This window comes from Streptomyces sp. NPDC002623, from assembly GCF_053592635.1.
On record NZ_JBSFWB010000026.1, the window covers coordinates 57672 to 113022 of the forward strand.

Below are 55351 nucleotides of genomic sequence, written 5' to 3' on the forward strand. Positions count from 1 at the left end.
ATCTTCGAGAGCATGGCCTTGGAGATGCCGACCCGCTGGGCCATCTCACCGACCGAGACCCCGGCCGCCTGGCGGTACTCGCGGGCCCGGACCGCGATGATGCGCTCCAGGGCCTTGTCGTCGGAGTCCTCTGCGGGGCTGGGGTGCTCGCTCACCGGCGAATTCTAGCCCCGGCGGTCCAGGCGGAAGCGCGGGTGGGGTTCGGCGCGGCCGGTGGCGAGGTCAGCGGCCATGGCCCCGATGAGCGGGGCGAACTTGGCACCGTGGCCGCTGCACGCGGAGGCGATGACGAAGGGGCCGTGGCGGTCGAGGACGAAGTCCTCGTCGGGGGTGGTGGTGTAGAGGCAGCTCGCCTCGGCCACCGGGTCGGGTTCGAGACCCGGGAGGCGGTCCCGTACGAAGCCGCTGACCCGCGTCCGCGACGACTGGTCGACGACCCCGTCGCGGGTGCGGGCGGTGGTGGGCGTGCCGCGATCGTGCTCGGCGACCTTGACGGCGGGGAGCAGGCCGCCGTCGCTGCCCGAAGGCAGGCAGTACAGGTGCAGTGCCCCGTCCCAGATCAGGGTCGGCCACTTTACGGACGGGTCCCGCTGGCGGAAGTGGAAGACCTGCTGCTGGGTCACCTCCAACGGCGTCAGCGGGACGGGAAGTCGGAGCTCGGGCAGCCAGGCGCCGGCGGCGATCACCACCGTGTCGGCGACGATCTCGTGGCCGTCGTCGGTGCGCAGGAGCACCCTCTCGCCGCCCTGGACGTCGATGCTCGTGACGCGCGCGCCGATGATCGCGTCCGCGCCGTGCTCGATCGCCCGCCGGACGCAGGCCGCAACGGTCTGGTCGGCGTCGACCACGCCGGCGTCCGGGTGGTACAGCACCGGACCGGTGATACGGATGTACGGCCAGCGCTCCGAGGCCTCTTCCGGGCCGAGGAGTTCGTGGGGTACGCCGGCCGCGGCAAGCAGGTCGGCGATGGCCTTCGGGTCGCGATCCTCGCCCATGTCGAGGCCGCCTGTCATGCGCAGCAAGGGAGTCGAGCTGTCGTGTTCCAGTTCGCGCCACTGCTCGTACGCCTGCCCGGTCAGCCCGACGTAGAAGGGGTCGGCGTACGCCCGTCGGACGATGCGTGAGCTGCCGTGCGAACTGCCGTGCTTGTGGCCGATGTCGTACGCCTCGATCAACGTGACCTCGTGGCCCTGCCGGGCAAGCTGCCAGGCGGTGGCCGCGCCCATGAGCCCGGCGCCGACGACGGCGATCACAGCCCGCTCCCGGGGATCCAGTCGGTACCGGCGAGGGGGACGCGGGCCATGGCCGCGGACTCGATGGTGAGGGCGACCAGGTCCTCGGGTTCCAGGTGGAGGAGGTGGGCCTTGCCGCAGGCGCGGGCGAGGGTCTGGGCCTCCATCGTCATGACCCGGAGGTAGTTCGCGAGCCGGCGGCCGCCCTCGACGGGGTCGAGGCGGGCGGCGAGTTCCTCGTCCTGGGTGGAGATGCCGGCCGGGTCGCGGCCGTCCTGGTAGTCGTCGAAGTAGCCTGCGGCGGAGCCGAGTTCGCGGTACTCGGCGTCGTACTTGGGGTGGTTGTCGCCGAGTGCGATGAGCGCGGCGGTGCCGATGGCGACGGCGTCCGCGCCCAGGGCGAGGGCCTTGGCCATGTCGGCGCCGGAACGGACGCCGCCCGAGACGATCAGCTGGACCTCTCGGTGGACGCCCAGCTCCTGCAGGGCACGCACCGCCTGGGGCAGGGCGGCCAGGGTGGGGATGCCGACGTGCTCGATGAAGACGTCCTGGGTGGCGGCGGTGCCGCCCTGCATGCCGTCGACGACCACGACGTCGGCACCCGCGTGCACGGCCAGCTTGACGTCGTAGTACGTGCGCGTCGCGCCGACCTTGACGTAGATCGGCTTCTGCCAGTCGGTGATCTCGCGCAGTTCGAGGATCTTGATGGCGAGGTCGTCGGGGCCGGTCCAGTCGGGGTGGCGGCAGGCGCTGCGCTGGTCGATGCCGACGGGCAGGGTGCGCATGCCGGCGACCCGTTCGGTGATCTTCTGTCCGAGCAGCATGCCTCCGCCGCCGGGCTTGGCGCCCTGGCCGAGGACCACTTCGATGGCGTCGGCGGCGCGCAGGTCGTCGGGGTTCATTCCGTAGCGGGACGGCAGGTACTGGTAGACGAGGTGCTTGGAGTGCCCGCGCTCCTCGGGGGTCATGCCGCCGTCGCCGGTCGTGGTCGAGGTCCCGACGTCGGACGCTCCCCGGCCGAGGGCTTCCTTGGCCTGCGCGGAGAGGGCCCCGAAGCTCATGCCGGCGATGGTGACGGGGGTGGCGAGTCGGAGGGGGGTCTTGGCGTGCCGGCCGCCGAGGACGATGTCCGTGTCGCAGCGCTCGCGGTAACCCTCGAGCGGGTAGCGGGACATGGAGGCGCCGAGCAGCAGCAGATCGTCGAAGTGCGGGAGCCTGCGCTTGGCGCCCCAGCCCCTGATGTCGTAGATGCCGGTCTCGGCGGCGCGCTGGATGGCGTGGATGGTGGCGCGGTCGAAGGTCGCCGACTCACGCAGACCGTGGGATGCGGGTTCCAAGGCTGGACTCCTCCGGTGAGAGGTCTGGTACAAGGTCTGGTGCAAGGCCTAGTACGCGGTCGTGTTGTCGACCTTGAAGTGGTACAGCTGCCGGGCCGAGCCGTAGCGGCGGAAGTCGGCGGGGGCCTCGTCCCGCTCGGCCGCCTTGAGCAACTCGGCGAGTTCGGCGAGGTGTTCGGCGCGCATTTCCTTCTCCACGCAATCGGCGCCGAGGGACTTGACCGTGCCTCGGACGTAGATCCGGGCCTCGTAGAGGGAGTCGCCGAGGGCGTCGCCCGCGTCGCCGCAGACGACCAGGCGTCCGGCCTGTCCCATGAAGGCGCTCATGTGGCCGACGTTGCCGCCGACGACGATGTCCACGCCCTTCATGGAGATCCCGCAGCGCGCCGAGGCGTCCCCGTCGATCACCAGCAGGCCGCCGTGGGCGGTGGCGCCGGCGGACTGGGAGGCGTTGCCGTGCACCCGGACGGTGCCGGACATCATGTTCTCGGCGACGCCGGTACCCGCGTTGCCGTGCACAGTCACCGTGGCGTGCTGGTTCATGCCGGCGCAGTAGTAGCCGACGTGGCCCTCGATGTCGACGGTGTGGTCCTCGCGGATCCCGCAGGCCACGGCGTGCGCGCCGCGCGGGTTGAGGACCCGCCAGGACGTCGCGTCGGGGCCGTGCAGAGCCTGGTTGAGCTCCCGTACCGGCGTCTCCGCCAGGTCGATCAGCGTCGCCATACGTACACCTCTTCCGGCTCCGGTTCGAAGATGCGGGCGTGCTCGACGCCCGGCAGGACGTCGAGGGCCCGGTATTCGGAGGCCATCGCCACCCACGCGTCGGTCTCGGCGATCAGCGCCGGCTTGCAGGCGATGGCGTCGCGGACGACCGCGAAGGAGTCGCCGGTGGACACCAGCAGCGTGTAGAAGCCGTCGAAGCGTTCGCACAGCAGCCTCAGCGCCTTCTCCAGGTCGGCGCCCTGCTCCAACTGACGGGCGACGAACCGCGCACCCACCTCGGAGTCGTTCTCACTGTCGAACTCGACGCCCTGGGCGCGCAGTTCACGCCGGATGGTGGCGTGGTTGGCGAAGGAGCCGTTGTGCACCAGGCACTGTCCGGGGCCGACGGAGAACGGGTGCGCGCCCTCCGGTGTCACGGCGGACTCGGTGGCCATCCGGGTGTGGCCGACGCCCTGCCAGCCGGTGACGTCGGCGAGCCCGAAGGACTCGGCCAGCGCGACGGGATTTCCGGTGCCCTTGAGTACGGCGAACCCCTCGCCGGAGCCGATCACCCTGGCGCCGGGAAGCGCGGCGACGACCGAGGAGACGTCGGCGTGCACCACGGTCGTGGCGTCGGCATCGTAGGCCTGGACGCCTGGCAGTACAGCCTCCACCTCGGCCTTCGAGGTGCCCAGCAGCGATACGACGGTCCGTCCCGGCGGGGACAGCCTCGGGTCGCCGTAGACCGCGACGCCCGCCGAGTCGGGGCCGCGTTCGACGACCTGGCCGAGCATCGCGGTCAGCAGCTCGCCCAGCCGGGGTTCCAATGAGGGCTCCCGCAGATGGAGCCCGACGATTCCACACATGCCAACTCCCTTCAGAAGGCGGTCAGATAGCGGTCCAGCTCCCAGGGCCCGACCGTCGCGTGCCACTCGAAGAACTCCTCGCGCTTGAGATCTGCGAAGTACCGGCTCACCCCGGCCCCGACCGCGTCCAGCGCGCCGCTGATCACCTCGTCCGCCTGGAGTGCCTCGACGGCGTGCAGCAGGGTCGGCGGGAGTTCCGGGCCCTTGCCGGCCGCGCCGGGCTCGCCCGGGTCGAGGCCGCGTTCGATGCCGTCGAGGCCTGCGGCGAGGGCGGCGGCAGCGGCGAGGTAGGGGTTGGCGGCGCCGTCTCCGCCGCGCAGTTCGATGCGGTTGCCGTCGGGGACGCGTACGAAGTGGGTGCGGTCGTTGCCGCCGTACCCCGCGACGCGCGGTGACCAGGTCGCGCCCGAGCGGGTGTTGACCGCGCCGGTGCGCTTGTAGGAGTTGACGGTCGGCGCGATGACGGCCTGAAGGGCCCGCGCGTGCTCGACGATCCCGGCGACGAAGGAGTAGGCGAGCGGGGAGAGTCCGAGGCCGCGCTCGTCGGTGGCGTCGGGGAAGGCGGGTTGGTCACCCCGCCAGAGCGACATGTGCATGTGCATGCCGGTGCCGGTGCGGTCGGTGAACGGCTTCGGCATGAACGTGGCCGTCATGCCTCGCTGTTCGGCCAGCATTGACACCAGGTAGCGCATGGTGATGACCCGGTCGGCGGTGGTGAGGGCGTCGGCGTGCTGGAAGTTCTGCTCGAACTGGCCGTTGCCGTCCTCGTGGTCGTTGGCGTAGTTGCCCCAGCCGAGGGAGTTCATGGCGCTGGAGACAGCGGTGAGATGGTCGTACATCCGGGTCAACCCGCGTGCGTCGTAACAGGGTTGGGCGGCGGTGTCCCTGGTGTCGGCGACGCTCAGCACACCGTGCTCGTCCCGGTTGACGAGGAAGTACTCGACCTCGGCGCCCACGGACAGCGACAGCCCTTGAGCGGCGGCCCGCTCCAGCAGCCGGCGCAGGATGACGCGCGGGGCGTAGGGCCAGGGCTCGCCCTCCACGTACGGATCGCAGTGCACGAGGGCGAGGCCGGGCTTGACGAAGGGGACGGGGGTGTACGAGGAGGCGTCGGGGCGGGCGACGACATCGGGGTCGCTGGGCTGCTGACCGAGTGCTCCGGCCGCGTATCCGGCGAACCCGACGCCCTCGTCGCGGAGTTCCTCGACGGCCTGGGCCGGGACGAGTTTGGCGCAGGGTTTGCCGGTCAGGTCGACGAAGACGGCGAGGACGAACTCGATGCCGTCGGCGCGAACCAGTTCCGCGAGATCGGGGAGATCGGCGAGATCGGGGGCGGCAGTCACCATGGGCCCCTCCTTAGGGTGTCCACTGTGGTGAATCGTTGTTGCATATCAGTAGACCCGGTTGGCGTTACGAGGAGATTTCCGCCGTGGAAGCTCCCGGTAAGCCTCCCCGGTGGGTCCCCGTAAGCCACCCCGCCAGGCCCCCCGTAAGCCGAAAGCCGGGCCCCGCCCCCCAAGAGGCGGAACCCGGCCGATGCGGAGACGCCTACGCCTCGTGCGAACCGCCGATGGGCAGCCCCGCCAGCAGTGCGCGCCGACTGGGATCAGTTCCAGGACGACATGGTGTTCGCGGTCCGACTGCCGGTCGGGGGTGACGCCGGTGCCGTCGTACCACCGCTCAACTGCTACCGCGTGTTCGCCACGGCGGACGCCGACCTCGCCCCGGACCTGGGCGCCATCGCCGTACGGGCCCTGGCGGTGACGGGTGAGGACGATCCCGGGTCCACCCCCGAGATGACCCGCCGGCTCGCCGCGGCGCTGCCCGACTGCCGGGCGGAGATCATCTCCCGGGCACGTCACATCTACGACGAACTCCTCGACGGGGTCTCGGAGCGCGCCCGGACGATCGTCATCGGCGCCCCCTGGACGAGAAGACCGAGCTGGGCCCACTGGCCTTCGAGGACCAGCGCGACAAGGTCGCCGGGTACGTCGACCTCGGCCGCGACGAGGGCGCCCGCGTGCTGACCGGCGGCCGGGCCACCGACGGCGGCGGTCTCGGCAGGTACTTCTACGAGCCGACGGTCCTCGTGGACGTCGACAACGACATGCGCGTCGTACGGGAGGAGATCTGTTCGACACCGCGGTGGCGAACCATCCGGAGGTGTCGCGTCCCGACCTGATGGTGCTGCGACACACCCATGGAAGCGGTTGATCGCCTCCGCGGCCGGGCGCCAGCCGTCGAGCCCCGCAGGAAGTCATGCCGAGCTTCCAATGGCTGTTCCAATGACTCTTCCGGGACGGTCATGCGGCGCAGCGTCGTCCGGCCACGGAGCCTCCGCGGAAAACCGTTGGCGTACCACGGCGACCACTGCTACTTTTCCGGAGGCCGTGCAAGAGAACGAGGAGGTGGTACCCGTGAACACAGTATCGACATGGGTGCTCCCCTCCGGGGTCATGGTCGGGCGATAGGTCGTCCGGGAGCGCCGTTCAAGAGCCCTCCCGAAAGGCACGATCGTGCAGTTCACTTCTGAACACCACCTCGACGACGGCGTCCTCGAGCGCGAATTCACCCTCGGCGAGATCCCCGGCACCCTGTGGACGCCTGGGTCCCCCGCGCCTGCCCCGCTGATCCTGATGGCCCACAACAACGGCCTGCCCAAGAGCCAAGCCCGGCTGGTGGCCCGGGGCCGGCACACCGCGGCGTACGGCTACGCGGTGGCCACCATCGACGCCGCCGGGTGCGGTGAGCGGCCCCGTTCCGCCGCCGACGACCAGGCCCGCGCCGACCTCCGCCGGGCGATGCAGGCCGGCGAGCCGGTCGACGAGATCTTCGAGTCCCTCGTCGGCCCGCTGGTCGAAAACGCGGTCCCGGAATGGCGGACCACCCTGGACGCCCTCCTTGCGCTGCCCGAGATCGGCGGCCCGGTCGGGTACTCGGGGTGGATGGCCCTCGGCATCCGGCTCGCGGTGGTCGAGCCGCGCATCGCGGTCGCCGGCTTCTTCGCCGGGGGTTTCGTGCCCCGCGCCCAGCGCGAGGAGGCCCGGCAGGTCACCGTTCCGCTGCTGATGCTGCTGCAGTGGGACGACGAAGGGAACCCCCGGCAGCGGGCCCTGGACCTGTTCGACGCCTTCGGCACCAAGGAGAAGACGCTGCACGCCAATCTGGGCGGGCACACCGGCACCCCGTGGTTCGAAGGGGAAGACGCGAGCCGGTTCTTCGGCCGGCACCTGAAGTAGGGCCGGACCGCCTGGCCGCCACCGGACGCCATACGCCAGACGGTGATATGCGTGGGGTAGGAAGCCGGTGAGACGAACTCGCCCGGGGCGGTGGTCGAACACCGCCCCGGGCGAGACCTGTTGAGAGGTATGCGTCAGATCACTTGGTGGTGAGGTAGGCGCGCTCGATCGTCTGGACCAGGGTGTTGCCCGAGTCGTCGGTCAGCTCGGCCCGCAGGGAGACGGAGCCGGGCTCGGCCGGGTGCTCCAGCGACAGATGCGTGCCGTCGACGGCCTCGGCCGACTGCCAGGTGGCGCCTTCGTCGTAGGAGACCTCGAAGGCGAGCTTCGCGGGCTGTCGGCCGGCCGCCGCGCCCTCGATGGTGAAGGGCACCTCGAACCGCTCGCCCGCCTTCGCCGTGCTGGACAGCGTCAGTTCGGGGGAGAAGCGGATCACCGACACCGGCAGTGCGGCCGGCTCGTCCTCCGGCGTCTTGGCGGAGCGGAAGGTCCACTCCGCCCTGACGCGAGTGCTGACCGACGAGAGCCCCGGATCACGGGAGCTGTCCAGGGTCAGCTTGTACGTACCGGCCTGGTCGGGAACGGTGACCTCGGTGATGCTGCCGGACGGGGACGAGCTGAGCGGGATCTCCTCGCCGTCGAGTTGGAGCGAGCTCTGGGCCGAGGCGGGTCCGCCGCCGCTGTCGTAGTGTCCGGCGCCGTCGCCGAACAGCGGCAGAAAGGCCGTGATGACGTTCCCGGACCGCTCGATACCGGGCTTCCCCGTCGCCACGGAGCCCACGGAGCCCGCGGCACCGCCCAGGGCCGGGCCGAAGACGCCGACGTTGAACCGCTCGGTGTGGCTCTGGCCGGCCTGCCAGGTCCTGGGCGTGCCGTGGAGCAAGTACTCGAACTCGCCCTCACCGCTGCTCTGTTGCAGGTCGAAGGACCACTTGACGCCGTTGTCGAGGATGTATTCCGTCGTGCGCAGCGGCAGTTTCCCGGTCAGCAGGCTGTAGCGGCCGAAGAGGTCCCCGTCGGGCATATGGGAGTTCACGGCCATCTGGACCTCCTTGTCCGCGGCGGGTGCGCCTGCCTGGAAGTCGACCTTGGCGAGCTGTTCCTGCTCCACCTTCGTGGCGAAGCCGCCAAGGTCGCCGCGGCGGACCCAGGAAAGGTGGTAGGTGACCGGCCTGCCGTCGTCGTCCTGGGTTGTCCAGTCACCGGAGTACTGGGCGAACGCGGCTTCGGCGGGCACCTCGGGGCCGAGTTGCCCGAACCGCATGCCCTCGAAGGTCGGGAGCCAGTACCCGTTCGTGTTCTTGGGCATCCACGCGGCCCGTTCGTAGCGGAACGCGACGGTGGCCTCGGTGTTCTCGGCCGTCGCGTCGGGCACGGTGATGTCCAACGGCTGTGCCTGCCGGGCGTCGACGGTGACGGTGGTGTCCTTGTCCAGGGTCAGCTTCGGCTGCATCAGCACGGACTGGGTGGAGGACGTGAAGTCGGGGTGGATCACACCGGTGAGGCCGTAGTCGCCCTTGGGCAGCCGTACCGTGAGTTCGCCGTCCGCCGCGTCGGTGTACCGGTTGTAGAAGTCCCTGTCGAGGGCCATCACGGTGGTGACGGCGTCGCTGGTCGGCGCGCCGTTCTCGTCGATGTGCTTCAGCGTCAGGTCGAACGACTCGACCTCGCGCTGCACCCCCACGGCGGTGCGCACCGCGACCTTGTCGTCCGCCGAGACGGCCGACACCGAGCCGCCGAACGTGCCGTCGGCGCTGCCGGAACGGGTGTCCGCGGTCACGTCGACGCCGGCCTTGCCGCCCGCCGGGACGGTGAGCCGCTGCGGGGACACCGAGAACATGCCCTCGGCCGCCGGCTTGCCGTCCACCGAGAAGGCGTCGACGGAGAGGTCCAGGGTGACCGGCTCCGTACCGAGGTTCTCGTAGGTGAGCTGCTTGGTCACCGGTTCGTCGTCGCCGTGCGGCCACTGCTGCGCGCCGAAGTTGATCGGCCCCTGCTCGGCGACTACACCCTGCGCCAGCGCCCGTACGAGATCCGTACGGCCGGTGCCCTGCTGGAAGGAGCTGTACGTGCCCGGCTCGGCGGATGCCGTGAGGACCGCCTTGATGCGCTCACCGGTCCAGTCGGGGTGCTGCTGGGCGAGGATGGCGGCGGCGCCCGCCACATGCGGGGTCGCCATGGACGTGCCGCCGATGGTGATGTACCCGGGTGCCGGGGACGGCTTCGAGCGTTCCAGGACGCTGCCGGCGGCCGCGGCGGCCGAGATGGCCACACCGGGCGCGGTCAGGTCGGGCTTGACCCCGCCGTCACCGACACGCGGGCCACGGCTGGAGAAGTCGCCGAGCGCGTCGGACTTGTCGACCGCGCCGACGGTGAGCGCGGCCTCGGCGCTGCCGGGCGAGCCGACGGTCTCCTCGCCGAACTCGCTGTCGAGACCCTCGTTGCCGGCCGCGATGACGAAGAGCGTGTCGGACTCGGCGGAGAGCCGGTTGACCGCCTCCTCCGTCGGGTCGATGCCGGGAAAGTCCGTGCCGCCGAGGCTGAGGTTGACGACGTCGGCGCCCTGCGCCACCGCCCACTCCATGCCCGCGATGATGGCGGAGTCCGAACCCCAGCCGCCGTCGTCGAGGACCTTGCCGTTCAGGAGCTTCGCGCCGGGGGCGACACCTTTGTATGTGCCGCCGGACTTGGCGCCCGTCCCGGCCGCGATGGACGCCACGTGCGTGCCGTGGCCGAACTTGTCGGCGGTGCCGGACTCGGAGGCGGTGAAGTCCTGCTCGGCGACGACCTGGCTCGCGAGATCGGGGTGGTTCGTGTCGATCCCGGTGTCCAGCACGGCGACCTTGACGCCGGTGCCGTCGTAACCGGCGGCCCAGGCGGTCGGCGCGCCGATCTGTGGGACGCTCTTGTCGAGGCTGGCCTTGCGCCGCCCGTCGAGCCACACCTTCTCCACCGCGGTCGAGGCGGTGAACGCGTCGGCGCCGGTATCGGTCACGGCGTCCCAGAAGTCGGTGCCGCGCTTCTTGACGGACCGCATCGCCTTCCCGTTGACGGCGGGCAGCGCACGGCCCATCCGGGCCCCGGCCCCGGTGAACGGGGACATCGAGGGCGCCTTCTTCCCTCGGAAGGTGACGATCAGCGGTACGTCGGTACGGCCCGCGTCGTCGTACCCGTCCGCGACCAGCTGGGTGACGTCGAACAGCCGGGCGTCCAACTTGCCCTGTGCCAGCAGCAGTTCGGCGTCACCGGGTACCACCCGGGTGTGTCCGTCGACCGCCTGGACGGAGAACGGCACCCGCTCCCGGCCCTCCGCCCGCACCACACCGGTGAACCTTCCGGCACCGTCCACCGTGACCTGGTCACCGGTGATCAGGGTCACCGTCTTCAGCGGACCGGACCGGGAACTCCCGGTGGCCGATGTACCGGCCGGGGCCCCCTGGGCGACCTCGCTGGGGAGGGCGGTCAGCAGCAGGGCGGTGGTGGCCAGCCCCGCCGCCGCGACCATCGCGCCTTTTCGTCTCGCGCCTAACTCCACCTGAGATTTCCTCTCGGTTCGTGACTGCTCGTTCGTGATTGCTCGTTCGTGATGGGGCGTTCGTGATGGGGCGTTCGCGGTATTGGTCGTCACCGTTCGAGGGACGTGCGGTCCCCCATCACGATCACCGGGTGCAGCGCGGGGTCGAGTGCGAGCAGCAGTTCCTTCATGTGCTGCTTCGCCAGGCTCACGCAGCCGTGGGTGGGGCCCCCGTGGTCGACGTGCAGCCAGATGCCGCCGCCACGGTTCGTGCCGAGCGGGCGGGTCCAGTCGAGCGGGGAGGTGCCCGGCTCGCGGTTGTAGTCGATCGCGACCACGTAGTCGAAGGAGCCGGCGAGCGGCTCGCCCTCGAATCCGGTGCCGCCGATGGTGAAGCTGCCGGACCGGTCGTAGGGCAGCTTCGTGCCCGGGTCGGCGAGCAGTCCGCCCGCGTCGCTGAGGGTGAACACGCCGATGGGCGAGTGCAGATCGCCCGCGTAGTGGTCGTCGGTCCAGCCCTTGAGCGCGTTGTGGGCGGCCCAGGTGCGCCCGGCGGTCCAGCCGCTGTCGGCGGTGCGGCGCTCGTACAGCACCACCTGCGACTGCGAGGAGTCCTTGTCCTTCCCGGTGACGATCAGGACCTGCCGGGCGGTGTCGGGGACCTCGGCCAGCGTCCGGGGGCCGAGGCCCGGCAGGTCGGCCGGGGCGGAAGGGCTCGGGGCCGGGGTTCCGGCGGCCGTGCCCGTCTCGCCTGCCGGGCTCGGCCCGGATCCGACGGGACCCGTGGCGGGAGCCGTTTCGGGAGCCGTGGCGGGAGCCGTGGCGGGAGCCGTTTCGGGCGCGACAGCCTGGACGTCCTGCGCACCGGCGGCGGCCGAGGGGACGCTCGCCGCCGTCCCGGCGTCGGGGCCGCCGCACCCGGCCAGGGCGAGGGCCAGGGCCAGAACCGCGACAGGAACAGGCAGACGGGAGCCTGCGGAAGAAAGGAAGAGGTGCCTCATCGCGCCGAACCCGCCGTCCACTCGCTCCACGGCATGTTCCAGCCGTTGAGTCCGTTGTCGGCGGCGATCACCTTGTCGTCGGAGTTCTTCACCACGACCACGTCGCCGATGAGGGAGTTGGCGTAGAACCAGGCGGCGTCCTGGCCGGAGTCGCCGCCGCCCTTGGTGTCATTGAGCCCCACGCAGCCGTGGCTGATGTTGGACCGGCCGAAGACGGAGTCGTCCCCCCAGTAGTTGCCGTGGATGAAGGTGCCCGAGGTGGACAGCCGCATGGCGTGCGGGACGTCGGGGATGTCGTACTGGCCGGCGAAACCGACCGTGGCGCCGTTCATCCGCGTCGAGATCAGTTTCTCGGAGATGACCATCTGCCCGTTCCAGGTGGGCGAGGAGGCAGCGCCCGCGGTGATCGGTATGTTCCGCACGGTGGCGCCGTCCCGGACGACCTTCATGGTGTGCGCGGCGGCGTCCACGGTGGACACCTGACTGCGCCCGACCTTGAACCGAAGGGTCTTGTCCTGTTCGCCGTACGCGTCGGCGGCTCCCTTCACTCCGGCTAGGCGGATCCTGACGGTGACCGTGGAGTCGGGCTTCCAGTAGTCCTGCGGACGGAAGTCGAGGCGCTGCCCGCCGAACCAGTGGCCCACGACGGTCTGTCCGCTGTCGGCGCTGACCTCGACGGCGGACTCGACGGCCTTCTTGTCGGTGATCGGTTTGTCGAAGGTGATCGAGACCGGCATGCCCACGCCCACCGTGGAGCCGTTCTCCGGGGTGTAAGTGCCCGTGAACCGGTCGGCCTCGGCAAGGGTCTTGAACGTCACGGCCTTGGTCGTGCGGTGGCCGTCGGCGCCGGTGGCCACGGCGGTCAACCGGTAGGTCGTCCCGTGCTTCAGTTCACCCGAGGGAGCCCAGCTCTTCTTGTCCGGGGACCGTTCGCCCGACACCGCCCGGCCGTCCGCGGTGGACAGGGACACCTCGGTGATCGTGCCCCCTTCGACCGTGACCCGGCCTCCGACGGTGACCGGGACATGCTCCTGCCCGTCGCCGGCCTGCAGTTCCAGCCGGGGCCCCGGCGCCGCCCCGGCAGCCTGCACCGGGGTCTTCGCCGCGTCCCCGACGGGGCTCTTCGCATCCGACGCCCCGGTGCTGCAGCCGACCAGCAGGCACACCGAGACCGACAGCAGCGCCAGGGCGGACCGGGACGGGAGGGTGCGGCCCGGGCCCGGGCCCGACGCGGACGCCGCTGCCGGGGCCGGGGCGGGGGCCGGGCATATGTGATGTGTGGATGATCCATCGTGCATGGGGCCAGCGTGGAGCGCGGATATCAGGAAGTTGTCAGGGTGTGGGATGAACCGCACGAGGTCCGTGCGCTGAGCTGACGCCGCCCCAGCACCGCTAGATGATCGATTCCAAGGGATCAGTGGTCATAGGCGGTCAGTGAGCGCAGAATGGGCTGTCTGTCTGTCTGTCTGTCTGTCTGGTGTGATCGTTGTGCCAGATCGCGGCGGTTATTGCGAGGGTTCGCTGCATGACGCGGGCGATGAAACCGCCGGGGGTGCGTCCTCGGTGCTGTTCGAGGTCGAGTTGGGCCTTTGGCTCACGAAGCCTGGCTTGGGAATTCACCCACCGGGTGCGATGCGATAGGTTCCCGGTGTCTGGCCCATGGTGCGGCTGAACGTGTCGATGAACGCACTGGTCGTGGCCCATCCGCACCGGCGTCCCGTTTCACTGACGCTTGCTCCTTCCGCCAGCAGCACCATGGCGTGAAACACCCGGACGTTGGTCCTCCATTGTGGATAGGTCATGCCGAACTCGTTCCTGAACAGCCGGGCCAGGGTGCGCTCGCTCACGCCGATGCTCCGCGCGAGCCAGGCGGCGGTCCGCGGCTGTCGCAGGTCGCCGGTCACCAGCGCGCACGCCTGCCGCAGCAGGGAGTTGTCGGGGGTGGGCAGCGTCAACGGCTCCACGAGGGCTCGCCGCAGCCGGTCGCGCAGGACGGCGCGCAGGTGGCGTGCCTCCTGCTGCGGGAGGGACGGTTCACTGCACGCGATGATCAGTTCGCGCACGAGGTTGTCCACGGCCACAACGACCGGCGCCCGGGACCTCAGCAGGACGTCGTGGGCGGCGAAGCCGAGCGTGTGCACGGAACTGTGTCCGTGCACCCGGTGCTGATGCCAGATGCCCGCCGGAATCCACACGGCGCGCGCCCTGGACGCCACCCAGGATGCCTCGCCCGTCTGCACCGCCAGCACACCGGCGCTGACGTAGAGAAGCTGGTGATAGCCGTGCTGGTGGCGGCCGATGGCCTCACCCGCGAGGTGGGCGTGCGTGGTGTCCCTGGGCTCCGCCGCCTCCTCCGTCTGACTGTTTTCCGACATACGACGGCAGATTAACGGAAGCGGTACACCGCGCGGTCCTGCCAGCGTGGTGACCATGCCCACGACATCCCACACCCCGCGCGATCTTCCTCCCACGGCCCCGCCCGCACTGAAGGCCCGGCTGGTCTCCGGTCTGCGCGGTATCGCCCTCGACACCCGCCCGCTGACGCACCCTGTCTTCCGTCGCCTGCTGATCGGGCAGGGTGCGGCATACATCGGGACCATGGTCACCGGCGTCACCATCCCGGTACAGGTGTACGCGCTGACGCGGTCGTCGCTGTTCGTGGGGCTGACGGGGCTGGCCGGCCTCGTACCGCTCGTGGTCTTCGGCCTGTACGGCGGCGCCATCGCCGACCGGTTCGACCGCCGTACGGTCTACCTGGCATCAGCCTGCCTCACCTGGGCCATCACCATCGCCCTGCTGTTCCAGGCGCTCGCCGATCTGCGCTCGGTGCCCCTCATCCTCGCTCTCGTCGCTGTCCAGGCCGGCGCCTTCGCCGTGTCGTCCGCCGCCCGCGGCGCGATCATTCCCCGCATCGTTCCCACCCCGTTGGTACCCGCCGCGAACACGCTGTACTTCACCGTCGGCAATGTCGGGCAGGTCGCCGGTCCCCTTGTGGCGGGCCTCCTGATCTCGCTGCCGAACGGCTACTGCTGGGCCTACGGCGCCGACGCCGTGCTGTTCTCCGTGCTGCTTTACTCGGCCGTTGGCCTGCCCCCGATCCTGCCGACCGGCTCGGGGGCCCGCACCGGCGGGCTGCGCTCGGTCTTCGACGGGCTGCGGTTCATCGCCGCCGCCCCCGTGCTCTGGATGTCCTTCGCGGTCGACATCGCGGCGATGACGCTGGCCATGCCGACCGCCCTGTTCCCGGAAGCGGCACAGCTGCGCTTCGGCGGAGGGGTGGGACTGTTGTACTCGGCCATCGCCATCGGGTCGGTCGCAGCGGGGCTGTTCAGCGGATGGATCGGACGAGTGCGCCGCCAAGGCCGGGCGCTGGCGATCGCCGTCACCGCCTGGGCGGCGGCCATCGCCCTCGCGGGCACCGTCCACCACCTCCTCGCGGCCGCAGCCCTGTTGGCCGCTGCCGGAGCGGCGGACCTCGTCAGCGCGGTCTACCGCGAGACGATTCTGCAGACCTACGCACCGGACGCCATGCGCGGCCGGCTGCAAGGCGTCTTCACCGTCGTCGTCGCCGGCGGTCCGCGCCTCGGAGACCTACGTGCCGGCGCCATGGCCTCCGCCACCGGTCTCGGTGTCGCGTGGACAGGCAGTTCACTGCTCTGCATGATCGTCGTCATCGTCGGCGCACTGCTTGTCCGACCGTTCTGGCGCTACACCGTCACCCCGGCACAACCGCCATCCCCACCGACGCGTCCCGAAGCCGCACACCAGCCATAGAACTGGCGCATCACGGCCGTCCCTCGTTCGTTCACCCGGAGATCCACACTAAACCGCCAGGATGATCGGCCCAAGATCGACGAGCCGGAGAGCCCGGCCGGGACTGGGCTGGGCCTGTCCGCCGCCTCTCCCGAGCCGCACACCGCGGCCGTGATCGCGGACCGGTTCGACCGGATGACATGGCGCGACACCTACGAGCAGTCGGCCGGACTGCGCGATCTCGCCGAGAAGTTGAGCAGACGCGACAACTACACCACCGACCTCCTCACCGACGTGTTCCTGGCTGCGTACAAGGTCAGGCCGCGGTTGCGCAAGCGCGCGGAAATGGACCTCTCCCAGCTGGTCAACCACCAGGTCGTCACCTCACTGGTGGAATCACCGGAGTTCGCCGAGCTGCGCCGGGAGACGGCCGGCGACCCCTACGCAGCCGCCATGGCCGTGCTCGCCCAGGCCGCCGCACTGCGCCGGATGCTGGAACGCACGCGGGATGCCCGGCAACGGGCCGAGCAGGCGAAGAAGGCACAGCAGGACGCCGAAGTCGCGGCGACCGCAGTATGCGAGGCGCTGCAACAGGCCGCCGACGAAGCCGACGAGGACGGCACCGTGTCGCCCCCCGACCGCCGCTGCCGTACAACAGGCGGTCGAGGCCGCGCAGGACGCCGCGCGGCCTCGACCGCCCAGGACGCCGTGCAGGCCCTCGCTGCGGCGGCCCCCGGCGTCCGTGCCGCCGCACGGAACGCGGTGGCAAAGGCCGCCGAGGCCGTGCGGGAGGAGGCCGCCCTGATGCGGGCGTGGGGCGTTGCTCCCGGCCGGCTGGAGCGGATGCCCTTCGACCAGCGCGCCCGGCTCGCCGAGCGACTGCGCTCCGGCCATCTCACCCAGTGGGCCGAGCTGATCAGCCGCTTCCGGCAGATGGCCGGCGGTGAACGCGCCCGCAAGGTGGAGCACGCCACCGGGGAACTGGTCGGCGTCACGCTGGGCGACGACCTCTCCCGCGTCTTCCGCGTGATCTGACCCGGCCTCCTCTCCCCCCGACCGCAGTGAGGGCCGTCGGGGCGTCGGATACGCGCCGGCTCGGGCGGCAGTCGGGCTCGGCCTCTTCGGCTCATGTTCTGCCGCGGCCGGTACCGGTACTGGTACCGGCACCGGGAGGCAACCAGCGGGTTCTTGCCGGCACATCAACGGCGCACATGATGTGACGTGCTTCACATCGGCGGCCTGTCACGTCCGGTGGAGGTCGCCTGTCCCATGGGCGTCACCGACACCGAAGTCGGTGCCCTACCTTGGGAGTTCCGATGAACAACGGCCACCGCATCGTCGTCCTCGGCGCCGGCTACACAGGCATGTTCAGCGCCATCCGGCTGGCGCACCGCACTCGCCGGACCGGCGTGAAGATCACCTTGGTCAACCCCTCGAGCCGGTTCGTCGAGCGGCTGCGGATGCACCAGATCGCCGCCGGGCAGGAGCTGACCGACCATCAGATCCCCGACCTGCTCGCCGGGACCGGCGTCACGTTCGTCCAGGGCACCGCCACCGCCATCGACCCCGAGGCCCGGCAGATCACCGTCGACGGCGCCGAGAGCCTCGGGTACGACACGCTCGTCTACGCGCTGGGCAGCTCGACCGACACCGGCCAGATCCCCGGTGCCGACACCCATGCGTTCACCCTCAACAGCCCGGAGATCGCCGGTCGGTTTGCCGCGCGGCTCACCGAGGTCGCCGCGTCCGGCGGCACGGTCACCGTCTGTGGCGGCGGTCTGACCGGCATCGAGGCGGCCACCGAGATCGCCGAGAGCCACCCCGGCCTGGACGTCACGCTGATCAGCCTGGACGAGCCCGGCGGCATGATGGGCGCCAAGGCCCGCGCCTACCTCCACGGCGCGCTGGACCGCCTCGGCGTCACGCTTGAGACCGGTGCCCGCGTCACCAAGGTGCTGCCGGACGCCGTCGAACTGGACGACGGCCGACTCGTCCACTCCGACGCCTGCCTGTGGACCACCGGCGTCAAGGTGTCGCCGCTCGCTGCCGCCGCCGGGATCGCCACCGACGACCGCGGCCTCATCCTGGTCGACGCCACCCTGCGTTCGGTTTCCCACCCGGAGATCCACGCCATCGGCGACGCCGCTGCCGTCCGGCTGGCCTGGGGACAGCTTCACGGCACCTGCCAGAGCGGGCTGCCCACCGCCCAGTACACCGCCGACACCATCGCGCGGCTCGTGCGCGGCAAGGCCGTCAAGCCGTTCCGCTTCGGCTACTTCCACCAGCCGGTCAGCCTCGGCCGCCATGATGCCGTCATCCAGTTCACGAAGGCCGACGAGACCCCCCGCGGCATCCACCTCACCGGCCGGAGCGCCGTCGCGTACAAGGAGATGGTCAGCGGCAGCCCGCTCACGACCTACCGATTCAGCAAGCGCATGAACGTCACCACCATCGTCTCCAAGGGCGGCCGCGCGACCCGCAAGCCCGCGGCATGACGGGCACATCGGCTCCCAGTGTCATGATCTCGGGCCTTGCCGCCTTGGTTACGGCGCTGGCAGCATGAGCCGATGGTCGACGCCAGGGACGAGCAGGATCCGTACATCGAACACCGCAGGCTGCTGTTCGCCACCGCCTATCGCATGCTGGGCAGCGTCACCGACGCCGAGGACATCCTCCAGGACACCTGGCTGAGGTGGAGCACCGCAGACCGCGATGCGATCCGCCATCCCAAGGCCTACCTGGTGCGCACGGTCACCAACCTCTCGTTGAACCGCCTCACCTCCGCACGGGCGACCCGCGAGACCTACGTCGGGCCGTGGCTCCCCGAGCCCCTGCTGACCTCCCCCGACATCGCCGCGGAGGCCGAATTGGCCGACAGCGTGTCCACCGCGATGCTGGTCGTCCTGGAAACCCTCAGCCCAGTCGAACGGGCCGTCTTCCTGCTCCGCGAGGTCTTCGGCTACTCGCACGCCGAGATCGCCGAGACCCTTGAGCGCTCCGAGCCGACGGTCCGCCAGATCGCCCACCGCGCACGTGAGCACGTCCAGGCCCGCCGTCCACGCTTCGACACCGACGAGAACGCGCGTCGGCAGGTCACCGCCCAGTTCCTGGAGGCCTGCGCGGGCGGCGACCTGAATGCCGTCATGGAGTTGCTCGCCCCCGAGGTCACCTCCTGGTCCGACGGCGGCGGCAAGGTCACCGCCGCCCGCCGCCCTCTCCACGGCGTCGACCACGTCGCGCGCTGGTTGGTGGGTTTCCTGGCCAAGCCCGAACTGGCCGACCTGACCATGGAGCCGGCCGTCATCAACGGAGAGCTGGGCGTCCTGGCCACCCTCGGCGGACACACGGTCGGCGCCCTCTCGTTCGACCTCGTCGACGGCCGCATCCAGAACCTGCGCTTCCAGGTCAACCCCGAAAAGCTCAGCGGCCTGACCCCCGACAACGGCTTGGCGCTGCCGTGAAGCGTCCGATCCTGAAGCATTAACGGCGGGCCCTGGACCGGGACGAACCGTCCAGGGCGGGGCGCAGCCCGTCACCGACGACGCCGACGCCGACGCCGACGCCGACGCCGAAAGCGCCCTTGGCGAAGCCGAATCGCCCGGACCCTTCACTGGCAGGCGAACCGACCCCAGTTGACGCAGGGCCCAGCATCGGCCTGGCAGAGAAGACTTGCTGGCCGATCTCCGTCTCCGAACAAGCACCGCGTCGACGCCGAGCACGCCCCGTTCCAGGGCGCGCCCGCTCCTGGGTCCCGCCCCGCGCGAAGGCGTGGCCGATTGTCGGCAGGGGCAGACATTGACGAGTCGGGGCGACCTTGTACTCCTTTCCGCGCGTGCCGGCCCGCAAAGAAGCCAAGATCAGGGCCCCGGTCACGGAAACGCCGTGACCGGGGCCCCAGGATCAGCTACCGCGGAGCGTGCCGACCGCCGCTAGTTCCGGTACCGGAACACGATCCGGCCGCGCGTCAGGTCGTACGGCGGGAGCTCCAGCAGCACCCGGTCTTCCAACATGATCTTGATGTAGTTCTTGCGGATCCTCCCGCTGATGTGCGCGAGCACGTGGTGGCCGTTCTCGAGCTCCACGGTGAACATGGCGCTGCGCAGGCACTCGACGACCTTGCCCTCGACTTCGATGACGTTCTTGTTCTTCGTCATCGCACCAGCTCCAGGTTGCTGCTCATCGGCCGGGCGCCGATGCCCTCGAACAGCGCCGAGGCCGCTTGGTTGGACTCGTGGACTTCGGCCCAGGCCGCGGCGAACCCGGAGCGGTGCAGCGTCCCCAGCGTGTGGGCCAGCAGCGCCCGTGCGATGCCGCGGCGCTGCTCGCCGGCCCGGACCGCGACCAGCCCGATGCGTGGCCGCTTCACCGTCACCACCCGGATCAGACCCAGGTAGCGGTCCGCTGCCGCAGCCACCGCGTACTTCGACGGGTCGACGATGGTGTCGCCTTCGGGGCGGGGAATCACCTCCGCGGGCATCGACTGCCACCCGACGGTCGCCTCGACTTCGTCGCGGATCGCGCGGTCCACCGCCCGCAGCAGACTCTCGTCCGTCTGACCGGCGGGCACGATCGTCACACCCGAAGGCGGCAGGACCGCTTCGAGCCCTGTGACCCGCGGGTCGGTCGGTACGACGTACTCCCACTCGCGGCGCCGGACCGTGAACCCGGCCCGCCGCCAGCCGGCCGTCAGCTCGACGTCGGCTTCGTCGACCACCGTGTACAGCGGCGTCGGCAGTTCCGCCAGCATCGCCTCGGCGAGCCGGTCGAAGGCGGCGTGGTGCCAGGCATCGATGCTGACGAACAAGCGTCCGTCGGGCCGGTGCTGCGCATGCCCACGGCCGACCACCAGGTCGTCATCCAGTGCATGCCATTGCCTGTCCGCGACGCGCGTGATCATCACCGCGTTCTCGCTCAGGCCAGACGTGAAAGGCTTCGTGTTCATCGGAGTCTCCCTCCAGGAGTGCCTCGATCTCAGGCGCTCCTGGCGACACCGAACGTCAGCCGCCGGACCGTGACGGGTTGAGGGAGCACCCACGGGTAACTGTGTTCACGGGGGCTCACCTCCATACGACGACTTCACGATCCACCGCGAAAATAGCAACGGCGGCCGCGTCGCTCAACTCATTTCTATGAGCGCGTAACGCGATCACTCTCCGGTCGTGTGTCAAGCCCTGCAGCCCATGCAGTCCATACAGCCCGTACCTGGCACGCACCGCTCACGCGCCTCCGGTTGCGTCCCAACTCGGCCAACTATGCCGCCAGTTATGACTGAAAACACCAGTAACTCCGGCACAACCATCCGAAGGCCCAGCCCGTCACATAAGGCAGGAGCAACCAACTCCTAAGCACACAAGGGGGAAATATGCGCTTTACTCACTCCATGCTGGGCGCAGCCGCACTGGCCGCTCTCGCGGTGGGGGCCACCACCGCTCTGGCGGCGCCCGCCTCCGCCGCGCCGAACACCACCCCGCAGAAAGTCTGCGGGAGCGGCTACAAGACCGTGAACTCCGCCGCCGTCGGCTCGCTGGGCACCGTCTACCTCGCCTACAACTCCACCAACGGCAACAACTGCGTCGTCACCATCCGCAACAACCCCGGTACCGCCCTGGACATGTCCGCCTGGATCTACGTCCCCGAGACCAACGAAGGCGACGACGACTCCGGGCGCTACACGTCCTACGCAGGACCCTCCTACGTCATCGGCAAAGGCCTCTGCGTCGACTGGGGCGGCTCCATCGCCAACACCTATGTACAGGTGATCGGCTCCAACTGCGGCTCCCGCGCGGAACACCGGACCACGTACACCCGCTGACCCACCCGGCGGACCGCTGGCCCCCGCCCTGGTGGCGCAGGGCACCGCGGAAGGCCGTAACGATCCGAATCGCCCTGGCGGAGCCCACCCGGCTCCGCCAGGGCGACCATGCACCCTCGGCAGGCCCGCCTGCCACCGGGGCCCCGCCCCAGGTCAGGGCCGACGCCGCACGAACCCGACGCGCCCCATGGGGGATCAGGGATGACGTCGTTCGGGAAGTCCGTGCTCCGCCGCCCTGATGATCTCGGCGCGCAGCCGGTCGCAGTCGGCCATCTCGTGCGCGTACAGATCGGGGTTGAGATCGGCGAGCGGGGCGAGGCACTTCTCGGAGGCCGCCACCTCGCGCAGCGCCTCGTCGAAGGCGCCCGTCCAGGGGAGGGTGTCCGCGAGATTGAAGTGGCAGGTCGCGATGGCGAGCGCATGCTGGTCGGGCTCGGTGTGCGGCTCCGCCTCGCGGGTCAGCTCCAGTGCCTTGTACAGGTGGGGCAGGGCTTCGCGCTGATGGCCCATCCGGGAGAGCACACCGCCGTACCGGGCGAGGACGTTGGCCAGGGCGGACCGGTCGGTGGGCAGGCCGCACACGTCGAGGAGTACCTGCCGGAGGGCGACCGCCTGACCGAGCAGGCCCTCCGCCTGGCCCATCTGCCCGGCCTGCAGACTTTCCTGAGCCTGGGCTTCGAGTTGCGCTGCCACGCGGTCGCCGTGCTGCTCAGGGTCGCGACGGACCAGGTGGCGGCGGACGAGCATCACCCGACGGATCGTCGAGCGCGCCGACCGGTGCCGACCGAGGGCGAAGTAGAGGTCGACGGCGACGGAAAGCAGGGCGGCGTACTCGCCCAGGTGGTCGCCCGGGAACTTCTTGATGTCGCGGTCGTAGCTGCGGACGGCCCGGTCGACGAGTCGCTTCGCCCTGCGCGAGTCACCCTGCTGATCGGGGTTCCTTCGGTCCAGGTCGATCAGGTTCTCGGCGAGCATGATCTGCGCCTGAGCCTCCACCCTTCGGCCGGAGATCTTGCGGCGGACGAGTTCGGAGCCGACCGCCAGGCACTCCTCGGCGGCCTCCCGCGCCTCGTCGAGGCGGCGCAGTTCCGCCAGGACGTTCCCGTGCTGGAGGAGGGAGCTCCAAAACAGCTCGTTCGGGGCGCCGGTGTCTGCCGCGAGGCCTCGTCGGATGGCGAGCCCACGGCGGATCGGCTCCAGCGCCTCTTCCGGTCTGCCCAGGGAGATGAGCGTCGCGCCGATGTTGTTGAGGACGACGGCCAGGGTGCCCGCGGCCACCGGGGTGGCCAGGCTCTCCGGCCTGTCGACCACGGCGAGCGCGTCGCGCAGGACGGCGAGTGCCTCCTCGTACCGATCCAGCACTCGCAGCCGGTTGGCACGGCCGACGAGGCTGCCCACAGCGTCGTAGCCGAGGGTGTCGGGCCGCTCGCCGGCCATCTGCCGCAGGGTCTGCGCGGTGGGCTCGGACAGCGTCTGGGCGGCGGCACGGAACTCGCCCTTGCGATTGAGGGTGCGTGCGAGCTCGGCCTCGGCGTCCGCGAGACGTTCGAGTACGACGGGATCGCCGCCGTCGGCAAGGGAACTGAGGAGGGTGACGCGTTGTTCCTGGAGGGGGCGTGCGGCATCCGCGTCGCCGCCACCGACGAGGACACGGGCACGCTCGCCGAGGATCTCGGCCTCGGCGGGGACCTGGTCGGCCGGGTCAAGTGTGCCGACCAGGTCGGCGGCCCGGTCCAGCACGGCCTGGGCCTCGTCGAGCTCGGCGCTCCAGCGGTGCGAGCGGGCCATCGTCAGCAGCGCGGCGAACCGTGCGGCGGGGGTGGCTTCAGCCTCGCCGGAGTCGTACAACCGCAGCGCCTCGTCACATCGGTGTACCGCCGTCCAGTGGTCCCCGGCGGCCTGCCGCCACCCCGCCTCGTGCACGAGCGCGGTGGCCCGTGGGGTCGGTGGAAGCCCCCGCGCGGCCGTGGCGGCGGTACGTGTGGCCCACCCGGCGAGCACCCGACTCCTCCCCGCACCCAGCCGGTCGAGCAGTTCCAGCAGCAACTCGGGGTCGGTGCCGGGCGCGTCGGTGAGCCGGTGCAGGGCGTCGAGGAGGGGCTCGGGGGACTCGGTGAGGGTGGTGGCCTCCATGACCGTGCCGGCGAGCGCCGGGTCACGGGCGAGGGCTTCGTCCAGGGCGCGGGCGACAGGGTCCCAGTGGCGAGGGAGTTCGGCCACGCGGGAGAGAGTGACGAGGGCGGCGAGGAGGGTGGGGGCGGCGGAGGGAGGCGGCGGAGGGGTCTCGGCCGACGTCGGCTGTCTGGTGTGGGCGGGAGGCGACTTGGGACTTCCGGCGCGCGGCGGCTGTTCGGTACGGGCCGCCGCTGACGCGGTACGGCGCTCAGCGCTCGGCGGGGCGGATCGCGACCGGGGGTTACCGGCGGGCGTCGGCTCCTCGACGCGGGACCGCCACGGCGCCGTCCCTGCCCCCGCCAACGTCAGCAACGGCAGCGTCACCAGGCTTGTGTCCGCCCGCGTCCGGTCCCCTACGTGGTACTCCCCCAGGCGGTCCGGCTGGAGGGCGCCCCAACAGCTGTCGCCCGGGGCGGGGTACATCTCGGCGAGCCAGGCCGTGCCTTGATCCACGGTCGGGGCGTCCGCCGTTCGGAAGCCGGGTGAGGAGCGCAACAGCGGGGCGGCCAGGGCGGGTTCGGCACCTGCGGTGAGGACTGCGGTGCCCACCGCGTCGGCCAGGGGTACGGGGCCTGCCTCCGTCAGTCGGGGACGGCCGGCGGCGCTGTCCTCCCAGTAGGCGCGCTCGTGCAGGAGGAGTTGCTCCTCGACCCGTAGGCCGGTGTCGTCCAGGCGGGTCGCGGGATGTGTGGCGAGGAGGTCCGTGAGCGCGGTCATGTGCAGCGTGAGGGCGGAGCCGTACTCGGGGGCGCTCACATCGCGCGGAGCGACGAGGGCGACGCGTCCCGTCCAGTCACCGGTGACGTCCCTGAGCTCCCTGGGCAGTGCCTCGGGGAGGCGCCGGGCGAGGTCGGTGAGGGCGTCGCGGTAGTGCGCGTCGCGGTCCGGTAACTCCGTCAGCGCGGGCAGTTCGCGGTGCAGGGCGTCGTAGGTCAGGTTTCTCGTCTCGCGCGTGCGGGTCCTGAGCTGGTCCCACCAGCCGCCCGTGCTGTCGCCCCTCCCCCGCGCGGTGAGCAGCAGCCGTACCGGAGGGCGGCCGTCGGGCCGTCGGTCCAGCACAGTGAGCAGGGCGGTCAGCTGGGCGATCCGCAGCTCGGCGTAGTCGGCGACCAGGATCAGTGGGCGGTCCACCTCGGCGAGCACGCCGAAGTCCTCGGCCGGGCCGCGCTCGTCCAGCCAGCCGCAGACCCAGCCGTGCCGGTCGCGCAGCCGGGTGCACAGTTCGCGGGCGAGCCGGGACTTGCCGGCGCCGCCGGGCCCGGTGAGGACGGCGAGCTGTACGCCGTCGCCTGCGCACCAGTCGTCGATCAGCTCCCCCAGCAGGTGCTCGCGGCCGTGGAAGCGGACTACCTCGGCGCGCTGGTCGAGCAGCGTCGCCGGGGAGCGGACCCGCCAGCCCGCGGCGGGCGTGACAAGGCCCCGAAGGTCGACCGGCTCCCACACGGGCGCGGCGGCGGTGTGCGAGGTGACCAGGTCCGTGAACTCCGGGTCGGCCAGCAGTGCGTACACCGGTACGGCCTCCCAGCGCGGCAGCCCCCAGCCGCTGACGTCGGTGACGACGACGCCGGTCAGCAGCGCGCCGGTGAAGAGGGCCGCGCCGGACTGGCCGCTCCACGGGGAGGGTGTGCGGCGGGCGGGGTCGGCGGGCGGCGCGCTGGCGAGTTCAACGGTGTAGCGGTGGGACAGGGCGCCGGTGCCGGGGGCGAGGGTGGCGCGCGGCTGCTGAAGATCGAGGCCGCCGTCGGACCGGCGCCCGACCTCGGGGTAACCGGCGACGTCGCAGGGCTGGTGCCGGGCAGTGACGAGCCGCCCCCAGCGGACCGGGGCGACCTGCTCGCGGACGTCTGCCTCGGCGAGGAGCAGGGCCGCGTCGACGTGAGTGGCGCCGCGCCAGACGACGGTGCAGGGTACGGCGCGACCGCCGGGCAGCTGTACGTCGCAGGCGTCCCGCCCGTCCAGTACATGACGGGCCGTCAATATCAGCCTGGAGCCCAGGAGATAGCCGGTTCCGTTGCCGCCGTACCGCTGCTCCGCACCCGGCAGCAGGACCGCGACGATTCGACTCAGTTCCATCTGTGCCCCCGTTCACCGTGCCCGCCTGTGGGCGAGTTACCGGATCAGTCCGCCCCCATCGGCCAGACCGCCCGTCGGAGCGTCGCTGTTGCCGATGTGGATGCCCTCGCCGTCCTGGTCCACCGCGCGCAGTGTGAACGCCAGCTTGTGGGCGGCGGTTTCGGATCTCACGGCCCCCGCCTCCCCGGACACGACCCACGCCTTGATGGACCCCTTCCCGCTCTGCTCGCGGCGCAGCTCGACGGTGAACTCCAGGGAGATGTCGCCGAGTTCGAAGCGCACACCGGAGTTCGCGGCGCGATCGCGGGCGGCGGTCAGCTCCGCTCGAAGGTGGTCGATGGCTTCGCCGACGGTGATGTCGTTCATGGGGCCACCGTAACGACGCACCGAGGTGGCTGTCCTCGCGACGGCGGAAGGTCAGCCGGATGATTCGACCAGCGTGGACACCAGATGCCGCTGCGCATGACGGACGTACTCCCGTACGCGCTCCCACCCGTTCTCCTCTCCCTCCCGCCGGGTGCGCAGCCCCCAGGTCTCGGGCAGTTCACGCTCCTTGATCCACAGCATGTAGCCGCACACCGCCTCGCGCCGTTCACCGATCGCCTCCAGACGGCGGGCGAGCGCGCCGTCGCGGCGGGCGCGGGCGAGTGCGGCGAACATGTCGACCACGGCGTAGTAGCTGAGGACCGCCTCGGTCGTGCGGTTCATGCAGGCCAGCACCACTCCGGCCTCGTACCTCGCCTGTTCCTCCAGCCGCCGGGTCCGGCCGAACCGGCTCGGCCGCCCGTGATGGAAGTGGCGCCGGATGTTGTCGAAGTCGGGAACGAAGGGGGCGTCCTCGCCGGCCCCCAGGATGAGGGCGTTCATCGTGTGGACGTACGCGGCACAGTCCGCCTGCGTCGCCAGGCGCACCTCCCGGGGCAGCCCTGCGGTGAACGGCATCAGGGGCGGCTCGGCCCCGTTGCCGAGCCTGCCCTGGAGGATCGGGGTGAGTTCGCGGGCGATGAGGAAAAGGTTGCACGCGTCGAAGACCAGGTAGGGGTCCCCGGACCCGTAGGGGATCTCGCCCTCCGGCATGGCCATCGGGATGAGCGGCCGGGGCGGGAGCAGGGTGGCGGCGCGCGCGGGTCGCCAGGAGCGCAGGTATGAGGCGACCGTGGTGTCGACGTCGGCCCAGGTGCTGTCGCGGTCGGGCGTGAAGGAGTCGGGATCGGAAGCGTCGGATACCGCTTCGTCGGTGACGGCGAAGAGGGTGGGCAGGGCCCAGGAGAGGTTGGCCATCAACTCACTGGTCTGCGGCGACAGTCCGATGACGAAGCCCTGCCGGCCGTCGGCGAGCGGGCGGGCCAGCACCCGGGACTCCGGGTCGGTGGACGGCTGGACGAAGACCTCGACGGTGGAGGCCACTCGTCGGACCTCGTCCAGGCCGGGCATGCGCAGGTCGCGCACTCGGTGATCGCCGTCGTCGGTAGGGGAGAAGGCGTGGGCGAGCAGGAGCAGGTCGAGCAGTCTGCGGGGCTTGCCGGATACGTCGGCCAGCTTCTCCAGGTTGTCGAGCATGGTGCCGGTGGGGTCGGCGCCGCTGACGAAGTCCGGGTCGGTGAAGACACGGGCGAGCCGGGTGGCCTCGGCACCGAGCTCGGCGCTCTGGTGGTCGCGGAACATGATGCTGGGCGGGTAAGGAAGGGGCGCCGGGTCCGGCGCCCCCTGTGCGAGCAGGCCGTTGAGAGCGGAGCGCAGGGCCCTGGTGTCCCGTACGGGCACATCGCGGCGTGGCTTGCGGATCACGATCTGCCCGTGCTCGATGCGGGGATCCGACCGCACGACGACATCGGTCGGTCCTGCGGGGCGTACGGCGATGCCGTACCGGAAGAGGTGACGGAGCGCGGAGACGGCGTCCGCGAGGGCGGCGACGGTGGCGGTGCCGGTGAGGACGTCGTCGACGGGGGCGTCGGCGCCCGGCGGGCGTAGGTCCGCGTACGCGACACCGGCCCTGCTCAACACATCTCTCGCGGCACCCGTCTCCTCGCGATCCGACGCGGCGAAGAGATGGAAGACCACCTGTGTCCCGGTGTCGTCGCCGATGGCCTTCGGTGTCGTCGCTTCCCCCATACCTCGACAGCATGGCGGCAGACGGAGGGATGAATCAACCGATGGCAACGTGTTCGTCCGGCTGGAGCAGATCCCCCGCCATGCTCTCCGGCGGGTGTCGGCACATGCCCGCCGAGGCCGGGCCTGGAACTTCACGGATCCACTCCCATGCGGCTGGTCGGAATACATTTTGACGGTGGATGGCCACCGCACGCCGTATCGTCAGCCGGCGCCCGTGCCGCGAACTCGCGTGACCTCCGAGGAGGAACTGTGGTCATTGAGGTCAGAGGGCCCTCTGGAGTCTCTGAGCGGCGGCACTGGTCGACAGTGGACCTCTGGTCCGATCGCCAACACAGGCCTGTCTACGGCGAGCAGCCACTGACTGCAGCCGAAGAGAATCGGCTCAACGCCCTGCGCCATGCCGGGGTGGGGGTGGATATTCCCCTTGCCCTCAGCGCAGACTCGGCCCACATCGCGGCCGGGGCTGCCGAGCATGCTGATCTGCTGGCCTATCTGGCCTCGGCCGACCGATCGGGGTGGTCCTATCACTTCGCGCGACTCGCGTGCTCGTTCAAAGAAGGCAAGGGTGAGTACTTCACCGGCGCTGATCTGACCGTCGAACTCTTCGGCGATGGCGATGACGAAATGCGTCCGACGATCTGGTCGTTGACCCCTGCAAAGGTGCTCGACGGAGACGAGCGGAGCCACGAGTTCGGATTCACGAGCAGTCTGAAGTTTCTCCAGGTCTCAACCACCAGACACCGTAAAGCCCCTCAGGGAAAGCTTGTCCAGGGATACGGCATGCTGACGTCGATGGCGAGATGGGAGTTCACTCCTACGGCAGTCGCACGGCTGGACGGAGATTTCGAACTCGGACTGATTGTGCGGGTCCCCCGAGATGTTCCCGCTCACGCCGTCGTGACGCTGAACATCGTTGTCGAGAAACCCAGGAAGCTGGCCATGAACAGGAAAGCCGCGGTCCGCGGGGCAGCCAGCAGAACCATCGTGTTCGAAGGACCCGGCCAACCCGCCCGGTCACATTCGGGTCCGCCGAGATGAGCAAAATGCGGCTCATCGCAGTAGAGGCGATGCGCCCTCGTGGTCACCGTGCAGGGAACCCTTCGGTGTGTCCGGGCAGTTCGGCCAGTTCCCCGTGGACCACGGCTCGATGTGCGCCTTCGACAGCAGGATCACCGCTCCGCGAGCCACGCTCCTGGACATCCCCGTACTCCTGTCGCGGCGCCCCGTCATCCTCGGGCTGCTCTCCGACGCCATCATGGCCTTCGCGCACCTGCGGATCGTTCTGGCAGCGATGCCGCAGGAACGCCGTGCGCTGGTGATCGCAAGAGCTGGGGCTCGTTCAAGCCCGGCTGGGACTTCCCGCCCGGGCCCCCGCGTGCTGTCCATCGGAGGCGTGGACGTCCGTGGCGCCCGCGTCGGCTACTCCTCCCAGGGGCCCGGCCGGCCCAGCCGACGCAAGCCGGACGTCTGCACGTTCACGCACTTCGCCAGATCGAAGACGCTCGGGCCGAACAAGCCCGACTCGGGGACCTCGGCGGCCTGCCCCGTCGCGGCCGGTGTGGTCGCTGCGGTGCGCTCACAGCTACCCGCCGGTGAACTCCCGCCGGCCCAGCAGCGCACCCACGAACGGCACCTCGTTGAGGCCCAGGCCGAACCAGAAGCTCATGGTCGCCAATGGCCGGGGCCGACGTGGCGCGACAACAGCGAAGAAGGTGCACCAGGCGAAGAGCGCGGTCGTCACCACGTATCCCATCGGCATGCCCATGAACGTACCACCGTCAACTCGGGGAAATTTGCTGGGACTTCCCCGCCCGATCGCGCCGCCGCAGGTTACTCGTCCGGGAGATCCGACGAACCCGGTTCAACATCAGCGCACGCACGCGTTCTCGGCAAGGTCCGCATCGATCCGAAGTGGGCGACTGCTCTACGGACTGGCTGACTCAGGCACGGCCTCTTCGCCGTACGGCTTGTTCGCTAGTTTTTCTGCAGGGTGCGGGTGACACCCGCGATGACGGCGGTCGTCAGCACCCAGCCGAAGGCGATCAGCAGGTAGGCCAGCCACTGGAGGAGGTCGTTCGACCAGTACCAGGTCGTGCGCTGCCCCAGACCCCCGATGGGGATCAAGAGGTCGAGTGTGTAGACGAGGGGCTGGAACGGGGCGCCTTCGCCCTGTTTGACTGGATTAGGGGACTCGGTGTTGAAGGACAGCGTGCCCAGCAAGATGAGCGCGAGGAGCCAGACGCCGGCCAGCCAGGGGCGGTAGCCGTAGCCGACGGTCACGTCGAGGAGATGGCCCCATGCGCGGGCTGCCGGGGACAGTGCGCGGCGCCGGTGGCGTTGCTTGGCGAGGAGGACACGGCGGGCGTCGTCGTCGTGCCCAGCCTTGCGGTACCAGGCCGCCAACTGCTCATACGGTTGTGGGTTGTAGCCCGGAGTGCTGCGTATCCATGCCACCCGTCGGGCCACCGACTCCCGGTCGCCCACGGCCTCGTGGCGCTCGTCGTTCGCGTCCGCCCTCTTGATGGAGCCGTAGACGAAGCCGTCCAGCTCCACCCTCTCCGGCCAGCTGTGCTCGTTCTCGTGGAGGTACGACACCTGCGCGCCCCGCAGGTCGATGGTGCCGGACGGGGGGCGGGCGAGGGTGAGATCGAGGTCGACGGCTTGCAGGTGCATGGCGATCAGGGCCGGGGCGTTTCCGTCGTCGGTCGGCGGGCCGTTCAGGACGGCTCCGTCGAAGGTCACGTTGTCCCTGACCTGGGTGCCGCGCAGCCGTACCGTGCCGTTCGCGGTGAATCCCTCGGAGAACTTGAGCGACGAGGCCACGGCATTGTCGAGGGCAAGGGCCACGCCGCGTGGGCCGGGTCCTTCCAGGCGAGCGCCCTGCATGGCCAGGGTGCCCGGCAACTGCGCCCCCATCAGCCGGACTTCCCCGTGTGCGACGAACCCGTTTCGACAGAAGACACCCCCTTCCATGGCCAGACCACCGGCGGACAGGGCCCACCCATCGGGTGCGATCAACTCGGCCCCGTTGAGGAGCAGTCCGCCATTCACCCGGGCGTCGGTGAGGGACAGGGCGGTGCTCACGCGGTTGAAGGGTGTGGGGGCGCTGCCCTCCACCATGGAGTGCCGCAGGGAGAAGTTGCCCTCGATGCGGGCCGAATCGGCCTCGATGCCGGGTATCCGGCTGGCCGTGAACACAAGGGTCTGCGTCGACGCGCCGAGGAGATTCACCGCCTCCTCGAACCAGCATGCCTCCAGCCAGAGGGCATGGGCGATCTGCGCTCCCGCCAGGTCCAGACGTCCGGAGATCCGTGCCCCGGTGAGCCTCAGACGCGCCACCGCACCGGGTTGTCCGGTGTTCGCACCCAGCAACAACGCGACAATCAACGCCGCCCGCACCGTTCGCTCAGGTCCCCACCGTCCGCCGTCGGCGACCCGGTCCTCCCCCGGCGTACCCGTGCGCAGGTCGACCCTCCGCCCCTCGGGGAACGCGTCCCACAGCGCACGCTCAGGTGAAGTCAACTCGTCGTAGGAAAGCACTCATGCAGAGTAGTGATCTTCCTTCGTGCTCGCCCTGGTCCCACGCACCCGGATCGGAGGCAGACCCGTGCTGTTGGGGGTTCCAACTCCAGCACTTCCAACTCCAGCACATGCCCGGCATAGGGCCGGACGTACTCGGCCGCGGCAGCCCGACCTCGTCCGTCGGTGATCTTCGCTGGTACGGTCCGGTCATGCCGCGCCTGGTCGAAGTTCCGGGGTACGTACGCTTCTGGACCGCCTCGGCTGTGTCCGCGTTCGGTTCACAGGTCACGGGGCTGGCCTTGCAGATCCTCACCGCTGTGGCGCTGAGCGCATCTGCCACCGAGGTCGGCATCGTCAACGCCGCCCGCTGGGTTCCGTATCTGCTCTTCGGACTCATGGCCGGGGTTGTCGTGGACCGCTGGCGGCGCAAACCGATAATGGTTGCCACGGATCTCGGGAGGGCAGTCCTGCTCGGTGCGATTCCGGTGCTGTATGCGCTGGATCGGCTCACCATCCCCGCGCTGTGCTTGTTCGTCTTCGTATTCGGGGTGCTGTCTTTGTTGTTCGAGGCGGCGAACCAGTCGTATGTGCCGCAGCTGGTGCCAAGGGAGCTGCTCAACGCTGGGTACGCCCGCGTGCAGCAGGCCGACGCGGTGGCCGGCTCGACCGGCCCACTGATCGCCGGGGTCCTGATCAAAATCATGGGAGCGCCGCTGGCCGTGCTGGTGGATGCCCTCAGTCATTTGATATCCGGCCTGCTGCTCGCTTCGGTGAAGGCGCCCGACCCCGTCCCCGATCGCGGCGCACGGCGTAGCCTGGGCAGCGAGCTGCGTGAGGGGGTGGCGTGGGTCTACCGGCATCGCACGCTGGCGTCCATCGCCCTGACCTCGCACGCGATGCTCCTCTTCAACAGCATGGTGAGCACGGTCTTTTTGGTCTTCGCCCTGCAGAGCCTCAAGATCGGGGAATTCGGTCTGGGGGTCACCTACGCCTTCGCGAGTGTCGGCGCGTTACTCGGCGGTGCGCTCTCCGGTCGCGTGGCCGGACGACTGGACGTGGGCGCCACTCTGATCGCCTTCCGTCTGCTCGCCGCCATCGGCTGGCTGCCCTTGGTCCTGGCCGAGCGCGGACCGTGGGCGCTCGCCTCCGTGTCGCTCGCCTTCTTCATCGTGTCCCTGGCCATCGCCATCGAAAGCCCGGTGGAGATGAGCTACCGCCAGGCGGTGACACCCGACCGGCTGCGGGGGCGGATGAACGCGACGATCCGCTCGATGAACTGGGGGATGGTAGCGATCGGGGCACCACTTGGCGGAGTACTCGCCGACCAGGTCAGCTATCGCTTCGCCCTCTGGATCGGACTGTCCGGAGCGGTCGTCCAGGCACTCGCGCTGGCGGCTTCTCGTACCCGCAGGGCCCGTACTGCCGACGAACTCGATCCACCGGCAGCTGAGCTGACGCGCAGCGGCCCGGAAACCCCTGCCAGGGAAGGCAAAGACTGATCAGCTCACGGTGGCATCTTGGGCGCGGGCGGCAGCCTCGGTGCCCAGGACGATCGGCAGGTGGTCGCCGGGGGCGAAGTCGCCGATCAGCCGGCCTGTGGATGACAGCCGGGGCGATGTGCGGGTTGGCCTCGAAATCGCAGCCCCGCAGGGAACCGAGTGCGGCGGCCGGGTGTGCTCACAGGTTGCGGAAGTCCTTCGCGGCCGGGTACGTCACGTCGGTGCAGCCTCGCCGCTTGGTGATGTCGTCGACGTATGCGCGGAACAGGGTGGTCAGCCGCTGGGAGCCGAGGATGTCGTCGTAGGTGTAGCTGGAACTGAGGGTGTGCAGGGCGGGCTTGCCGTCGCAGACGGAGGAGGCCCACCACCCTCCCGTGGTGTGGCCGGCCGTTCCCGGCTCGATGATCGCGTCCTCGGCCCCGAGGAGCTCGTATCCCACCGTGCTCGCCTCCGGGCCGAAGTAGGAGACGGTGCGCAGCCACCAGGGCGAGTGGGTGAGGGCGCTGCGTGCGTAGTCGCGCTGGTCGTCGTCGAGGCTGTCGGCGATCCGGCCCACCTGGTCGGGGCTGACGGCCAGGAGGCAGCCTTCGAGGGGGTTCGCTTCCTGGACAGGTACCGCGAGGGCGCGGTCGGGCAACCTGTCCTGTCCCTGTTGCGTGAGGTGTGCGGCGAACCAACGGCAGGAGCCGTCCGCCGTCTTGGCAGGGCGAAGGGTGGTCGGCACGGAGGCGAGCTGCCGGCCGGGCAGGGCGGCCAGCCGGGCCTTGCAGCCGATCCGGGCGGCTGCCGCTTCGGCGGCGGAGCGTGCGATGCGGGCGAGACGTTCACGGTCCGCTGCGGAGACGTCGTCGTAGTCGGCGCGGGCGGTGACGTTCAGCAGTTCGGGGGCCGTCGCACGGCTGCCGGGGCCGCATTCGGCGCGGACGGTCGTGTACCAGTTCCCGTACCGGCCCAGGGTGCCGTCGCCGACCGGCCATGCCTCGGAGCGCCGGTCGGCGACCGCCGTGACATCGTTCTTGTCGCTGACGCTACTGTCGTAGAAGGGCTCGAGTCCGCTGTCGTCACCGATCCAGTTCATCGGCTCGGAGGCGTCGCTGCGCCGTACCGCCAGCGTGAACAGACTCGTGGTCCTGCCGGGGCCGGGCACCTTGTAGACGGTGCAGGAACTGTGCAGTTCGCTCGTATCGATCCGGTACTCGTCGTAGTCGCCGGCCTTCGCCCGGACCATCCCTCCCTGCAGGTCCATGACCGCGGCTCCGGAGACGAGTCCGTCGCACGCCGCGCCGATGTCGCGCTCGCTGGAGGCGCGGTCGCGGATGTCGTCGGCCGTCAGCCAGCCCGCATACAGGCTCAGGCCTATCCCGCCCCACGCCGTCCACCGCCACAGCCTGTTCAGTCCCGCGCGCACTGCACACTCCCCCTTGTTGACCCGTCCGGCGTGATCGATCTGCGCCGGTGGACGAGCGTAGAGGGCCACTTGCCGGCAGGTTCAGGGTGGGGTCCGCGGCGGTTGTGGAGGGAGAGTCCCCACAGGCTTGTGGGTTCCGCGGCCGTGCCGGCCGGATCGCCTGCGGGATCGACGTCCTGTATCGCTTTCCCGCTCGCCCAGGGGCGGGACACACGTTCCGCGTAGTCCTGCGGGCGCGGAGGCGGCTCGTAGTCTGGTCAGGTCTCGCGTCGCCCCTGGGAGAGGAGTGTGCTCGTGCCGCCATGCGCGCCAGGGGCTTCCGGCTGGGCTGCGCGATGCCGTCGGCCGTGAACGTCGTCGGTCGCCGGAGCCGTCCGGCGTTCGGCGGGCTGCGTCGGCTGACCGTGCAGGAGGTACGGGGCGGGGCCCGCATGATGGTGTGCGCCACACTGTCGTGGTACCTGGCGGTCGAGTTGGGCATCAACAGTGCCCCCGTCGCTGCCGTGCTGCCCGCGGTGTTCACCCTGTCCGGGATCCCGCTGTGGGCCCCTCGGCTGGGGCTCTACCGCCTGGGCAGTGTCCTGCTCGGGGTGTGCATCGCGGCGGTTGCGCTGCGCTGGCTTCCCGTGTCCACGCTCTCCCTGGCCATCGTGGTGAGCGCCGGATACCTCGCCAGTCTCCTGCTGCGCATCGACGGTGTTCCCAGCCAGCAGGTCCTCGTCAGCGCCGTGCTCGTGTTCGGTGTGCCCGTCTCCGGCTACCCGGAGCAGCGTGTCCTGGAGAACCTGGTCGGTATCGCGGTGGTCGTTCTCCTCGGCCCGCTGTTGTGGCCTCCCGACCCCTGCCGTCTCCTCTCCAGTCGACTGGACGCCTACCGCGACCGCCTCGACGACCTGCTCAAGGACGTGGGCCGCGACCCCGGCCGGTCACCGCTTCGTCAGGAGGCAGGGCAGGCCGAGGGCCTGTGGCAGCAGCCGCACGATCTCGCACGGGATCTGGACCGGGCCCGGGCGGCGCTGCGCTGGAGTGTGACCCACCGCCGTTCGATCCCCGCGCTCGACGAGCTCGGCCACCGCATCCGCCTGGCCGACCGCACCGCGGCTCCCCTGCACTGCCTCAGCGCACAACTGCACGCCGCTGACGGGCCGCCGGTGCCTGGCACCGCCGCCGGTCCCGCCTCGGACAGCCCCGGCCCGCTGCTGGAGGCTCTACGGCATGCACTCATCGTCGCGCTGGACGGCGCCGACCCCACAGAGCCGATCAGCCGGGCCCGGATGATCAGCCGACAGTACCGGCCTGCCCGTACCGACCCCGGCTCCGGCCTCGGCCCCGGCCCTGGCCCGCACGACAGCTTGCTTCGCGACATCCCGCTGCTCGTCCTCGACAGACTCGACGACTACCGCGCAGCGCACTTCACCGGCCGATGACCTCAAGTGGGTTGCCGGTGACGACGGCGGCCAGGAGGTCATGCTCAGGACGAGCTCAGGACGAGCTCAGGCTGGAGGACCGAAGGCACGGGCTGACCTCCCTGTCCTCCCACGGCCATCCGTTCGCGCGTCGTCAGGCCGTCGGAACCTGTCCGACCGCTGCCGAGGCTTCGGCCCCCGATGAAGTGACGACCTCAGAGCTCCCGTTCCCGCGGTCGGTGACGCCTCCGAGGAAGGCCAGGCCGAGGCCGGCGGCTGCGAGGGCCGCGCCGACCAGGGCGGGTGAGGCCCAGCCCCAGCCGGCCGAGATGGCCAGGCCGCCGAGCCAGGCGCCGCCGGCGTTGGCCAGGTTGAAGGCGGAGTGGTTGGAGGCCGCCGCCATCGTCGGGGCGTTCTTCGCCTTGGCCATGAGCAGCATCTGCACGGGTGTGGTGACCAGGGCGCCCATCGCGCCCATGAAGGCGAGTGTCACCAGGGCGGGAACGGCGCTGTGGACCGTGAAGTAGAACGTCACGAGCGACGCGCCGAGCAGGGCGAGCCCGCCGTACAGCGTCGGACGCAGGGCACGGTCGGTCAGCGGGCCCGCGATCAGTGTGCCCAGCGTCATTCCGATGCCGTAGAGCGCGAGGACCCAGGTGGTCGAGGAGTCGGAGAAGCCCGTGAGGTGGGTCAGGATCGGCACGAGGTAGCTGTAGACGGCGAAGAAGCCGCCGAATCCCACGACGGCGGTGGCCAGTCCGAGGGCGACCTGCTTGTTGCCCATGGCCCGCAGCTCGTGCCGGATGCCGGCCTGGCTGCTGCGGGGCTGGTGGGGGACGAAGGCGGCCAGCGCGGCCAGGGCGATGAGGCCGATGACGGCGACGGCGCAGTAGGCGTACCGCCAGCCCAGCTGCTGCCCGAGGGCCGTGCCGGCCGGGACGCCGACGATGTTGGCGATGGTGAGTCCGAGGAACATCCTCGACACGGCCCGCCCGGCTCGTTCCGGGGCGACCAGCCTGGAGGCCACGACGGCGCCCACGCCGAACAGCGCTCCGTGGGGCAGGCCCGCCAGGAATCGTGCGGCGAACAGCAGGCCGAAGTTGGGAGCGAGGGCGGATGCGACGTTGCCGACCACGAACAGAGCGGACAGCAGGAGCAGGAGTCGTTTGTGGGCGATGCGCGCGCCGATGCCCGTCAGCACGGGGGCGCCGACGACGACGCCGAGCGCGTAGGCGGAGACGATGTTGCCGGCGTGCGGCACAGACACGCCGACCCCGTCGGCGATCTGGGGCAGCAGCCCCATCGTGGCGAACTCGGTGGTACCGATACCGAACGCAACGAGGGCAAGGGCCAGCAGGGCCAGTGGCATAGAGCGGGAGTACCTTTCACGGGCGGCGATCCGGATGCGGCGGAGCAGACGGAACCATAGGTGTCCAGCTCCTGTGGCCAGTCGCGCCGGCCGCCATTGCCCGGTGCGCCCCCCAGGACAGGGAAGGCCCACAACGAGTGCAGCCACGGCACAGGCTCACGCATTCCAAGATCGGCCGACGGAAGCTGTGGCCTGCATCACACTCTGAAGCGGCTCACCCACGTGAGCAGTCGAGTTCGCCGACCGCGTTCAAGCGCCAGCCCGTCTCGTGGGCGATGCGCGTGTTGGAGCCTCCTCGGGCCTCCATGCAGGACGAACCTGCGCGCGTATCCGCAGTCGGTGCTCAAATATTGGGGCCGTAAGCCGTCCTCTTCAACCGCTCACGTTCGGTGGCGGTCGGGACTGTCGGGCAGGGATTCAGGTGGCCTTTGGCCAGTCGCGCAGTTGGGCGGCGATCCTCGCAGCGGTGCAGGTGGGGTCTCGCAGCAGGTCCCGCAGGGCGACGGCGTCCTCCCGGGCGGGTTTGACCGGGATCCCTGAGGCCTCCAGATACATCACGCCCGTCGCCGCGGCCACGGCCATGTTGGAGCGCTCCAGCCATCGGCAGCGGCCGAGGATATGCACCAGGGCGGCGGCGCGGGCATACGGGCCGTCGTAGACGGGCTGGTCCAGCAGTTCGGCCTGGTGGCCGGCGACCGCGGCCACCGGCACTCCGTAGTCCTCGGGGGCGGGATCTCCCGCGCCCGCGATCTCGGCGACCTGCAGGATCCAGGGGACGTCGATGTGGAGGTCCATTACGCGGCGTGTGCTCCGCGGGTGCGGCCGTCGGCTTCTTCGGCTTCGTCGAAGACGTCCTGGTGCTCACTGAGGAAGCGCTCCGCAGCGTTCAGGCCCCGCTGCCGCAGCCCTTCGGTGTCTTCCTGTACGAGGACGGCAATGTAGTCGCCGAGGCTCAGACCCCGGTCCCTGGCCCGGGCTTCCGCCAGTTGCTTGATCTCGCTGTCGACGCGCGCGCCCAGTTGTGTCTTCGCCATACCCTGATGGTAACAGCTGTTACCATCGCGCGGGTCTCTGGAGGAGAGGATCTCCGCGACGCGGCCGGGCGCGCGGCCCCGCGCTGTACCCCGGGCGCTGCAGCGGCGGGGCGGTCACTTCCGCCCGCACCGACCAGGCCGCCGGAACCGGCACTCGCCGGCCGAACACCTACAGCCGGGCGCGCGGGTGCAGATCGCATTCACCGAGGCGAGAAGACTCACGTCGTCGGCAACCTGCACTATCACCGATGGCCTGAACGCCCAGGCGAGCCCTTCCGATGGCAGGACCTGGACGGCTGCGTCCTGCCCAGTGCGATTCCAAGCGGTGCGCGGACCACGCAGGCACAGCTCGGCGTTTCAGCCAAGATCGCTGTCGCCTCAGACCCTGCGGAGCACGGGTAGTTGCATCCCGCACGCTCTGCATCCCCCGTCGTCAGGCGGATCTCAACACGTCTGAAAAACGTGCGTTCGAGGACCCTTCCGTGTCGTTGAGCCAGACGCCCTCGAACTCACGCGCGGCAGGAAAGGAGGCCCCGTTGCACTCGGCCCCAGGCAACGATCCGGTCGATCCCCCCTCTCCCGCAGCCGCGTCGGCACCCATCGTCCATGGCTCGGTCCCGGGCGTGCTCGCGCTGCTGCACGGCGGGGAAAGCACGCTCGTCCGGCGGGGCAGTCACGTCAACCAGCGTGGTGGGCATGACCGCCGGTTGCTGCACGAACCGGATCTTCAGCAGGGGCACCAGGGCTTCGGCATCGGGACGGGCACCGCCGCGACCGCGGCCATCGCCTGCTGGATCGGCGACGACGACCCGAACGCGGTCACACGGTCATGCGGGACCCTCCTCGGCCATGACCAGCGCTACGGTCGACGGGACCGCACAGGGCAGGGCCGTCTCGTCGCCGACGGTCACGTGACCGCGGAGTTCACCGTTCCGGGTCCTCGCAGTGGAGGAGCTCCGCGTCTCGCAGTTCGGGCCGATGCAGGCGAGATCTCCCGTCTGAGATCCGAACTCATCCTGTCCGAACCGCTGGACGAGCGCTGGCTGGCCATCTGCCGCGACCACCTCGCCGCGCGTCTTGTCCCGGGCGGGGACGCCCGGGTCCAGGCCGTCGCCACCGTTCCCGGCTACCGCCGCCGCGGCTATGCCAAGGCCGTGTTGACCGCGCTGCTCGCGCACCTTGAAGGGGACGGTGTGACGCTCTACGCGCTGTACGCGTCCGACGACTCCGCCCCGCTGTACGCCGCGCTCGGTTTCACAAGCGACCCCGCGTTGATGCGGATGACCCGTGTGCCGTCCTCAACTCATGCCACCGCGCGCGGGACCTGACCGGGGCCGAACCCGAGCGCCACGGCGAAAGCGAATCACCACACCGCACCATGAGGAGCAGCTAGGTGGCTTATGTCAGTCGGGACCAGTGGGACCAGCACTTTGCGCAGGATCGGGGTTTTCGCCGGCTCGGTCAGACCGAGAAGGACCTGCTGGCCGAGCACGTGCCCGCGCCGGACAACGGCCGGGCGCTGGACGTAGGTTGCGGTACGGGGGAACTGGCCGCCTACCTGGGCGATCTCGGCTACCTCGTCGATGCTGTCGACTTCGCCGGCAGTGCTCTGGCCCGTGCCCGGGCCGAGCGGGCGGACGCGGTGGGCGTGCGCTGGCTGTGCCTGGATGTCGCCGACGACGACGCGGCCGAGCTGAGCGACGACGGATACGAGCTGATCACCCTGCGGCTGGTGTACCCCTTCCTCGGCGACCGGCAGCGGATCCTGCACACGCTCGCCGGGCGGCTGCGCCCGGGCGGCGCGATCGTGGTGATCACTCCCCTGGCTGCCGGCACCCCGGCCGCCCGGCGCGACATCGCGCTGGACGAGGACGAGATCCGGCTGCTGACCGAGAGGTGGAGGAGCGCGGAGCGGTTCGACGCCGACGGCCTGGCGGTGCTCGTCCTGCGCGAGGCTCTCCGGGAATTCACCGCGTTGGAGAAGGAAGGGGCTCCATCGGCGCAGGCGGTCGCCGGCGCGTGCATGGTGGTCACCGACGCCTTCGGACGGGTGCTGCTCGGGCGCTCACGCGACGGCATGTGGGAGCTCCCTGGCGGCGGCGTCGATCCGGGTGAGGACCTTCCCGCCGCGGCCGTGCGCGAGCTGGCCGAGGAGGCCGGGCTGACCTGCCGCACCGAGGATGCCCATCTGGTGGCGGTCCTCCAGGACGACCGGGGCCTCGTTCGGCGTCTGTCCGGTGTGGTGCGCGCTGCCGCCTGGTCCGGTGAACCGGCCGTACCCGACCAGGAGCGCCACCGGTTCGAGCGGTGGGAGTGGCACGATCTGCACGCGCTGGCCGCGCTCGGCTCGATCTTCTCGCCGTCCGCCCAGGCGCTGAATCTCGTATGGCCGGGCGTGCTGCCCGGCCTGCCGTCCGTGCACGCCTACCTGGTGGCCGGTCGGCGGCCGCTGGTCGACGGTGAACCGCCGCAGGCGGCGCGGCTGCGACGCCGGATGACCGAGCGCATCGTCCGGCGCGGGTACAGCCTGTCGGCACCGGTTCTCGAAGCGCTGCGGAGCGTGCCCCGCCACCGGTTCGCGCCCGAGGTCCCCCTCGACACGGCGTACGACGACGACCTCGCCGTCGTCACCCTCAGGAACGGGGAGGGGCGGGCGGTCAGCAGCGTCTCCGCCTCGTGGTTGCAGGGCATCATGATCGACGGCCTGCGCCCGCAGCCCGGAATGATGATGCTGGAGATCGGGGCCGGAGGCTTCAACGCCGAGCTCCTCGCCCATGTCGTCGGCCGACGCGGGCGCGTGGTCACGGTCGACCTCGACCCGTACGTGGTGCACCGCACCCGGCAGTTGACGGCTGAGGCCGGCAGCGGCCGCGTCACCGCAGTCCTCGGCGACGGTGCCCTCGGCGCACCGGACCATGTCCCCGCCGACGGCTTCGACGGCATGGTGATCACCTACAACGTGTGGGACCTCTCACCAGCGTGGCGCGAGCAGCTCGCCGAGGGCGGCTACCTCGTCCTACCACTGGAAATGCACGGCTACACCCGCGCGATCGCCCTGCGAAAGCGCGGGAGCTTGCTCGAGGCGGGCCCCGGCGACTGGACGTTCTGCGGGTTCATCCGCGACCGGGGATCCGCAGCCCGCACCACCCCCACCGTCGATCTGCCCGGCAGGCTCCGACTCCGCTTCGAGGACGGGCTTCCCGCGGACACCGCCGGCCTGGACCAGGCGCTGCGAGGGCCCCGCTACGAACTCGGTACGGGCGTGAGTGTGGCGGGCAGCGAGTCGTTCGAGACCCTGCAACTGCTGCTGGCCACGACGCTGGACGGGTTCTGCCGTCTCGCGGTGGACGGCGAGTACGACGGCGGCCCCGCGTCCGTGCCGCGCGGCGCGGACGCGGCCGCACTGGTGAATGAGGGGTCTCTGGCGTATCTCACCCACGTTCTGGTCCAGGACGGGGACACCCCTGCCGAGCGGCGCAGCGAGTTCATCGTCCACGCCTTCGGCCCCGCCGGCGAAGGCCTCGCCGAGCAGATGGCAGCTCGGGTCCGTGCCTGGGACAGCACCGTCCGTGCTGCGGGCTACCCTCGCTTGACCGTGTACCCGGCCGGGACGGCGGACCGGGATCTGCTCGACGGCCATGTGCTGGACAAGGCGGACTCCCGGCTGGTCTTCCACTGGCCCGCCCTGAACAGCGACACCCCGGTCGCAGCGGTCGCAGATGCCCTGACGAACTCCGGAGACAGCCGGTGATCGTGTGGGTCAACAGTCCGTGGGGGGTGAGGAAGCATACGCTCGCGGCCGCCGTCCTCGTCCAGGCCCTACCGGGGCGGAACAGAACCGTCACCTGGGCGACTACGGCCGAACTCACCCGCGAACAGACCCTCGCCGCCGCACTCGACCGCCTCGGCACCCCGACCCGCACCCCTTGAAGGAGCCATCACGCCATGTACGGCAACGTCTGGGACACCATCAACCAACTCGCCCGCCGCTTCAACGAACACGACACCGCACTCGGCCTGGGCCAAGAGGAGCAGTGGAGCCTGCAAGTCCTCAAGATCGCCGAGGAGACCGGGGAAGCAGCCCAAGCGGTCATCGGAGCCCGCGGTACCAACCCCCGCAAAGGGACCGCGCCGTGGGACGACGTTCATGCGGAAGTCGCGGATGTGGCCATCACGGCCCTGGTCGCCCTGGCCCGTATGCGCCCGGACGACGCCGCGGAGTACCTCGATCGGCATCTGGCCGCCAAGTCGGCGAAGTTCCTTCCCTCCGGTCCCGCATCGGTCCCGACCTCGGCGGAACCGGCATGAGCAGCTGCTGTTCGACGCCGCAGCGAGCACCCGGCCACGGACGAGTGCGGAACCGCCTGGCCGGGACCGAAGGAGTCGGTACGTGACGGCTTCCGACGAATCACTCCCCCGTACCGCCGCATCCTCGGTGCCGACGGCCGCCGAGGACACGGTCAACCGCGACCTCACGCTGTACAACCACGGGCTGGCCGTCGGCGTGCTGGGCGGCGCGGTCACGTCTGTCGCCCTGCCGAGCCTGGCCCTGATCACGCTCAGGTCCACGCCGTTGGAGATGAGCGTTCCGCCAGCACTGGATGACATTCGGCCCGAGGTTCCTCAGCGCACTCGGCGCCGGCGCGCTCGTCCCCGTGGTCGGTCTCGGCCCGTCGATGGCCGTCGCGGCGGCCGCCACGGCCGGGGGATTCCTCGTGCTGGCCCGCTCCCCCGTCCGACGCCTTCGAGCCATACCGGCCGCCACCGAAGGGTGACGGTCGTCTGGACACATCCCGCGTGACCCCACCCGTCGGCGTGCTACCGGCGCTGCCGCTCATCTTCTACCGTGGGCGGCATCCCATGGACGCATCGCAATAGGACGTGTCCTCGGGAGGGCATCTTGATCAACCGTCGCCAAGTGCTCTCCATGGGGGCAGGTTTCGGGACAAGGGGGCTGCAGATCACGGCCGGAACTCCTCCGGCCGGAGCGGCGTTGACCTCGATTTCCCCACCCGCCCGGGTGTCATGGACCTCGTGTGTCAAGCCTCCCGGACGCTGACAGCGGCGCGGTGATGGCGAGGCACCTCGATCTCGTCGAGTAGCGCGATCGCCAGGTCCTCATACGTAATTCGGCTGGCCAGGTCACCATGCTCGGCGATCCGGTAGCGGCCGGCGCGCGTGCCCCCATGGTCGAAGTCGCCCGCCGGGGCCATGTACGTCCAGTCCAGGTCGCACGTCCGCAACTCATCGAGGCCCGCCGCGTGGCCGAGAGAGAAGGCGCGGAACTCGTCCGGGAAGCCGGGCTCGTCCATCAGGGGAGCCCCGGACGCACCGGGCATGACGGACGCGAGCCCGACCACCACCAGGCGGCGCACGCCCGCCTTCGCCAGGCCGTTGGCCAAAGCGCGGGAGGACACGGGGAAGAACTCGTGCGGTGGCACGGACAGGGTCGCGGCGGCACTGATGGCGGCGTCATGACCGGCGGCCGCACACTCGATGCTCACGGTGTCTGTGACGTCGCCCGCCACGACCGGCACATCGGTCAGGTCGCTGTGGCTCGCGGGGTCGCGCACCACGGCGGTCACCTGGTGGCCGCGCCGGGTCGCCTCAGCGACAGCCTGCCGCCCCGCCCGGCCACCTGCGCCGAAGACCACGATGTTCATGAGAACCACCTGTCGACAGTGCCGGAGCCCGTGCGCCCCGGCCGGTTCTCGGACGCTATCGAAGGCCATGGTTACCGCTGGGATATCGGGGCTAGGGTGAAGCCATGAGGGAACCCCTGCCCGCCGACATGTTCGACGAACTGTGCCCTTCCTCGCTCAACCCGATCCGATTCGGTGACAAGTGGGCCGCGTTCATCATCCGTTGCCTTGAGCACGGGCCGCGCCGGTTCTCCGAGCTGCGCGTGCCGCTGAGCCGCGTCACGCCCAAGGTCCTCACCCAGTCGCTGCGGTCCCTCGAACGAGACGGTCTGGTCAAGCGCACCGTCTACGCCGAGGCCACCCCGCATGTCGAATACGAGCTGACACCGCTGGGCCGCAGCATGCTCCAACCGATGGCGGTCGCCCACGCCTGGGCGGAGGAGCACTGGGACGAACTGCTCAACGCCCGCGAGTCGTACGACAACACCACTCGCCTCGACTGCGCCGGATAACGCGGTCAGACGTTGGGGACCTGCAGCTTGTCCCAACTGGCCTTGCCGGGCATGCCGTTGGCATCGTCACCTGCGAAGTGGAGCTTCCGCTGCCAGGCGGCGTAGGACTTCACATCGCCCGGGCCCCATGTGTCGGCGTTGGCGCTCGACTGATACTGGTTGCAGCCTTCGGCGACGAGCCGACGGTGCATTGCGGCGATGATCGGCGATTTCCGTCCGGTGTGGAAGAACGACTCACCGGGGAACGGCTCGGTATCCGGCGCGGGGACGGTGTGTGAATCCTTGAAGTGGTCGTACGCTTCCTGAGCCGCCGCGAGGACCTTGCCGTAGATCTGGTCCATGTGCGGGCCGGCGCAGGCGGTCGAGGACCAGTGGTGATGGTAGAAGAGGTTGTTCTTGCTGGGGCGTTCGCCGATCACCTTGGCGAAGTGCCAGCCAGCGAGACGTGCGGCGTTCTTCCAGGTGGCCTCGGGGACCGTCCAGCCGGGCGCGAGCGTTGCGTTCGCCATTTCGATGCTGATCGTGCTCTGGTTGCCGGCCTTGTCGCCGACGGCCCAGGCGAACTCGTTCACTTTGACGTACTGAGCGACAGCACCGGCGGCGTCCACGTCGAAGTGGGCCGAGGCCGGACGCGTCCTCCAGACATCGAGCACACCCTGGTGCGAAAGCCGGCCGCCGTTGTGGTGCAGCGTGACCGACGTCTTCCTGAAGGACTTGTGGGTGACGTGGCCCGTCGCGCTCAGCTCGTCGATGAGGTTGGAGACGGTACGGTCGTAGGCGATGGTGGCGGTCACTTGAGGGCCTCCGTGTCATTCTCGACGCCGTCCTCGGCGAAGGCGACGAAGTCGCTCTCCGGAAGGTCATCGAGGTTGTCGGTGCCGGCTCCATCGCCGGTGTCTGTCTTCTCGAGAGCCGCCTTCACGTCCTCGTCGTCGAAGTTCTTCTCGGGCATGACGCCGTCCTTTCAGTTTAGACGTTGGGGACCTGCAGCTTTTCCCAACTGCCCTTGCCAGGAACGCCGTTGGCATCGTCACCTGCGAAGTGGAGCTTCCGCTGCCAGGCGGCATAGGACTTCACATCGCCCGGGCCCCATGCGTCGGCGTTGGCGCTCGACTGATACTGGTTGCAGCCTTCGGCGACGAGCCGACGGTGCATTGCGGCGACGATCGGCGATTTCCGTCCGGTGTGGAAGAACGACGCACCAGGGAACGGCTCGAATTGGGTGGGGCCGGCGGGCCCGCCATCCATGTACTGCTGGTAGGCCCCGTTGACGAACGTGGACCACTGGTTCCAGTTGTGTGCGTCCTTGATGGCCTTCGCCGTCCTGGCGTTGTAGAGCGGGTCCTTGAGCTTTCCCGCAACCCTGAGCGTGTCCGGTGGGGAGAACTGACCTGGGTGCTTCAGGGAGCGTATCTGGAAGAGACCGATGGACGGCCCCCACTTGTGGTCGACCAGATCCTGGTCTCCGAGGATTCCTGGGTCGCCTTTGGACTCTGCCATGGCGACGGCCGCCGCGATTTTGATGTTGTTGCCGGTGAACCCTGCCTGTGCGGCGAGGGCGCGCAGCTCGGTCAGGCTCATTCTCATTTTCCGACACCCCTCTAACTTGATGATCAGAAGCCATGCCCACATGGCGCAGCACGGTGCCGGATCGAGGGCCGGGAACTGGCCGGAATTCCTCGACCCGGGAGGAGATATTGCCGAAATATGATAACTATGCCTGCGCGTAGGGTAGGGATGAAATCCCGCTGCGAGCTTCCTCTAATTGGCACGTATACACAGAGGAGATCACGAATCCTCTTGGCCGCGCCTCCGTGATGCGAGGCGGCTTTGCGAGGCGTGAAAGATCACTTATTCCCAGGATATGACAATGCCGGGGATCGGGCAAACAGAGCACTAAGCGAGGGTGCCTCGCGTGGCAAGTTTCGCGAGCTTCTTGTAGCAGGTCAGGGCGGCGGCCAGGTCGAGGAAGGCGAGGAAGTGCGAGCGCTTTCGTTCGTATCGGACGCTGAGGCGGCGGTAGCCGAAGAGCCTTGCTGTATGCCGCACGAACATCACGTCACGTGAGACACCCTCTGAGCCCCGCTAAGCCTTGACTGGTGCGGCCGACCTGGCGGCCTGCTCGATCTTCGCGCAGTAGGCTGCACGGGCTTCCTCGTCGATCTGCTGTTCGTGTTCGGGGCGCACCCCGGTCCGGCCGTCGAGGCCCTCGCGCAGGATGTCGGCGTGCCCGGCGTGCCGGTTGGTCTCGCCGAGGACATGGACCATGATGGCGAACAGGTTCGTGTTGGGAGAAGGCTCCGGCCACCACGGCACGTGGCCGGGGGCGTCGAGGGGAAGCTCGTCGATCGTCGCGTCCGAGTGTTCCCACGTGCGCCGGCAGAACGCGATGATCTGATCGCGGGTCTCGTCCTCGGCCGCCCATAGATCGTTGCCGTTGTAGTCCTGCCATCGGGGCAGCGGTTCCGGGGAAGGGCGGTCGAAGACCTCGCCGAAGTACCTGGCCTCGACGGTGGCCACGTGTTTGACCAGGCCGAGGAGGTTGGTCCCGGTCGCCGTCAAAGGCCGACGGGCGTCGTATTCGGACAAGCCGTCGAGTTTCCAGAGCAGCGCCTTGCGGTCCCGCCGCAGTCGCCCGTGCAGGTTGTTTTTCGCGAATTCATCGATCATGCGGCATGAGCCTGCCATGGGCTGCTCGTGGTCTCAAGATCCCATACATGGTCCGCAACGACTGGCAGAGCCGAGGCCCGGCCATCGCCGCCGCCTGACCTGCTACAAGAAGCTCGCGAAACTTGCCACGTGCGACAACCTCTAAGTGGTCGGTGCCGTAAATCCTTCGGGGGTTGTTCACGCTGCCGGTGCGGCAGAGGATTCTTCGTGGTGATCGGCGGTGTACCGGTCGAGCCTGGCCAGCGGTCTTCTCGTCCGCGCTGATCACGTACTCGTCATCGCCGTGCTGTTCGCCCTGCCAGGTGCGGGCGTACAGGTCCAGCACCCAGGCGGCCTTCAGCCGGAAGTCGGGGCTGGTGATGAAGATCCAGGAGCGGTGCTGCCAGGGCTTGAGCGCATCCTGGGCCAGCCGGCGACGCACGGTCGACGCCGACATGATGAACGGGGGCGATGCCCCGCCGGGCGGCCTCGCGGGCCAGTTCCGGGCACGACCAGGGCGGGAGCGTACCTCTCGGTCTCGACAGGCAGCCGGCAGGCCGGCGGCGCCTTCACCTCGGCGGCCTGCAGCGGTGCGAACGAGGCGGGACGGCCGCAGCGTTGACGGTCTCTGAGCCCAGGCAGGCCCGCCTGGGCGAGCCGGCCACGCCAGCGGCGCACGGTGTCCAAATGCAGCGCCGTCTCCCGGGCGATGCATGCGTCGGAGCGTCCACGCACGGCGTGCAGCACCACCTGTGCACGCACCCGCAACCGGTGCTCGTTCTTGTGACCGTAGGCCATCTTCTTCAACCGCACGCGTTCGGCGGCACTCGGGACTATCGGACGGCGGGTGCGGACGGGCATGGCGGGCGAACCGATCGCCTGAAGTGGATCACTGGTACCCGTGGCAGGCCTGCCCCCGCCCGTCACCTCCCCAGCCCCAGCCCCAGCCCCAGCCCCCGCAATGACCGGTATAAGAGGCCACTTGGACAGGGAAAACGCAACTTCGACATGGCCCGCGGAGGCAGCTACCTTCACCTGGTCTTCGGCGATCGCCCACGGTCGCACAGGAGTTCGTTCAGGCTGAGCCGCCCGCGACGGGATGAGTTGGTCATGCCCCACGAACCCTCACCCCCATACGAATGCCACCGAACCGGGCCCACGCCAGGGAGCCCCAACCAGGAAGAGACGCATGCCCCATCTTGCTCTGTACACATTCGGCGTCCTGAAGTCACCTCTCGCTGATCCCGCACCCCTCACGCGCGAGTTCTACGACATTGGTGCGGCCGTCTACCGGAAGATCGGTCAGCACCCCGGATACCTCGCGCATGCTGAAGCAGCGGACGGTGACCGGGGCATGCTCTTCGAGGCGGACTGGGGTGCATGGGGAGAGTTCGCCGTACCGACCTGGTACGGCAAGGGCCATACGGTGGAAACCACCGCCCTGGCCGCGACACTCTCACTCTGGACCGGCCTGCGCCCCGCCTTCGACGCCGTCTACAACGGTCTACACCGTGAGGCGCTGAACAGGCGTTACGACTGGTTCGAGAGGACAGGACACCCGAACTACGTGTGCTGGTGGGTCTCCGACGGCGTGACACCCATCTGGCAGGACGGCGTTACCAGGCTGGAACACCTCCACAACCACGGCTCCTCCGCGCCGCACGCCTTCACCTTCCACAACTCATTCGCCCCGGACGGAACTCCGACCAGGATCAAAGCATCGGGCCGAAGGACCGTCCGCTCTCACCCCGACGGGGACCTCGGCCAGACGAGATCAGACCATCGAGGTACGCCCAAGTACCGCTGTGGATCGACATGTTGGGGGCAGGCGGAAGCCTAGCGTCGGCTGTATGACTACCGGACGTCGCAGAGCCGCTTGCAGCTGCCTCGCCGACGGCCGGGAGCCGGGAGCCGGGAACCGGGAACCGATGGTGTCGGTGTCCTACCCGGCGCGCGGGACGTGCGGTTCCCCAGCTGCATACATGACCGTTGTGGAGGCTCAGCTCCTGTTGGAGGCCAGAGGGCTGGGCAGCGTGGTGCCCGCCGCAACGGTCGCAGGGGCACGTACTCATGCTCAGTACGGCGTACTCCCGGCGTCGGGGCGTTTCCCGTTGGTGCTGCTCTCTCCGGGATTCTCGATGCCGCGCACCACACTCACGTCGATCGCCGACGATCTGGCGAGTCGCGGCTACGTCGTTGCCTCCGTGGACCACGCGTACGAATCCGTCGGCACGGCCTTTCCCCGAGACCGACGACTGGTGCGAGGTATGCAGCCGCCGCATGTCCTCCTCACCGGCCTCCTCCCCCGCCCCGGTACACCACGCGGCGCACCCCGCCGCAGAGTTCTGCCCCGATTGCGGCGCGCCCCGCGAGAGCCTCGCCCAGTTCTGCGAGGAGTGCCGCTACGACTTCGTCACCCACACCAGCACCGTCTTCGTCCCCAGTCACCGCCGACGCAGTCCTTCTCCTCCGCGGGAGTTGCCGCCGCCCCGCCGACCTGGACCGCCACCGTCCGCGCCGACCGTGACCATTTCACCGCGACGACGGCCCGCGGCGGCCCCGAGGGTCAGGGGGGCCTGGTTCCCCGGCGACTCCCTCGAGATGGAGTCGCGCCCCTGCCGACGGTCACGCCAGGGGATCGGTATCGTCCGCCCCGATGCCCTGATCCGCGGCTGAGCGGACGGCACGGAGGAGGAGCGCCATGGCCGATCGCCGGCAGGGAACCCCGTCGGACGACGGATCTGCGTCGCGGGCACCGGAGGCCCGTCGGACGAACACGCACGACACGGTGCGCCTCGCGGTGGTCATCGGTGCTCTCGGCGTGGTCTTCGGCGACATCGGCACCAGCCCGATCTACACCCTCCAGACGGTGTTCAACCCCGACGACCCGCACCCCGTCCCGGTCAGCACGGACAACGTGTACGGGGTGGTGTCCCTGGTGTTCTGGTCGGTGATGATCATCGTCACGGTCACCTACGTGCTGCTGGCGATGCGCGCCGACAACGACGGCGAGGGCGGCATCATGGCGCTGATCACCCTGCTGCGGCGGTGGAGTTCACAGCGTGGGCGTCGGGCAGCGGTCGTACTGGCCGGGCTCGGCATCTTCGGTGCGTCGCTGTTCTTCGGTGACAGCATGATCACCCCGGCGATCTCGGTGCTGTCCGCGGTGGAAGGACTCAAGGTCGTCGAGCCGTCGCTGGACAGCGCGGTCGTGCCGATCACCGCGGTGATCATCGTGTTGCTGTTCCTGGTGCAGCGCCGGGGAACCGCGGCGGTGGGCCGGGTGTTCGGGCCGGTCATGATCGTCTGGTTCACGGCCATCGGCGCGTGCGGCGTCGTCGGCATCGCCGACCACCCGGACATCCTCAAGGCGCTGTCACCGACGTACGCGCTGGGCTTCCTGTTCGGCCACTGGGGCACCGCCTTCTTCGCCCTGGCCGCGATCGTGCTCGCGGTCACCGGCGCCGAGGCGCTCTACGCCGACATGGGGCACTTCGGACGCCGGGCGATCACCCGAGGCTGGCTGTTCCTCGTCCTGCCCGCCTGCGTACTGAGCTACCTCGGCCAGGGCGCGCTGATCCTGGACGATCCGGACAACATCAGCAGCCCCTTCTTCCTGCTCGTGCCCGACTGGGGGCGCTGGCCGATGGTCATCCTTGCGACGGCGGCGACCGTGATCGCCTCCCAGGCGGTGATCACCGGCGCGTACTCGGTCGCCTCCCAGGCGGCTCAGCTCGGCTATCTGCCGAGACTGCGCATCGCGCACACCTCCGAGTCCACCATCGGTCAGATCTACGTCCCCTGGATCAACTGGCTGTTGATGGTCTCGGTGCTCACCCTGGTCTTCGCCTTCCGTACCTCCGCCGCGCTGGCCTTCGCGTTCGGTATGGCGGTCACCGGCACCATCACGATCACCACCCTGCTGTTCTTCTACGTCGCCCGTGCCAAGTGGGGTACGCCCCGGTGGCTGCTCGCCATCGGAGCGGGTGTGCTGCTCTTCGTGGACCTGCTGTTCGTGGCGGCCAACCTGACCAAGCTCGTCCACGGCGCGTGGCTGCCGCTGCTGATCGGTCTCACCGCGTTCACGGTCATGACGACCTGGCAGCGCGGCCGTGAGCTCGTCACGGCGGAACGAGCGCGCCAGGAGGGCCCGCTGACCGAGTTCATCGACCACCTCCGCACCGGGCAGGAGCCGACGCTGCGGGCGCCCGGCACGGCCGTCTTCCTCAACCGGGACAAGGAGACCGCGCCCCTGGCCATGCGGGCCAACGTCGAGCACAACCACGTGCGGCACGACCAGGTCGTGATCCTGTCCATCGGGACCGAGCCCGTACCCCGCGTCCCGGCCGACCAGCGGATCGTCGTCGACGACCTCGGGTACGCCGACGACGGGATCATCCACGTCACCGCCCGGTTCGGCTACATGGAGGCACCGGACGTGCCCGGCGCACTGGCCATGCTCGACCCGGCCGAAACCGAAGGACCTCTGCAACTCGACCAGGCGTCCTACTTCCTGTCGAAGATCGAGCTCCGTCGCGGGAAAGCCCCGACGATGGCGCCCTGGCGCAAGCGACTGTTCATCGCCACCTCCTACATCACGGCCGACGCCGCCGAGCACTTCGGCCTGCCCCGCGACCGCACGGTCATCATGGGCTCGCACATCGAGGTGTAGGCGCACCGGACACTCGGGAACGGGTACGAGCCGGACGACGCCCGCACCTCATAGGAGCCGCGGGTCGGCAGCGGGCCCGTTCGGCGTGCGTGGACGGTCAGTTGCAGCAGGCACAGCCGGGGCCGCACCCGCACGCGTCGCCGACCGCGGAGTCGGCGGTCGGCGCCACAGCGGCCGCGGGCGCGCAGCACCCCTTGCCCTGCCAGGCGTCGCGGCCTTCCTTCACGGCGATGGCGGCGATGACGAGGGCGGCGACGGGGTCGGCCCAGGACCAGCCGAGGGTGGCGTTGAGGACCAGGCCGACGAGCAGCACGGCGGAGAGGTACGTGCACAGCAGGGTCTGCTTGGAGTCGGCCACCGCGCTGGCGGAGCCGAGTTCGCGGCCCGCGCGGCGCTGGGCGGCGGACAGGAACGGCATGACCGCGAGGGAAACGGCGGCAAGCACGATACCGGGGAGGGAACCTTCGGCCTCGCCGGTGCCGGTGCCGGCCAGGGCGCGTACGGCGTCGACCGTCACGTAAGCGGCGAGCGCGAAGAACGACAGCGCGATGATCCGCAGAGTGGTCTTCTCGCGGGCTTCGCGTACGGCGTGCTCGCGGGCGGAGAACTGCCAGGCGACCGCGGCTGCCGAGGTGACCTCGATGACGGAGTCCAGGCCGAAGCCGATCAGCGCGGTGGAGGAGGCGAGGGTGCCGGCGGTGAGGGCGACTGTCGCCTCGATCGCGTTGTAGGTGATGGTCGCGGTGACCAGCAGGCGTATTCGGCGGGCGAGCGCGTCACGGCGGGCCGGAGAGGGACCGAGGGATATCGCGGTCATCAGCAGCAGCCCTTTTCGTCGGCTTCGACGCAGGTGCGGTCGGTCTCGACGGCCACCACGGCGGTGCGCAGGGCATCGAGCGCGTGGCCGAGGCGTTCGTCGGCGAGCTCATAGCGGGTACGGCGGCCATCGGGCACGGTGACGACCAAGCCGCAGTCCCGCAGGCAGGCGAGGTGGTTGGACAGCCGGGTGCGCGAGACACCGAGCGCGTCCGCGAGGTCGGCCGGATAGGCCGGGGCTTCACGCAGGGCGAGCAGGACCCGGCAGCGGATCGGGTCGGCGAGCGCACGACCGAACCGGGCCAGGACGTCGACATCGTAGGCAACAGTCAGCACACCCACGAGAGTACATGGATTCATGAATTCAGAACATCGTGTACTACAGCACGGGTGGCGCAGTTCGGGCCTGTGGTCGAAGGTGTTCTGGTCCATGAGCCTCCTGGTCGACTGGGACGCGGGAGGCCTGACGCTCCTCCGCGCCCTGCTCTGGTCCCTCTTGTCGGCCACGGTGTTCATCGTCCTGCTGCCGCCACGGGTGAGCGCGGGCCCCGGCTGGCTTGCTGTACGCACCCCTTGGCGCCGGCTCGTCGTCCGCACCGACGCGCTGACGACCGTACGGCAGTACGACGGTGTCTCGTCCCACCTGGTCCTGCGGGACGCCTTCGGCAACCTGCTGGAACTCGACCCCCGGATCCTCGCGGCCAACCCCTTGCTCTGGCACGAGCTCGACACGGGCGCCCACCGCTCCCTGGAGCGCGGCACGCTGCGCCTGGGAACGGATGTCATGACGCGACTGGGGCATCACATCGACGACGAGACGGTCCAAGGGGTGCTTCGGGCCTCGGGACTTGCCTGAGCAGCAGCACGCCCACGCTCATCCATCACCCGTCCGCCCCTGTCCGCCACCCATCCACCTCGCTGAGATGACAGAAATAAGTGTCATCTCAGCGATAGATGCTAGATTGCTGATGTGCCACAGGACGCCCAGCTGATCTTCGCCGACCACGTCGGCCGCTTCTACGCCCGGAACTACGGTTTCCCGCCCATGGCCGGACGCCTGCTCGGTTATCTGCTCGTCTGCGATCCGGCCCAGCAGACGATCGACGAACTGAGCGACGCGCTGCTGGCGAGCCGAAGCGCGGTCACGGGTGCGGTGAAACTGCTGGAGAGCTACGACCTGGCAAGACGCACCAGGTCGGCCGGCGAACGGATGGACCGGGTGAGCTTGAACTCGACCGGTCGGCAGCCGCAGAACTTCGACGCGACCCTCCACCTGGAGCACGCGGCGCTGTTCCGGGAGGGCCTGGACCTGCTGACCGACGCAGCGCCGACGCGCCGGGCTCCGCTCGAAGAGATGGTCGCGCTGGCGGAGTTCCTCGCCGAGCGCCTGCCCGCACTGCGGGACGAGTGGCATGCACACCGCGAGGAACTGCGCGCCTCCGGAAAGCTTCCCCCCTCCGACCCAAAGCCCCTCGTAGCCCCCCCATATCCCCGCATAGCCCCTGATAGCCCCTGATAGCCTCGACGGCCACGGAGAGTTCCATGACGACCGAGCCCAACCTGTCCTACCGGTCCGATGTGGCCGCTCTGCGCGAGCGCATCGGTCGTGGAGACGCCGACGCCGCCGACGAGTTGATCGAACTGGCCGCAGAACAGGGCGACATGGGGGAACTCCGACGCCTCTCGGAGAGCGGCAACTCCACCGCGACCGACCAGCTCATCGAACTCGCCGCCGAACAGGACGACCTCACCGAACTGCGCCGTCTGGCAGACCAGGGCAACTCCACCGCCGCCGAGGTCCTCGCCGAACTCGTCGAGGAATGACCCGAATCACGCCATGTCGCGAGGCGCGGGCGGACGTCGCACGACTGCCGTTGCCGGGACGGCTCAACCTGCTGAACATGCCGAGGAGCAGCCCGCCCAGCAATGCGCCGGTGATCAGCCTGCGACCATGGTCACCGCGACGACAGCTTCGCTGCCCTCGGTGCCAACCTCCGCCTCCCCTGCAGCGGGCGAAGGCCAGGTGCCCAGCAGGCTGCCTGCCAGCAGGTTGACCGCGACCGGCCGGCGTGCGGCCACCTCGACGGCCGAGACCACGGCCAACCGGGCGGGCAGCGCGACCAGGACACCGATGGCTGCTCCCCCACCGCCTTGACCTTCGAGCCAGGTGGAAGGTTTACCGTCGAGGGCATGAGAGCGATGCGGATCTCCCCGCTAGCCGAATCGCTGACGGCATACGACTGACCTTGCCCGCCGACCGAGCCGGAGCGGCAGCCGAACTTGCCGCCGCCGAGCAGCAGTGCTGCCCGTTCTTCGACTTTCGCCTCCACCTCGACGGCCGTCGCGTCCACCTCGTGGTGCGTTCCCCCGCCGACGGCACGGACATACTCGCCGACCTGTTCGGCACAGCCCCTGATCCCGCCCGCTCCACCCTCAAAGCCGCCCTGCCACAAAGAAAGACCCCTGACGTGCTCGTCGCCCGCTCCATCGCCCTGTTCGTCGTCGCAGCCCTGTTCGAGATCGGAGGAGCCTGGCTGGTCTGGCAGGGCATCCGCGAACACAAGGGATGGATCTGGATCGGCGCCGGCGTGATCGCCCTCGGCCTTTACGGAGTCGTGGCCACCTTCCAGAGCGACGACAACTTCGGGCGCATCCTGGCCGCGTACGGCGGGATCTTCGTCGCAGGGTCGATCGCCTGGGGCATGATCGCCGATGGATACCGACCCGACCGCTTCGACACCATCGGCGCCCTGATCTGCCTCGCCGGAATGGCAGTGATCATGTACGCCCCGCGCGGCAACTGACCCCCTGGGTCTGACAGCCGGGCATCCAACACCGCGAATATCTGGACCGCTCAGGTCAGGTCAGGTCAGGTCAGGTCACCCAAGGGGACCTCCCGCTCAGGTGTCCGGCCTTCAGCGCAGAGCGGACGACCGGGTCGTCCGTCGTCGCAGTTCACGGCCGATACCGATGCCGGTGCCCACCCGGCGGCTTGCACGAACCCGC

The 55351-nt window shown here is 69.8% G+C and carries 53 protein-coding genes and 3 pseudogenes (1 of these 56 running past the window's edge); 25 read left to right on the forward strand and 31 right to left on the reverse strand.

Annotated features, from left to right (window positions below):
• The 6 genes in view from ACWD4O_RS35430 to glnT are tightly spaced (at most 48 nt apart) and all read right to left on the reverse strand, a layout consistent with a single transcriptional unit that may run on beyond the window.
• A protein-coding gene (locus tag ACWD4O_RS35430; RefSeq protein WP_451286310.1) for a helix-turn-helix domain-containing protein crosses the window boundary here: on the reverse strand, positions 1-155 show its start. 460 nt of this gene lie to the left of the window's left edge; only the first 155 of its 615 coding nucleotides appear in the window; it begins with the start codon at positions 153-155; its stop codon lies beyond the left edge, outside the window.
• 9 nt (positions 156-164) lie between these two features.
• On the reverse strand, positions 165-1253 hold the full coding sequence (locus tag ACWD4O_RS35435; RefSeq protein WP_451286312.1) for an FAD-dependent oxidoreductase: 1089 nt from the start codon (positions 1251-1253) through the stop codon (positions 165-167).
• Positions 1250-2569 carry an FMN-binding glutamate synthase family protein gene (locus tag ACWD4O_RS35440; RefSeq protein ID WP_451286314.1) on the reverse strand — a complete coding sequence of 440 codons (1320 nt, stop codon included), beginning with the start codon at positions 2567-2569 and terminating at the stop codon, positions 1250-1252. The genes ACWD4O_RS35435 and ACWD4O_RS35440 overlap by 4 nt, the downstream gene beginning before the upstream one ends.
• Before the next feature lie 48 nt (positions 2570-2617).
• Positions 2618-3292, reverse strand: a complete 675-nt coding sequence (locus tag ACWD4O_RS35445) for a GltB/FmdC/FwdC-like GXGXG domain-containing protein (RefSeq protein ID WP_451286315.1) — start codon at positions 3290-3292, stop codon at positions 2618-2620.
• Positions 3280-4137, reverse strand: coding sequence for a glutamine amidotransferase (locus ACWD4O_RS35450; protein WP_451286317.1), 858 nt, complete (start codon positions 4135-4137; stop codon positions 3280-3282). Before ACWD4O_RS35450 ends, ACWD4O_RS35445 begins: the two co-directional genes overlap by 13 nt.
• Positions 4138-4148: 11 nt before the next feature.
• Positions 4149-5483 carry a type III glutamate--ammonia ligase gene (glnT, locus tag ACWD4O_RS35455; protein WP_451286319.1) on the reverse strand — a complete coding sequence of 445 codons (1335 nt, stop codon included), beginning with the start codon at positions 5481-5483 and terminating at the stop codon, positions 4149-4151.
• Between the two features lie 243 nt (positions 5484-5726).
• On the opposite strand from glnT, the gene ACWD4O_RS35460 reads away from it, so the two are divergent.
• From ACWD4O_RS35460 to ACWD4O_RS35470, 3 genes are all read left to right on the forward strand, one after another.
• Positions 5727-6164 (forward strand): alpha/beta fold hydrolase, encoded by a 438-nt coding sequence (locus ACWD4O_RS35460; RefSeq protein ID WP_451286321.1) that lies wholly within the window; start codon positions 5727-5729, stop codon positions 6162-6164.
• Positions 6089-6319: an aldehyde dehydrogenase family protein gene (locus tag ACWD4O_RS35465; protein ID WP_451286435.1), complete on the forward strand. Its 231-nt coding sequence runs from the start codon at positions 6089-6091 to the stop codon at positions 6317-6319. Before ACWD4O_RS35460 ends, ACWD4O_RS35465 begins: the two co-directional genes overlap by 76 nt.
• 334 nt (positions 6320-6653) lie before the next feature.
• Positions 6654-7376 (forward strand): dienelactone hydrolase family protein, encoded by a 723-nt coding sequence (locus ACWD4O_RS35470; RefSeq protein ID WP_451286323.1) that lies wholly within the window; start codon positions 6654-6656, stop codon positions 7374-7376.
• Between the two features lie 139 nt (positions 7377-7515).
• On the opposite strand, the gene ACWD4O_RS35475 is transcribed toward ACWD4O_RS35470, so the two are convergent.
• The 4 genes from ACWD4O_RS35475 to ACWD4O_RS35490 all read right to left on the reverse strand — a co-directional run bounded on the left by ACWD4O_RS35475 (position 7516) and on the right by ACWD4O_RS35490 (position 14266).
• A complete protein-coding gene (locus tag ACWD4O_RS35475; protein WP_451286437.1) occupies positions 7516-10881 on the reverse strand; it encodes a S8 family serine peptidase in 3366 nt (1121 codons plus the stop codon).
• A 119-nt stretch (positions 10882-11000) separates the two neighbouring features.
• Positions 11001-11891: a L,D-transpeptidase family protein gene (locus ACWD4O_RS35480; RefSeq protein WP_451286439.1), complete on the reverse strand. Its 891-nt coding sequence runs from the start codon at positions 11889-11891 to the stop codon at positions 11001-11003.
• Positions 11888-13189, reverse strand: coding sequence for a L,D-transpeptidase (locus ACWD4O_RS35485; protein ID WP_451286325.1), 1302 nt, complete (start codon positions 13187-13189; stop codon positions 11888-11890). The genes ACWD4O_RS35480 and ACWD4O_RS35485 overlap by 4 nt, the downstream gene beginning before the upstream one ends.
• A gap of 318 nt (positions 13190-13507) precedes the next feature.
• Positions 13508-14266, reverse strand: a complete 759-nt coding sequence (locus ACWD4O_RS35490) for an AraC family transcriptional regulator (protein WP_451286327.1) — start codon at positions 14264-14266, stop codon at positions 13508-13510.
• A 55-nt stretch (positions 14267-14321) separates the two neighbouring features.
• Here ACWD4O_RS35490 and ACWD4O_RS35495 point away from each other — a divergent pair, with 55 nt between their 5' ends.
• The 4 genes and pseudogenes from ACWD4O_RS35495 (at position 14322) to ACWD4O_RS35510 (ending at position 19105) form a co-directional block, all read left to right on the forward strand.
• Positions 14322-15665: an MFS transporter gene (locus ACWD4O_RS35495; protein WP_451286329.1), complete on the forward strand. Its 1344-nt coding sequence runs from the start codon at positions 14322-14324 to the stop codon at positions 15663-15665.
• A gap of 75 nt (positions 15666-15740) precedes the next feature.
• A pseudogene (locus ACWD4O_RS35500) lies at positions 15741-16664 on the forward strand (hypothetical protein); the annotation flags it as partial.
• Positions 16665-16960: 296 nt separating this feature from the next.
• Positions 16961-18139 (forward strand): NAD(P)/FAD-dependent oxidoreductase, encoded by a 1179-nt coding sequence (locus ACWD4O_RS35505; RefSeq protein ID WP_451286331.1) that lies wholly within the window; start codon positions 16961-16963, stop codon positions 18137-18139.
• A gap of 72 nt (positions 18140-18211) precedes the next feature.
• The gene (locus ACWD4O_RS35510; protein ID WP_451286333.1) at positions 18212-19105 is read left to right on the forward strand and encodes an RNA polymerase sigma-70 factor; all 894 of its coding nucleotides are present in this window, start codon (positions 18212-18214) and stop codon (positions 19103-19105) included.
• A 468-nt stretch (positions 19106-19573) separates the two neighbouring features.
• Here ACWD4O_RS35510 and infA read toward each other — a convergent pair whose 3' ends face one another.
• Positions 19574-19798: a translation initiation factor IF-1 gene (gene infA / locus ACWD4O_RS35515; protein ID WP_451286334.1), complete on the reverse strand. Its 225-nt coding sequence runs from the start codon at positions 19796-19798 to the stop codon at positions 19574-19576.
• A complete protein-coding gene (locus ACWD4O_RS35520) occupies positions 19795-20586 on the reverse strand; it encodes a GNAT family N-acetyltransferase (RefSeq protein WP_451286335.1) in 792 nt (263 codons plus the stop codon). The genes infA and ACWD4O_RS35520 overlap by 4 nt, the downstream gene beginning before the upstream one ends.
• Before the next feature lie 420 nt (positions 20587-21006).
• On the opposite strand from ACWD4O_RS35520, the gene ACWD4O_RS35525 reads away from it, so the two are divergent.
• The gene (locus ACWD4O_RS35525; protein ID WP_451286337.1) at positions 21007-21456 is read left to right on the forward strand and encodes a spore-associated protein; all 450 of its coding nucleotides are present in this window, start codon (positions 21007-21009) and stop codon (positions 21454-21456) included.
• A gap of 195 nt (positions 21457-21651) precedes the next feature.
• Here ACWD4O_RS35525 and ACWD4O_RS35530 read toward each other — a convergent pair whose 3' ends face one another.
• The 3 genes from ACWD4O_RS35530 to ACWD4O_RS35540 are packed head-to-tail and all read right to left on the reverse strand — an operon-like array spanning position 21652 to position 27816.
• Positions 21652-25704, reverse strand: a complete 4053-nt coding sequence (locus tag ACWD4O_RS35530) for a tetratricopeptide repeat protein (RefSeq protein WP_451286339.1) — start codon at positions 25702-25704, stop codon at positions 21652-21654.
• Positions 25705-25740: 36 nt separating this feature from the next.
• A complete protein-coding gene (locus ACWD4O_RS35535) occupies positions 25741-26070 on the reverse strand; it encodes a trypco2 family protein (RefSeq protein ID WP_451286341.1) in 330 nt (109 codons plus the stop codon).
• Positions 26071-26121: 51 nt separating this feature from the next.
• Entirely contained in the window at positions 26122-27816 is a 1695-nt protein-coding gene (locus ACWD4O_RS35540; RefSeq protein ID WP_451286342.1) for a hypothetical protein, read from the reverse strand.
• A gap of 249 nt (positions 27817-28065) precedes the next feature.
• On the opposite strand from ACWD4O_RS35540, the gene ACWD4O_RS35545 reads away from it, so the two are divergent.
• Both ACWD4O_RS35545 and ACWD4O_RS35550 read left to right on the forward strand, forming a co-directional pair.
• A complete protein-coding gene (locus ACWD4O_RS35545) occupies positions 28066-28854 on the forward strand; it encodes a hypothetical protein (protein ID WP_451286344.1) in 789 nt (262 codons plus the stop codon).
• A 253-nt stretch (positions 28855-29107) separates the two neighbouring features.
• A pseudogene (locus ACWD4O_RS35550) lies at positions 29108-29383 on the forward strand (S8 family serine peptidase); the annotation flags it as partial.
• A 15-nt stretch (positions 29384-29398) separates the two neighbouring features.
• On the opposite strand, the gene ACWD4O_RS35555 reads toward ACWD4O_RS35550, so the two are convergent.
• Positions 29399-29575: a hypothetical protein gene (locus ACWD4O_RS35555; protein WP_451286446.1), complete on the reverse strand. Its 177-nt coding sequence runs from the start codon at positions 29573-29575 to the stop codon at positions 29399-29401.
• 215 nt (positions 29576-29790) lie between these two features.
• Entirely contained in the window at positions 29791-31356 is a 1566-nt protein-coding gene (locus ACWD4O_RS35560; RefSeq protein WP_451286346.1) for an oxidoreductase, read from the reverse strand.
• Positions 31357-31547: 191 nt separating this feature from the next.
• Between ACWD4O_RS35560 and ACWD4O_RS35565 the strand changes: the two genes are divergently transcribed.
• Positions 31548-32837, forward strand: coding sequence for an MFS transporter (locus ACWD4O_RS35565; protein ID WP_451286347.1), 1290 nt, complete (start codon positions 31548-31550; stop codon positions 32835-32837).
• 178 nt (positions 32838-33015) lie between these two features.
• Here the strand turns inward: ACWD4O_RS35565 and ACWD4O_RS35570 are convergent, their stop codons facing one another.
• Positions 33016-34245, reverse strand: a complete 1230-nt coding sequence (locus tag ACWD4O_RS35570; RefSeq protein WP_451286349.1) for a hypothetical protein — start codon at positions 34243-34245, stop codon at positions 33016-33018.
• Positions 34246-34547: 302 nt separating this feature from the next.
• Between ACWD4O_RS35570 and ACWD4O_RS35575 the strand changes: the two genes are divergently transcribed.
• Positions 34548-35672: a hypothetical protein gene (locus ACWD4O_RS35575; RefSeq protein WP_451286351.1), complete on the forward strand. Its 1125-nt coding sequence runs from the start codon at positions 34548-34550 to the stop codon at positions 35670-35672.
• A gap of 133 nt (positions 35673-35805) precedes the next feature.
• Here ACWD4O_RS35575 and ACWD4O_RS35580 read toward each other — a convergent pair whose 3' ends face one another.
• From ACWD4O_RS35580 to ACWD4O_RS35590, 3 genes are all read right to left on the reverse strand, one after another.
• On the reverse strand, positions 35806-37020 hold the full coding sequence (locus ACWD4O_RS35580; protein WP_451286353.1) for an MFS transporter: 1215 nt from the start codon (positions 37018-37020) through the stop codon (positions 35806-35808).
• 417 nt (positions 37021-37437) lie between these two features.
• Positions 37438-37815, reverse strand: coding sequence for a fic family toxin-antitoxin system, toxin component (locus tag ACWD4O_RS35585; RefSeq protein ID WP_451286354.1), 378 nt, complete (start codon positions 37813-37815; stop codon positions 37438-37440).
• A complete protein-coding gene (locus ACWD4O_RS35590) occupies positions 37815-38054 on the reverse strand; it encodes a hypothetical protein (RefSeq protein ID WP_451286356.1) in 240 nt (79 codons plus the stop codon). Before ACWD4O_RS35590 ends, ACWD4O_RS35585 begins: the two co-directional genes overlap by 1 nt.
• 536 nt (positions 38055-38590) lie before the next feature.
• On the opposite strand from ACWD4O_RS35590, the gene ACWD4O_RS35595 reads away from it, so the two are divergent.
• The 5 genes from ACWD4O_RS35595 to ACWD4O_RS35615 all read left to right on the forward strand — a co-directional run bounded on the left by ACWD4O_RS35595 (position 38591) and on the right by ACWD4O_RS35615 (position 42829).
• Entirely contained in the window at positions 38591-39382 is a 792-nt protein-coding gene (locus tag ACWD4O_RS35595; protein WP_451286357.1) for a GNAT family N-acetyltransferase, read from the forward strand.
• Positions 39383-39447: 65 nt separating this feature from the next.
• Complete coding sequence (gene fxlM / locus ACWD4O_RS35600; protein WP_451286358.1) at positions 39448-41805, forward strand: methyltransferase, FxLD system; 2358 nt, start codon at positions 39448-39450, stop codon at positions 41803-41805.
• Between the two features lie 26 nt (positions 41806-41831).
• A complete protein-coding gene (locus ACWD4O_RS35605) occupies positions 41832-41984 on the forward strand; it encodes a hypothetical protein (protein ID WP_451286360.1) in 153 nt (50 codons plus the stop codon).
• Between the two features lie 15 nt (positions 41985-41999).
• Positions 42000-42362, forward strand: a complete 363-nt coding sequence (locus ACWD4O_RS35610; protein ID WP_451286362.1) for a MazG-like family protein — start codon at positions 42000-42002, stop codon at positions 42360-42362.
• 293 nt (positions 42363-42655) lie between these two features.
• Positions 42656-42829, forward strand: coding sequence for a hypothetical protein (locus ACWD4O_RS35615; RefSeq protein WP_451286364.1), 174 nt, complete (start codon positions 42656-42658; stop codon positions 42827-42829).
• A 264-nt stretch (positions 42830-43093) separates the two neighbouring features.
• On the opposite strand, the gene ACWD4O_RS35620 is transcribed toward ACWD4O_RS35615, so the two are convergent.
• Positions 43094-43717: an NAD(P)-dependent oxidoreductase gene (locus ACWD4O_RS35620; RefSeq protein WP_451286366.1), complete on the reverse strand. Its 624-nt coding sequence runs from the start codon at positions 43715-43717 to the stop codon at positions 43094-43096.
• A 104-nt stretch (positions 43718-43821) separates the two neighbouring features.
• Here ACWD4O_RS35620 and ACWD4O_RS35625 point away from each other — a divergent pair, with 104 nt between their 5' ends.
• On the forward strand, positions 43822-44208 hold the full coding sequence (locus tag ACWD4O_RS35625; RefSeq protein WP_451286368.1) for a winged helix-turn-helix transcriptional regulator: 387 nt from the start codon (positions 43822-43824) through the stop codon (positions 44206-44208).
• 5 nt (positions 44209-44213) lie between these two features.
• Here the strand turns inward: ACWD4O_RS35625 and ACWD4O_RS35630 are convergent, their stop codons facing one another.
• From ACWD4O_RS35630 to ACWD4O_RS35660, 7 genes are all read right to left on the reverse strand, one after another.
• Positions 44214-45002: a peptidoglycan-binding protein gene (locus tag ACWD4O_RS35630; RefSeq protein WP_451286369.1), complete on the reverse strand. Its 789-nt coding sequence runs from the start codon at positions 45000-45002 to the stop codon at positions 44214-44216.
• Positions 44999-45160, reverse strand: coding sequence for a hypothetical protein (locus ACWD4O_RS35635; RefSeq protein WP_451286371.1), 162 nt, complete (start codon positions 45158-45160; stop codon positions 44999-45001). Before ACWD4O_RS35635 ends, ACWD4O_RS35630 begins: the two co-directional genes overlap by 4 nt.
• Positions 45161-45177: 17 nt before the next feature.
• Positions 45178-45789, reverse strand: coding sequence for a peptidoglycan-binding protein (locus tag ACWD4O_RS35640; RefSeq protein WP_451286373.1), 612 nt, complete (start codon positions 45787-45789; stop codon positions 45178-45180).
• A 315-nt stretch (positions 45790-46104) separates the two neighbouring features.
• Positions 46105-46257 (reverse strand): hypothetical protein, encoded by a 153-nt coding sequence (locus ACWD4O_RS35645; protein WP_451286448.1) that lies wholly within the window; start codon positions 46255-46257, stop codon positions 46105-46107.
• Between the two features lie 36 nt (positions 46258-46293).
• A complete protein-coding gene (locus tag ACWD4O_RS35650; RefSeq protein ID WP_451286375.1) occupies positions 46294-46878 on the reverse strand; it encodes a DinB family protein in 585 nt (194 codons plus the stop codon).
• Positions 46868-47314 (reverse strand): hypothetical protein, encoded by a 447-nt coding sequence (locus ACWD4O_RS35655; protein ID WP_451286450.1) that lies wholly within the window; start codon positions 47312-47314, stop codon positions 46868-46870. Before ACWD4O_RS35655 ends, ACWD4O_RS35650 begins: the two co-directional genes overlap by 11 nt.
• Positions 47215-47718 carry a helix-turn-helix domain-containing protein gene (locus ACWD4O_RS35660; RefSeq protein ID WP_451286377.1) on the reverse strand — a complete coding sequence of 168 codons (504 nt, stop codon included), beginning with the start codon at positions 47716-47718 and terminating at the stop codon, positions 47215-47217. The genes ACWD4O_RS35655 and ACWD4O_RS35660 overlap by 100 nt, the downstream gene beginning before the upstream one ends.
• Positions 47719-48046: 328 nt before the next feature.
• Between ACWD4O_RS35660 and ACWD4O_RS35665 the strand changes: the two genes are divergently transcribed.
• The 3 genes and pseudogenes from ACWD4O_RS35665 to ACWD4O_RS35675 all read left to right on the forward strand — a co-directional run bounded on the left by ACWD4O_RS35665 (position 48047) and on the right by ACWD4O_RS35675 (position 51529).
• A complete protein-coding gene (locus tag ACWD4O_RS35665; RefSeq protein WP_451286379.1) occupies positions 48047-48697 on the forward strand; it encodes a DUF3291 domain-containing protein in 651 nt (216 codons plus the stop codon).
• A gap of 142 nt (positions 48698-48839) precedes the next feature.
• Positions 48840-49079 (forward strand): annotated as a pseudogene (locus ACWD4O_RS35670) (alpha/beta hydrolase); the annotation flags it as partial.
• Between the two features lie 479 nt (positions 49080-49558).
• Positions 49559-51529 (forward strand): potassium transporter Kup, encoded by a 1971-nt coding sequence (locus tag ACWD4O_RS35675; RefSeq protein ID WP_451286381.1) that lies wholly within the window; start codon positions 49559-49561, stop codon positions 51527-51529.
• A 97-nt stretch (positions 51530-51626) separates the two neighbouring features.
• Here the strand turns inward: ACWD4O_RS35675 and ACWD4O_RS35680 are convergent, their stop codons facing one another.
• Both ACWD4O_RS35680 and ACWD4O_RS35685 read right to left on the reverse strand, forming a co-directional pair.
• The gene (locus ACWD4O_RS35680) at positions 51627-52346 is read right to left on the reverse strand and encodes a cation transporter (RefSeq protein ID WP_451286383.1); all 720 of its coding nucleotides are present in this window, start codon (positions 52344-52346) and stop codon (positions 51627-51629) included.
• Positions 52346-52681: an ArsR/SmtB family transcription factor gene (locus ACWD4O_RS35685; RefSeq protein WP_451286384.1), complete on the reverse strand. Its 336-nt coding sequence runs from the start codon at positions 52679-52681 to the stop codon at positions 52346-52348. The genes ACWD4O_RS35680 and ACWD4O_RS35685 overlap by 1 nt, the downstream gene beginning before the upstream one ends.
• Positions 52682-52775: 94 nt before the next feature.
• On the opposite strand from ACWD4O_RS35685, the gene ACWD4O_RS35690 reads away from it, so the two are divergent.
• The 4 genes from ACWD4O_RS35690 (at position 52776) to ACWD4O_RS35705 (ending at position 55149) form a co-directional block, all read left to right on the forward strand.
• The gene (locus ACWD4O_RS35690; protein WP_451286386.1) at positions 52776-53201 is read left to right on the forward strand and encodes a hypothetical protein; all 426 of its coding nucleotides are present in this window, start codon (positions 52776-52778) and stop codon (positions 53199-53201) included.
• Between the two features lie 114 nt (positions 53202-53315).
• Positions 53316-53861: a GbsR/MarR family transcriptional regulator gene (locus tag ACWD4O_RS35695; protein ID WP_451286388.1), complete on the forward strand. Its 546-nt coding sequence runs from the start codon at positions 53316-53318 to the stop codon at positions 53859-53861.
• 26 nt (positions 53862-53887) lie between these two features.
• On the forward strand, positions 53888-54169 hold the full coding sequence (locus ACWD4O_RS35700) for a hypothetical protein (RefSeq protein ID WP_451286389.1): 282 nt from the start codon (positions 53888-53890) through the stop codon (positions 54167-54169).
• 644 nt (positions 54170-54813) lie between these two features.
• Positions 54814-55149, forward strand: coding sequence for a YnfA family protein (locus ACWD4O_RS35705; RefSeq protein WP_451286441.1), 336 nt, complete (start codon positions 54814-54816; stop codon positions 55147-55149).
• Positions 55150-55351: the final 202 nt, after the last annotated feature.

Excerpts from the sequence above, each read along its gene's own strand:
- ACWD4O_RS35445 (WP_451286315.1), bottom strand. The coding sequence starts at position 3,292 with ATGGCGACGCTGATCGACCTGGCGGAGACGCCGGTACGGGAGCTCAAC.
- ACWD4O_RS35450 (WP_451286317.1), bottom strand. The coding sequence starts at position 4,137 with ATGTGTGGAATCGTCGGGCTCCATCTGCGGGAGCCCTCATTGGAACCC.
- glnT (WP_451286319.1), bottom strand. The coding sequence starts at position 5,483 with ATGGTGACTGCCGCCCCCGATCTCGCCGATCTCCCCGATCTCGCGGAA.
- ACWD4O_RS35475 (WP_451286437.1), bottom strand. The coding sequence starts at position 10,881 with ATGGTCGCGGCGGCGGGGCTGGCCACCACCGCCCTGCTGCTGACCGCC.
- ACWD4O_RS35480 (WP_451286439.1), bottom strand. The coding sequence starts at position 11,891 with ATGAGGCACCTCTTCCTTTCTTCCGCAGGCTCCCGTCTGCCTGTTCCT.
- ACWD4O_RS35485 (WP_451286325.1), bottom strand. The coding sequence starts at position 13,189 with ATGCACGATGGATCATCCACACATCACATATGCCCGGCCCCCGCCCCG.
- ACWD4O_RS35490 (WP_451286327.1), bottom strand. The coding sequence starts at position 14,266 with ATGTCGGAAAACAGTCAGACGGAGGAGGCGGCGGAGCCCAGGGACACC.
- ACWD4O_RS35495 (WP_451286329.1), top strand. The coding sequence starts at position 14,322 with ATGCCCACGACATCCCACACCCCGCGCGATCTTCCTCCCACGGCCCCG.
- ACWD4O_RS35505 (WP_451286331.1), top strand. The coding sequence starts at position 16,961 with ATGAACAACGGCCACCGCATCGTCGTCCTCGGCGCCGGCTACACAGGC.
- ACWD4O_RS35510 (WP_451286333.1), top strand. The coding sequence starts at position 18,212 with ATGGTCGACGCCAGGGACGAGCAGGATCCGTACATCGAACACCGCAGG.
- infA (WP_451286334.1), bottom strand. The coding sequence starts at position 19,798 with ATGACGAAGAACAAGAACGTCATCGAAGTCGAGGGCAAGGTCGTCGAG.
- ACWD4O_RS35520 (WP_451286335.1), bottom strand. The coding sequence starts at position 20,586 with ATGAACACGAAGCCTTTCACGTCTGGCCTGAGCGAGAACGCGGTGATG.
- ACWD4O_RS35525 (WP_451286337.1), top strand. The coding sequence starts at position 21,007 with ATGCGCTTTACTCACTCCATGCTGGGCGCAGCCGCACTGGCCGCTCTC.
- ACWD4O_RS35530 (WP_451286339.1), bottom strand. The coding sequence starts at position 25,704 with ATGGAACTGAGTCGAATCGTCGCGGTCCTGCTGCCGGGTGCGGAGCAG.
- ACWD4O_RS35535 (WP_451286341.1), bottom strand. The coding sequence starts at position 26,070 with ATGAACGACATCACCGTCGGCGAAGCCATCGACCACCTTCGAGCGGAG.
- ACWD4O_RS35540 (WP_451286342.1), bottom strand. The coding sequence starts at position 27,816 with ATGGGGGAAGCGACGACACCGAAGGCCATCGGCGACGACACCGGGACA.
- ACWD4O_RS35555 (WP_451286446.1), bottom strand. The coding sequence starts at position 29,575 with ATGCCGATGGGATACGTGGTGACGACCGCGCTCTTCGCCTGGTGCACC.
- ACWD4O_RS35565 (WP_451286347.1), top strand. The coding sequence starts at position 31,548 with ATGCCGCGCCTGGTCGAAGTTCCGGGGTACGTACGCTTCTGGACCGCC.
- ACWD4O_RS35575 (WP_451286351.1), top strand. The coding sequence starts at position 34,548 with ATGCGCGCCAGGGGCTTCCGGCTGGGCTGCGCGATGCCGTCGGCCGTG.
- ACWD4O_RS35580 (WP_451286353.1), bottom strand. The coding sequence starts at position 37,020 with ATGCCACTGGCCCTGCTGGCCCTTGCCCTCGTTGCGTTCGGTATCGGT.
- ACWD4O_RS35585 (WP_451286354.1), bottom strand. The coding sequence starts at position 37,815 with ATGGACCTCCACATCGACGTCCCCTGGATCCTGCAGGTCGCCGAGATC.
- ACWD4O_RS35590 (WP_451286356.1), bottom strand. The coding sequence starts at position 38,054 with ATGGCGAAGACACAACTGGGCGCGCGCGTCGACAGCGAGATCAAGCAA.
- ACWD4O_RS35610 (WP_451286362.1), top strand. The coding sequence starts at position 42,000 with ATGTACGGCAACGTCTGGGACACCATCAACCAACTCGCCCGCCGCTTC.
- ACWD4O_RS35615 (WP_451286364.1), top strand. The coding sequence starts at position 42,656 with ATGACATTCGGCCCGAGGTTCCTCAGCGCACTCGGCGCCGGCGCGCTC.
- ACWD4O_RS35620 (WP_451286366.1), bottom strand. The coding sequence starts at position 43,717 with ATGAACATCGTGGTCTTCGGCGCAGGTGGCCGGGCGGGGCGGCAGGCT.
- ACWD4O_RS35625 (WP_451286368.1), top strand. The coding sequence starts at position 43,822 with ATGAGGGAACCCCTGCCCGCCGACATGTTCGACGAACTGTGCCCTTCC.
- ACWD4O_RS35635 (WP_451286371.1), bottom strand. The coding sequence starts at position 45,160 with ATGCCCGAGAAGAACTTCGACGACGAGGACGTGAAGGCGGCTCTCGAG.
- ACWD4O_RS35640 (WP_451286373.1), bottom strand. The coding sequence starts at position 45,789 with ATGAGCCTGACCGAGCTGCGCGCCCTCGCCGCACAGGCAGGGTTCACC.
- ACWD4O_RS35650 (WP_451286375.1), bottom strand. The coding sequence starts at position 46,878 with ATGATCGATGAATTCGCGAAAAACAACCTGCACGGGCGACTGCGGCGG.
- ACWD4O_RS35655 (WP_451286450.1), bottom strand. The coding sequence starts at position 47,314 with ATGTCGGCGTCGACCGTGCGTCGCCGGCTGGCCCAGGATGCGCTCAAG.
- ACWD4O_RS35660 (WP_451286377.1), bottom strand. The coding sequence starts at position 47,718 with ATGCCCGTCCGCACCCGCCGTCCGATAGTCCCGAGTGCCGCCGAACGC.
- ACWD4O_RS35665 (WP_451286379.1), top strand. The coding sequence starts at position 48,047 with ATGCCCCATCTTGCTCTGTACACATTCGGCGTCCTGAAGTCACCTCTC.
- ACWD4O_RS35675 (WP_451286381.1), top strand. The coding sequence starts at position 49,559 with ATGGCCGATCGCCGGCAGGGAACCCCGTCGGACGACGGATCTGCGTCG.
- ACWD4O_RS35680 (WP_451286383.1), bottom strand. The coding sequence starts at position 52,346 with ATGACCGCGATATCCCTCGGTCCCTCTCCGGCCCGCCGTGACGCGCTC.
- ACWD4O_RS35690 (WP_451286386.1), top strand. The coding sequence starts at position 52,776 with ATGAGCCTCCTGGTCGACTGGGACGCGGGAGGCCTGACGCTCCTCCGC.
- ACWD4O_RS35700 (WP_451286389.1), top strand. The coding sequence starts at position 53,888 with ATGACGACCGAGCCCAACCTGTCCTACCGGTCCGATGTGGCCGCTCTG.